We start from the raw sequence: 57671 nt of genomic DNA, 5'->3' as shown, positions 1-57671 counted from the left end.
ACCGGCAAAAGAATCAGCAATGAAGCCAGCAGCAGAAGGCCTTCGACAATATAGTTACGAATGGCGAGTTTGCGTGTAAATCCCATTATTCGGTGACCTCCCTACGCCGCATGAAGATGAGCAGCGGGATGGCAATGATCGTGACAGCCACGAACAACAGCGTATTGATGGCGGTACCCAGCCCCCAGCTTCCTTCGCCGAAGGACCGCAAGATGATCGTACCGACAACTTGAGAAGCATTGCCCGGCCCTCCGCCTGTCAAGACGAAGACCTCTGAGAAGACCTTCAGACCGCCGATCAGCGTGAGCATGAGGTTAATATTAATCGCTGGCAGCAGGAGCGGCAGCGTGATATTCGTGAACTTTTTCCAGGAGCCGGCCCCGTCGATGGTGGCCGCCTCGTAATAATCCTGGGAAATGGATTGCAGTCCAGCCAAGTAAATCGCCATCTGAAAGCCGGCATGCTGCCAGATCGAGATGACGGCAATGGTCCAAATGACGAGATGCGGATTGGTGAGCCAAGCTTGGCTTAACGCGTGCAGCCCAACCGCATCGAACATCCGGTTGATCGCGCCTTCCGTGCGCAAGATCGGTGTAAACACGATCCCGATGACCAGGATACTCAGGATGGACGGGGAATAAAAAATTGCCCGCAGCAAGTTCCGCGTCTTGAGCCGCATATTGAGTGCCACCGCTAGGGCGATCCCGATCAGGTTTTTCCCGACCACGGTGACGACGGCGAAGATCAGGGTATTTTTGAGTGCGAGGAGCAGCGTTTTATCGGAGAAGATCTTTTGGAAGTTCTCCCATCCGATGAATTTGATCGTCAGGCGATCCAGCCGCCAATCGGTAAAGGAATAATAAAAGCCCGTAAACGCCGGGATGACAAAAAAGATCGTGTAAATGAGTAACGCAGGTAATACGAGATAATAGGAATATAGATTTTTAACCGATGCTTTTGATTTCATGTTCTCCACCCCACTATGGACTGGGGCAGCATAACCCCCGGACGGGACTTATGCTGCCTGCCATTCTTCCGATTTAGAAACCGGGGATTTCTTTATCTGCCATCAGTTGACTAAACTTCTCGTCCCAAGCCTTCAGCACTTCTTCCGGGGTTAATCCGCCGGCGAATTGGTCTTGGAGCAGCCGATAAAGCTCACTGCGGTCAACCAGCATGTAGGCGTCGGTGGTCAATACGGTTTTCTTCGGCGTGATGTAGTTATCGACGATTTCTTGCTTGTAATCCGGCAATTCTGGCGTAGTGACATCGCTCAGGTTGGACACGTACCCTTTGGAATCGACGATTTTTTGGGCGGTTTCTTTCGAGCCTAAGAAGTTCAGGAATTCTTTGGCTTCCGCCAAGTGCTTGGCTTTCTTCGGAATGAACAGCTGACCGCCCAGCGGGCTGGCACCCAGGCTTGCATCTTCCTCGGAAGGGATCGGGAAGACGCCAAGACGCATGTTCGGATCCTGCTTGAGCACGCCTTCGATCAGCCAGTCGCCCATGAACATCATGGCAACTTCCTTGTTCAGGAATTTACCCACCGCCATATCGTAGCTGTCGCTCAGAACGTCGGCGTTGGTGTAACCTTGCTTATACACCTCGTACTGCTGCTGCAGGAACGTTTGGAATTCTGGGATGTCGGACCATTTTTTCTTATTGCTGTTCAGGTCGTCGAAGAAGGTTGGATCGTTCTTGGCTACGAAGTTCGCAAAAGCGGCAGCCGGCCAAATATTCGCGGCCCAGTTGTCCTTGTACGGCATAAATACTGGAGTAACTCCGCTGGCTTTGATCTTCTCACAGACAGCGAGGAACTCTTCAAAGTTCTTCGGAATGGACAGGCCCAGGTCGTCAAAGATGTCTTTGTTGTACACAACGCCTTGCATCCCTGTATCTTGGCTGACATGGAAGCTGTAAATATGCCCGTAAGCGGAAAGGACGTCTTTGTTCAAAATCCGGCTGGCCCAAGGCTCGTTATCAAGAATCTCAAAGTTGCGCTCTAGATTTAGGTCCGTGGTTGCGCTGGCCAGATTGTATTGAATGATGTCCGGCGTTTCTTCAACGGCCAGCTTCGTTTGCAGGACGGTTGTCGTTTGCTCGGCTGGGATCAGCTGCAAATTAACTTTGATGTTCGTCTGCTTCTCAAATTCGTCGAGGATATCTTGTTGGATAAAGGCGGAGTCCTGCGAGCTCTTAGAGATGGCTAACTCGATGGTGACTTTGTCGCCCTTGGCGGCACCGCTGTTATTGCCGTCTTGTGCTGCGTTGTTGGACTTGGCGCCTCCGGATCCGCAGGCTGCGAGCGATAGCGCCAGCAAACCCGCGATGACTGCGATGGTTGTTCTTTTCAGTGCGTAATTCAAGGCAAATCCCCCTCTGTTTGATATGTCTTTGAATGCGCTTGCAACTTGATTATAGATTTCTGGGAGTCTAAGGTACATGTCTGAGGGTGACTGATGAGGTGTAAAATTGTGAACTTGTAACCGTTGTCATGACGTGAAGCGAAGTGGTACAGTTAAACCATCCTAATGCAACCTGGCCATAGCCAAAGGAGGCCCAAGCCAACGTCATGAAACCTTTCTTCCTCCGCAGAAGTCAGCTTAGCCTGCAAAATAAAGTCTTTTTAACTTTTGTGGCTTTGCTTCTGTTTATACTTGGTTGCTTTATCGTCTACGTGAATCTGGTCGTCATCAAACCGCTGAAGGAGAAAACGGTGGAGGCCAAGCTGGCGGCGGCGACCAAGGTGAGCCAGCAGCTCGACGACTATGTGGACAGCCAAAACCAACTGTCACAGCGGATCCTATCCAGCAAGGACCTCTTCTCGATCCTGGAGAGAGGTTATCAAACCGACGTCAATCTCGAACGGCTGAATCAAAGCCGCAGGCTGAAGGATCTGATGTTTCAGGCCATCGGCCCCAGAATGAGTATCAAGGATATGGTGATTTACGACAAGGCCGGCCGCAAGATCGTGTCCTATATTGAGTTACAAGGGGACGCGGCCTCTTTCGAGAGCTATCTGAAGAAGAGCCTCATCGACGGAAGCTGGAGCGGCAGCGGATATATCCTGGAACGGCAGGGAGAGGCCGTTTCGTTTATTCGTTCAATTAATAATCAGAACGGCACCGTATTCGGATATCTGAGCATCCTGTTGGACAATGCGTTCTTGCAAAGAATTTCGCAAGGCGTGGGCAGCGGCCAGGTGTACATTTTGGACCGGAATGGTGAGCCGGTGGTCGGTTCCATCCCCGACGAGGAGCTTGCCGAGCTGACCGCACGAAATCCAGTTGACGGTGTGTATGTGGACGATCACGGGAACTATGTAGCTTACGCCCGGTCGGAAAGCACCGGGTGGACAACCTATCTGGTGACACCCAAGCAGGATGTGCTGGGGCCCGTCAACTCGGTGAAATACTTGTCCATTCTGCTGATTACGTCGTTGATGCTGTTGTCTTTCGTATATATTTATTTTTCTACGCGAAATCTGCTGTTGCCGATCCGGAAGCTGCGCAGCCAGATTTGGCGGATCAGCTATAGCAATATGAATCTCAAATGGGACAACCCTACGCAAAATAACGATTTAATTCTATTAAACGAGGCTTTTCAGGATTTGATGGAACGGCTGCAAGAATCGATTGAACGGGAGAAAATCGCCCTGCACGAGGAGGTCAAGGCGCGAAACTCTGCGCTCCAGGCTCAAATTGCACCGCATTTTATCCATAACGTGCTGTATTTGATCAGCATCGCGGCCCAGGAGGGCAAGACCGATGTCGTCACCGATATGTGCAAGCACTTATCGGACAGCTTGCGTTACATCGTATCTTCACCATACGTGCATGTCACCTTAGCCGACGAGCTGGAGCATACCCGGCACTACTTGTCCCTCGTCCAGCAAAAGTACGAAGACGATCTCGTTTGGGAGATCCATGCGGACGAATCGGCGCGGAACGTACAGCTGCCACGGCTGGTGCTCCAGCCCTTCGTGGAGAACTGCATCGAGCATGCCTTCACCCACAGCGACCCGCCTTGGCGGATCAAGATTACGGTGAAGCAGTTCAACGGGTTATGGGCGGTGGAGATTAAGGATAACGGAGACGGGTTTCCGCCCGGGAAGATCAATGAAATCATGGACAACCTGCGGAAGAGCGAAGCTGCTGCCGGAGAGGGGGACGAACGGCCCGCCTCGATCGGTAACATGGGCATCGTGAACAGCGTAGGCCGACTGAAGTTAATGTACCAGAACCGGCTGTTCTTCAATCTGTTTAACCATGCGGATGGGGAAAAGGGCGCCACGGTTCAGATCATCGGTTCGTTAACGAAGGACTTCTACTGAACGAGGAGGGCACAGCATGTACAACGTCATGATCGTGGAAGACAGCAAACCAATCTTGCGGAACATTCGAACGCTCCTGGGTTCCCTGGAGCTTCCGTTTCAGGTGACGGCCACGGCGGCCAACGGAGAGGAAGCGTTGGAGCTCGTCCGGCAGCAGCCGGTGGACTTGGTGCTGACCGATATCCGCATGCCGAAGCTGGACGGCCTCGCGTTCATTGAACAGGCGAAGCAGATCCGCCCGCAGCTGTTATTTATTTTGATCAGCGGATACAACGATTTCGAATACACGCGCAAAGCGATTAATTTGCAGGTGTTTGACTATTTGCTCAAGCCCGTCGAACGCAAGCAGCTGTCGGAAGTGATGGAACGGGCGCTTGAGCGCCTCCGCAGCCGGATTCCCAGTGAAGCGGAGCTATTCCAGGAAATTGTAGCTCCGGAGGTTTACGAGGAACTGCAGCTCGGGGACCAATTCCGTCATTACGGAAAGCTGTTGATCCTCATCCGGAGGCAGCCGTTTGCCGGCGTGCGGGAGCTTTGGCGTGCGGATGAGCTTCAGCGCAGATTGGATGCTTTATTTGCTCCGCAGCTGTGCTGGGTGTTCCCGACTCAAGTGCCCGGTCAATTTCTTGCTTTGGTGCCAAAAACCGTGGTGGACTCGTATTCCTCGGTGTATGAATGCCTGGAGTTCGTCCGCAAAGCGTTGGAGGCGGCGGGGCTTGCGGCGACGATTGGCGGACAGCTGCAGTCCGGGGACCCAGATCGGCTGCCTGAGCTGTATCACCGCATGTCAGGCATTTTGGACGAACGGCAGCCTATTCACCAGGGAATCGTGATGGATACGGAGATTACCCATGCGTTGGGCAAACCGGAGGGATCCGAATTGGATCGGGCGACCGCGGCAGCCTTTACCGAGCTCATTCTGGGGCGGAGGAAGGAGCAGTTCTTGTTGAAGCTGAATGAACTGCTGACCAAATGGTCCGGCGACAACATTCGGCTGGCGGAACTGGAACGGTTCGTCGCGCTCTTGGCCGATGCCTTCTCGCAAGCGGGAGGCGATCAGGAGACCGGGCATCGGCTGGAGCTCGAGGCTTCCTCCCGCCGTTTGCTTGAAGCCGACAGCTTTGAGAGGTTTGGTGAGAACCTGCTGGAATGGGCCAAGCAATCCTTCGAGTGGCTGCAGGCGTTGAACCGGAAAAGCGGGGAGGAGCTGTTTCGGCAAATCGAGGAATACGTCAAGCTCAACCTGTACTCGTATCTTTCGCTCGCCGATGTGGCGCAGAAATTTCACGTCAGCCCCTCGTACGTCAGCCGGGTCATGAAGAGATATGCTCAAAGCACGTTTGTGCAGTATTATACCGGCCTAAAAATCAAAGAGGCCTGCAGGCTGATCGCCTGCAAGCCGGAAATGCGAATTAAAGAAGTGTCTGACGCCTTATCGTTCAGCGATCAGCACTATTTCTCCAAAGTCTTTAAGGAGTACACGGGATACAGTCCGTCGGATTACAAGGAGCGTTGTCCTCCGAACAGCTCTGACAGCAGTTCGTAAGAACGCAAACGGGCCTTGTGGTCATAGATCTGGGCCGCGACGATGATCTCGTCGGCATCGGTCTCCGCCAGCAAGTGCTCCAGCCGGTTCCGCACCGTCTCCGGTGAGCCGATTGCCGAATAGCTGAGCTGGCGTTCAACCACCGCTTGCTCCTGCGGCGTCCAATCGAGCTGATCCACCGGCGGGTTAAGCTGTGAGGTACGCCGGCGGATCAGGTTCAAGAACTGCTGGTGCTGGGAGGTCGCCAGACGGCGGGCCTCCGCATCGGTATCGGCGACGATCACGTTCACGCCGATCATCGCGTAAGGCTTCGCCAGTTCCGCCGACGGGCGGAAGTGCGTGCGGTACAGATCAAGCGCCGGGAGCAAGTAGTCCGGCGCGAAATGGCTGGCGAAGGCGAACGGCAGACCGAGCTGGGCGGACAGCTGCGCGCTGAAGCCGCTGGAGCCGAGCAGCCAGATCGGGATGTGTAGGCCTTCGCCGGGAATCGCGCGCACGCGCATCGATGAGCCGGAGACGGGCTGGAAGTAATTCCGCAGCTCCGCAAGCCGCTCCGGAAAATCCTGCCCGTCACTGCCCGGCCCGCGCCGCAGCGCGTGCGAGGTCAGCGGGTCGGAGCCGGGCGCCCGACCGAGGCCGAGATCGATCCGCCCCGGGTACAGCGACTCCAGCGTGCCGAATTGCTCAGCGATGACGAGCGGCGCATGGTTTGGCAGCATGATGCCGCCGGATCCAACGCGGATCTTCTTGGTGCCGCCGGCGATGTGACCGATCACGACGGAGGTCGCCGAGCTGGCAATGCCGGGCATGCCGTGATGCTCCGCAAGCCAATAGCGGTGATAACCCCAGTTTTCGGCATGCTGGGCGAGGTCCAGCGAATTGCGCAGCGATTCGGCCGCGGTGCTGCCGGCGGTAATCGGCGCGAGGTCGAGAATCGAGACCGGAATATGGGATAAACGATGCGATGAATCGTTGGTTGTTCTTGAATCAGGCATAAAATCTAGCCTCCTTAGGCAGGAATGAAATGCAAAAACCTAATTTCTATTATAATCGAATTTAAAGAAATGAGCGAAAAAACAATAATCAAATCGATAACAGTTTTGAACGGGAGGAAATTATGAGCGAACGTCCAATGATCACGAATCCGATTTTACGCGGCTTTAACCCCGATCCCTCGATCTTGCGGGTCGGAGATGACTACTATATTGCGACTTCTACCTTCGAGTGGTTCCCGGGTGTGCAGATTCATCATTCTCGGGATCTCGTGCACTGGCAGCTCATCGGTCACCCGTTGACAAGGGTGTCTCAGCTGGACATGCTGGGCAACCCCGGCTCCTGCGGGGTATGGGCCCCCTGCCTCAGCTATGATAACGGCTTGTTCTATCTGATCTATACCGATGTCAAAAGCCGCCACGGCGCATTCAAGGACACTCCAAACTTTCTGGTCACCGCCCCGGATATCCGCGGCCCCTGGTCGGATCCGATCTATCTGAACAGCAGCGGCTTCGACCCTTCCTTGTTCCATGATGACGACGGGCGCAAATGGCTGGTCAACATGCTGTGGGATCACCGGAAAGGGAAGAACCACTTTGCTGGCATCGTGCTTCAAGAATATGATCCGAAGCAGCAGAAGCTGGTGGGTCCAGTGAAAAATATTTTCCTAGGCACTGACCTTAGAGTAACCGAAGGCCCGCATTTGTATAAAAGAAATGGCTACTACTACCTGCTGACCGCGGAAGGCGGCACGCATTACGAACATGCGGTCACGATGGCCCGATCTCGAACGATTGACGGACCGTATGAAGTGGACCCTACCAATCCGATTCTCACCTCGGCGGGTAAACCGCATCTGGAGCTGCAAAAGGCGGGACATGCCTCGCTGGTTGAGACCCAGACAGGGGAATGGTACATGGTGCATCTGACCGGGCGGCCAACGAAGGACATCTATTGTACGCTTGGCAGGGAAACGGCGATCCAACGCGGGGTCTGGACCGAAGACGGCTGGTTCCGGTTGGAAACCGGTGGGAATGAGCCGCAAGTGAAGGTGCCTGCTCCCGCCTTGCCGCCGCACCCGTTTGAACCGGAGGCGGAACGGGACAATTTCGAGGCGGAGACGCTGGGGGTACATTGGAGCACCCTGCGTGTTCCGGCCACGGAGGATTGGCTGACACTGCGCGAGCGTCCTGGCTTCCTGCGCTTGTATGGCCGTGAGTCGATGAACTCGCTGTTCCGGCAGAGTCTGGTGGCGCGGCGGCAGCAATCGTTCCATTGCCTGGCGGAGACGGTGGTGGAGTTCGAGCCGGAGACGTTCCAGCAGATGGCCGGCCTGACCGTGTTTTACGATACGAACGATCATGTGTATTTGCGGATTTCCCGAGATGAGACGAAAGGCAAGAGCCTGAATTTGATCCAGACAAAATATGGCGTCTACGACGAGCTGCTGGCGGAAGACATCTCGATCGAAGGGGCTTCGCGCTGCTGGCTGCGGGTGGTCATCGAACGCGAGCTGGCACGCTTCTACTACAGCCTGGACGGGGAAACCTGGCATGCCGTAGGCGAAGCCGTTGACGTTAGCCACCTATCCGACGATCCCGCAGAGAAAGTGCGCTTCACCGGCACCTTCCTTGGCGTCTGCGCCCAGGACCTCAGCGGGATGCGCAAGCCTGCCGATTTCGACTATTTTATTTATAAGGAGCTTGATTCATTCTCAATGTGAAGGGGGGAGTAAGACCATTCGCCGATTCTGATGGGTTATCCGGACGCGGACATCCTGAATTTCGATGGCGATCAGCTGGGGCGGATCCGTTACGAGGATACGGATCACTACCAAATTACGCGTCGTTTCCTCGAAAACCGGAACAGCGTGCTTCACACGTTGTTTGAGGATGAAGACGAGGACGAGGGGGACTTGGTTTAGGCAAATGAAGAAGACATCTCATATTGTTGAGTTATCTACGTGTTACAAAGTCATGTCAGTCCCGGTGCGGGTTTGCTGTTGCGGTGAGCGAGTGCTGTCACGTGAGCAAGCCACTGTAGCCTGAGCGAGTCGATATCGCGGTGAGTGGGCCGCTGACTCGGTGAGGGAACTCGTGTGCGTTGATGGGCTCCGGCGAACACCGTTGAGGCGAACCTGCGCTCTAACGCTTGCCAGCAACGCTATTGGGCCCAAAACGGGGGCGTTGAGAATCTAACGCTTATGAGAGAGCTTATTTGCCCGTTTCCCCCTCGAAACGGGGCCTTTTGGCGCAAATAAGCTCGTTGGCAAGCGCTAGAAATGAAATCCCCCTCATTTGGCGCAAATAAGCGCTGTGGCAAGCGTTAGCCGGAGCTGCACACGTCGCCTGGTGGGTTAGTAGCAGGTAAGCGCAGTTAGGCGCAACAGCGAACCTGCGCTCTAACGCTTGCCAGCAACGCTATTGGGCCCAAAACGGGGGCGTTGAGAATCTAACGCTTATGAGAGAGCTTATTTGCCGGTTTCCCCCTCGAAACGGGGCCTTTTGGCGCAAATAAGCTCGTTGGCAAGCGTTAGAAATGAAATCCCCCTCATTTGGCGCAAATAAGCGCTGTGGCAAGCGTTAGCCGGAGCTGCACACGTCGCCTGGTGGGTTCGTAGCAGGTAAGCGCAGTTAGGCGCAATGGCGAACCTGCGCTCTAACGCTTGCCAGCAACGCTATTGGGCCCAAAACGGGGGCGTTGAGAATCTAACGCTTATGAGGGGGCTTTCGCCGGAATTTCGGGTTTTCGCCGAATATAACTGTACTTTTGACACTTTTGCAGTTATTGTCTAAGCGCGCAAACAGCCCCCGATCCATTGGACCAGGGGCTGTATTCATTACCCTTTCACCGCGCCGGCGACAACGCCTTTGACGATGTATTTTTGCAGGAAGATAAAGACGATGATCGAAGGCAGTACCGCCATCACCATAGCGGTCATCGCATATTGCCAGTCGGAGGTGTATTGTCCGACGAAGGTGTATGCGGCCAGCGTCAGCGTTTTGGTTGCCGGCGAGCCGTTAACCATCAGCAATGGGAGCAGGAAGTCGTTCCAGATCCACATTACGTCGATGATGATGATCGTAGTGGTGACCGATTTCAGCAGCGGGAAGATGACGCTGAAGAATAACCGGAAGCCGGAGGCGCCGTCGATCGTAGCGCTTTCGTCGATTTCCTTCGGAATCCCCTTCACGAAGCCGTGGTAGATGAACAGGGCCAGCGGAGCGCCGAAGCCCCAGTACAGAATACCAAGTCCCCACGTGCTGTCGGAGAGATGGAGGTTCTTCGCCATCTGCAGCACCGTCAGCATGATCGATTGGAACGGAATCAGCATCGGCATGATGCAGATAAAGTAGATGATCGAGCTGGCTTTGGATTTCGTGCGGGCCAGCTTGTACGCGGCGATGGACGAGATCAACACGATCCCGGCCAAGCCGAGGATGGTCACCACCGCATTATTCAGGAACAGCCGCGGGTAGTTGATAAACTCCCATACATAGCTGTAGTTTTCGAAAGCCAGCTTCTTCGGCAAGGCGATGACGTCGGTCATGACCTCGGAGAAGCTCTTCAGCGAGTTGATGATCGTCAGGAACAACGGATACAGGAACAGGATTGAGAGCAGCACCATCACGATTTCCAGGATGATGCGGCCAGCCGTATTCTTTTTCATTACGCCTCAACCTCCCTGCGTTTGAAGATCGTCAGCTGAATCGCTGTAATCATCAGCACGGCGACGAACAGGATCAGCGCTTTCGCTGTACCATAGCCGTACAGGTTGTTCTGGAACGTATCGCGGTAAATGTCGTACGCCACACTGTACGTCGTGCCGCCAGGGCCGCCGCCGGTCAAGGACAGGATGACGTCAAATACCTTAATCGAGTTGGTCAACGCCATAAAGACGGAGATCGTAATCGATGGTGCAAGCAGCGGCAGCGTCACGTTAAAGAATCTGCGGAATGGGCCCGCGCCGTCCACGGTTGCTGCTTCCTTCAAGTCATCTGGAACCGATTGCAAACCTGCAATGTAAATGACCATGTAAAAACCAATCGATTGCCAGATGGAGACAAACAATATCGAAATGAAGGCGAGTCCGGGTTCCCCCAGCCAGCTTAGCGAGAATATGCCCCATCCGGTGCTTTCGCCAAGGGACTCAAAGCCTTGCATAAAAATGAACTTCCAGATAAAGCCGACAATCACCAAGCTGAGAATGTACGGAATAAAGAAGGCGGCTCTCAGCCAGTTGGTCGTCTTCAGCTTCATATCCAGCACCAGCGCCAGCAAAATCGCCAGTACATTGATGATTACGATATACAGAATCGCGTATTTAATCGTAAACCAGGCGGCCTGCGAGAAGTTCGCGTCGCCCATGAAAATTTGCTTGAAATTGTCCAGTCCGATAAATTTCGGATGCTTGGATATCCCGTTCCACTTGGTCAGGGAATAACGGATCGTCATGACAAACGGATAATAGAAGACCGCGATGATGGCAATTAGAATCGGCAGGGTAAATGCGCCAAACTCTAATTTCTCGTCCCGTTTTCTCCCTAGTTTGAACATAATGGCACCTCTTTTTCGTGACGTATTGGTTTAAACAGCGGTGTTACCGTCTCCCCTATACACTTGGGCTTTTTCGACTATAATGATTATAAAACAGCGGTTTTGCCGTCAAAATGGATTTAAGAAAACAGTTAAGGGTAAAAAGGTGAACTCGCTTTTTTGCCCGAGGTACTAGAAATGAGGAGCTATGTTCAACCGCATCCGAAGCATGCTGACAACGCTTACTGACCGGATTTCGCGCAGGCTGGTCAATAAGCTTGTTTTGTTGTTTACGACGATTATTATTCTAGTGGTTGGTCTTCTGACGATTATCTCCTATGAGATGCTAGAACAAGAATCCGTGGAGCACAGCATGATCAGCACCACCAACAATCTGAAGCTGATTAATCAGAAGCTGGAAGATTACCTCGCCGGCGTGGAACAGATGTCTCTTCCGCAGATTCACTACGAGGACATCCTGCAGGCGATTATGAACGAAGAATCGGATTATGCGTCGAAAATGTACCTGGAGGACTATCTGCGTGAACTGTTTTACTCGCGGAACGACCTGGAGAGCATTTATCTCTATTTGATCGACCAACACAAATACTACTCCATTACGCGCGAAGCTTATAACGTTTCGGTTCGGGTGAGCTATCAGGAAGACATTCCGAATCAGCCGTGGTACAAGCAGGCGATGGAGAGCCGTCATAACGAGGCCTATCAATCGTTTATCGTGCCGGGGGCGAAGTCGGGTTACAACATGACCGTGGAACCTGACTTTATGGGGTACCACCGTGTGCTGCGCGCCTTGGTGACTCGCGAGCCGAAAGCGATCGTCTCCTTCTATTTGAAGCCAACGGTCAAAGACCAGATTCTGAAGGATGTTCCGTTCGAGAAAGGCGAGCATCTGCTTTATCTGGATCCGAACAATGTTCCTTTTCATGTGGATGATCCTGCTTTTTTGGAGCAGATTGAGGATGCGCCATGGCTCGCCCGGCTTGACAAGAACGGTTCTAAGAAGCCGGTCACCTGGACCGACGAGGCTGGCGATAAATATTTGATTATTTACAACATTGAAGCGAACGGAGGTTGGAAGCTGGTCAAACCGATTCCGTACAGCAACCTTTACGCGGCTGCCAGAGCCACGCGGAATATCGGATATTTGATTGGCTTGATTTTTTTGTTGATTTCGCTCATTCTGGTGACTTTGTTTTCCAATAAAATTACGAGTCCGCTCAAGGATTTGTCTCTTCAGATGCGCCGCTTTAGCGAAGGGACCTTTGACGCGGAAATCCCGGTGAAAGGTCGGGACGAGATCGCTTATTTATCCCGGCATTTCAACCGGATGGTGCGGCGGACCAACGATTTGATCAATGAGCGCTACAAGATGAAGCTGGTTGAGAAGAACGCGATCCTCAAGGCACTGGAGGCCGAGATTAACCCGCATTTTCTGTATAATGCGCTGCAGGCAATTTCGACCAAAGCGCTCAAGAGCGGGGATGACGAAGTGGCCGATATGGTGGATGCCTTGGCGCTGACGCTAAGATATTGCATAAGTGGAAAAGACATCGTGAACGCTAGGGAGGAGCTGAAGCATATCGAACGTTATCTCGCGTTACAGAAGGCCCGGTTTGGCAGTCGTCTGCAGGTAACGGTCGAGTGGGAGGAAGCGCTCAAGGAGCTGCAAATTCCCAAGCTGTCCATTCAATCCCTGGTTGAAAACTCCATTAAGCATGGGCTAGAGAAAATGTCGAGCGGCATCTCCATTCGTATTCGTGCCGAGCTGGGGGACACGCATGCGGTAATCTCCGTCAGCGACAACGGTCCAGGTATTTCTCCGGAACAGATGGAGCAAATCCAGGCGTCCTTCCTCCAAGATTGGGAGGAGCAGGAAGGAGAGAACATCGGGCTCAAAAATCTGTATACCCGCTTGAAGCTTCTCTATGGGAAAGAAGCGGAGCTACGGATCCAGAGCGATGAGCACGGGACGGAGATGTGTATGTTAATACCGCGGGGGGGCAGCAGTCATGTATAAAGTATTGATTATCGACGATGAGGAACCGCTTCGCGAAGCGATTCGGATTTTAGGGAATTGGCAGGAGCTTGAGGTGGATGAAATCCGGGAAGCAACGGACGGCAAGATGGGACTCGCCATGCTGGAACAATACAAGCCGGATATCGTTATGGTGGATATGAAAATGCCGGAGCTGAACGGGGTCGACTTCCTGCGGATTGTAGAGGAGAAGTATCCCGAGCTGCTGACCATTGTGATCAGCGGGTATGACGACTTTGAATACACCCGTCAGGCGATTCATGCCAAAGTGGTCGATTATTTGCTGAAGCCGGTCAATCGTCAGGATTTGAATCAGGCGCTGCGCAAGGCGGTAGATGTGCTGAATGCCAAACGCGAGCGACAGAAGGAATCGATCACTCGAAACATTGCGTTTAATATGTCGCTCCCGAAATTAAAGGAGAAAATCTACTTTTCCATTATTGAACGGAGCTTTAAGAAGCAGAGCAGCCAGGCGTTCCTCTCGTTAATTGGGGCGGATGAACCGGATCATCGATTTGGGGCGCTCGTCCTGCGAATCTTGAACATGGAAGCCGTGCAGGACAGCCGGTTCCATCGCGACCGGGAGCTGCTCCATTTCGCGGTGGCCAATGTGATTAATGAGATCGTGGTGGACAATCTGCAGTGCTTCAGCTTTGCCAATCCGAAGCAGGAGCGGGAAGTGATCGCCGTCTACACGGTGAAGGGGGGCTACCCGCAAGAGATCGCTTTTCGTGCAGGGGAACTGATGAAGAAAATCGTTTCGACGTTAAGCGATCTGTTTGGCATGCTGGCAGCCGGAGGGATCGGCCGGTATTGCGAGGATGTGCTGAACCTGGCTGAATCGTATGATGAGGCCGTTGCCGGCATTCAGAGCATCGACCTGCTGAAGCTCAAAGGGACCGCCGTCATTGGAGAAGCGGACAAGGCAGCGAACAAGGAGACGTTCTCCTTCTCCAACCGGATGCCGATCTTGCGGGGAGCGTTAGAGGCAGGCAATGTAAACCATGCCAAATCGGTGATGGCCGAGTTTACCAAGAGCATCAAGGCCGCCGGCTTCTTCAGCATCGGCGCAGCCGATCGGTTGCTGCGGGAAATCGTCGTGCTGATGAATGATACGGCTTCGGAGCTGGGCGTTCCGGCGGACAAGCTTCCTTCCCCCGGCGTGGATCGTTCGTTGCAAGCGCTTGGAATCTGCACGGATGTGGCTACGTTTGATCAGTTCGAGGCCTTGCTGCTCCATCTAACCGAGTATTATCACGAGCAAGTCCGCCGCTCCATGGCCGCAGGCCGTCCATTCAGCGTCGAGGTGATCAAGGAATATATCGACCATCACTATTTTGAGGACATCAAAATCTCCATGTTCACGGAGAGATTTTTTTTGAGCCGCGAGTATTTGATGAAGCTGTTTAAGCAGCAGTATGGCTGCGGCATCCATGAATATGTGCAGAAGGTCCGTATGGATAAGGCGAAAGAACTGCTTGACGATTCGTCGCTCAAAATTCAGGAGATCTCGGAAATGCTGGGTTATAAGGATAAGAACTATTTCAGCAAGGCGTTCCGGAATTATTATGCTTTGTCACCGTCCGAATACCGCCAGCAGCAGGAGGAGGAAAGGGGCAAAAAGTGAACTCGCGACCGGACTTCACTTTTTTACCCTTTTTTCGCCACATATCTACATTTTATTACCCGACTCCTTTCATTAAAATAGGGAGCATAGTTAATATTAACCATAAAGAAAGTGGGGGCAAAGTAATGAAGAAAAAGATTCTGGCCTTATCGTTCAGCCTGGTGTTGATCATGGGCCTGTTGTCCGCATGCGGAGGCAACAATAACGCGGCGAATAACGGGGCAAGCAACACAGGTGCCGGTAATGGCGCGGCGACGGATGATTCCAAACCCGTAACCATCAATATGTTCACGGCTTCTCCGGAATATACCGACGCGTTTAACGCCTACATTGAGGAATATAAGAAAGTGAAGCCAAACGTGACGATTAACCTGGAAATCATGCAGGCGGACTACAACACCGTATTAAAATCCAGAATCGCAGCGGGAAGCACGCCTGACGTATTCCAAACTACGGCGGGTGGGGATATCGACACCTTTGCTGAGTACAGTGCGGATTTGACGGATCAACCGCTGGCTGCGGCCATGACGGATGCGGTACGCGCCAATATGACTTCCTCCGACGGTAAAGTGCTTGGCTTGCCGGTTAAAGGGAACTTGTTCTCCTTAATCTATAACAAGCAGCTGTTGGATGAAGCTGGCGTGATGACATTCCCGAAAACGACAGCGGAGTTGGACGACGCCATCGCTAAACTGGAAGCCAAAGGCATTACGCCGTTTGCGAATGCGTATAAAGAATGGTGGGTATGGAAACACATCTTCCAACATTTCGTGAACGCTGCCGCTCAAGACGCTGGCGTAACGTCGCAAGATCTGGTGAAGAGCTTTATTGCCGGTGATGCGAAAATCAAGGATTATCCGGCGCTGTACGACAGCTTCTTTAACTTCATCGATACGACAGTGAAGCATGGCACCGACAAACCGCTGGAACGCGACAGCAATGCGCAAGTCAGCGACTTTGCATCCGGCAAAGCGGCGATCATGACAGGGAAAGGTGCATGGGACGAAGAAGCGATCAAGAAAATTAACCCAGACATTCAAATCGGCATTGCCGGCTATCCGGTCAGCGACAAAGCAGATCAATCGATGATCATCACCGGTGCGGACCAAGCTCTGCGCATCAATAAAGACTCTGCGGTCGTCAACGAAACGATCGAGTTCTTTAACTGGCTGTATACTTCCGACTACGGCAAGAGCTGGTTCTCCACGATTGCGAAGGTTATTCCTCCAATCAAGGACGCTCCGCTTCCAGAACTGGATATGCCGAAGCAAATGAACGAAATTCTGAAGTCTGAGCCATCGGGTGACCTGGCGATCAACTATTCGCTGGATACGTTCCATCAAAAATTCGGAGAAATCATGCAAGCTTACATCGGCGGCAGCAAAACAAAAGATCAAGCTGTGACCGAAATCGAGCAAGCATGGGTACAACTGGGTTCGGCGGAATAAACATCGAGAATCTCGGTTGTTCGTAAACCACAAAATGAACCCGGCACCATCTATCGGTGCTGGGTTTTGCTTTTACTTAGGACAGGTAAGGAGTGTGCGAGGGTGATGAATCAAATCGAGCTTCGGGAAAACGGCTTACATCTCGTATTGGAAGTCACCGACGAGCAGGATGTGCGGCTGCTTCATTTTGGGGCAAACGCGCTGAATGAAGCGGTGATCCAGAAGGAGCAGAAACCGGGCTTCCGCCTGATGGAGCTGCAATTAACTGGAGAGGACCGGGCTGAGTATCACGGACGAACCCACCGGGCATCGTACCCGGGACTACGGATGGTGTATGCCGGCCATACCAAAGGACGCAACGAGTTGGGGAGGAAGCTGGAAATTGCGCTGCGCGACCCGAAGACCGGGCTGCAGGCGGTGCAGCACATCCAATTTTACGACGGGGTGCAGACGGTCCGGGCTTGGGCAGAACTGTACAATGCCGGGCCGGAAGCAGTAGGTATAGAGTACATTTCTTCCTTTGCATTGACCGGTTTGGATAAGGAAGGCAGTCAGGATCGGGACGAAAAAATGTGGCTGTCCATCCCCCACACCGGATGGCAAAGCGAGCTGCAGTGGCGCACTTACAAATTGCCTGAGCTCGGCTTATCCCATTTGACGGACCGCAGCTCCAAGCGGATCTCCTGCAGCAATACGGGTTCCTGGTCGGCGGCCGAGCATATCCCGATGGCTGTCCTGGAGAACCGGGAGGCGGGGAGCGTCTTGTTCTGGCAAATCGAGCATAACGGCTCTTGGCACTGGGAGATCTTCGACCAGGTGGACCAACTGACCTTGCTCCTCAGCGGTCCGACCGAGCACGATAACCATTGGTGGAAATCGCTTCAGCCTGGCGAGCGGTTTATCAGCGTACCGGTTGCCGTTGGCGCGGCCAATGGCGGCTTTGAGGAAGCGATCGGCCAGCTGACCGCTTACCGGCGCCGGATTCGCCGGCCAAACGCGGATAACCGGGAGCTGCGGATTATTTTCAACGATTATATGAATTGCCTTTGGGGTTCACCCACGACGGCGAAGCTGCTGCCATTGATCGATGCCGCCGCCGAAGCGGGCTGCGAATACTTCTGCATCGATGCCGGCTGGTACGCTCCGGGTGAGTGGTGGGACGGCGTGGGAGAATGGCTGCCGTCTTCAGAACGGTTCCCGGAAGGGATCAAGTACGTGTTGGATTATATCCGGAGCAAAGGAATGGTGCCGGGATTATGGCTTGAGCTGGAGGTTATGGGCATCAACAGTCCGAAGCTGGCTGACACGGACGACAGCTGGTTCTTCATCCGGCACGGCAAACGGGTGATGGACCGCAGCCGATACCAGCTGGATTACCGCAACCCGAAGGTGGTGGCCCACGCCGATGAGGTCATTCGCCGCTTGGTGGAGGACTATGGTGTCGGCTATATCAAAATGGACTACAACATCAACGCCGGAATCGGGACGGAAACAGCGGCAGACAGCTTCGGCGACGGACTGCTGCAGCATAACCGCGCGTACTTGGCTTGGCTGGATCGGATTTTCGAACGCTATCCGGAGCTCGTCATCGAGAACTGCTCCAGCGGGGGGATGCGGATGGATTACGCGATGTTAAGTCGTTACAGCATCCAATCGACCAGCGACCAGGAGAATTACGTGAACTATGCGGCCATCGCCGCTGCATCCCCGTCTGCGCTGACGCCGGAGCAATCCGCCATCTGGTCGTATCCGCTGCGGGAAGGCGACGATGAAGAGGTCGTCTTCAACATGGTGAATGCGCTGCTGCTGCGTGTGCATCAGAGCGGTCATCTGGCAGAGTTAAGCCCGCGGCGCCGGGAGCTGGTGAAGCAGGCGCTGGACTATTACAAGACGATTCGCGCGGACATTCCAGAGTCGTTGCCGTTCTGGCCGCTGGGGCTGCCCAAGCAGCAGGACGACTGGATCAGCCTGGGCCTGCGCCGGCCGGACAGCGATACGGTATATCTGGCCGTATGGCGTACGCGCGGGGAAGCCTCGTCTCAAGCCTTGCCGCTTCCAGCGCTGCAAGGGGAGGCGCTGGACATCCGCTGTGCCTATCCGCAGGACTTGGTTTGCGCGTGGAACTGGGATGCCGCTGCGGGTCAGCTGACGGTCACCTTGCCTTCCGCACCGTCTGCCCGATTGTTCGAAATCCGCCGTAAACGGTAGGAAGTTTATATCTAAAGATCCGCATCGCTGCTTTTTGCTGGAGATGTGGATCTTTTTTTTGAACCTATGGAATCCTAGTGTTGTTGACATGAAACCAAATGGTGTCATATAATCACTATTATTAGGAAACCTTTTGGTTTCATATTAACTGAACAATCATGAGTAAAAAGGAGAATAGACGATGGAACAAAACAATACGGGCAAGCTGCTGGATATCCGGCACACGATCCTGCTCAATGCACCCATCTCGCGGGTATGGGAGGCTGTAGCTACGTCGGAGGGGATTGCCGCCTGGTTTATGCCAAACAGCTTCCAGCCGGTATTAGGGTATGAGTTTGTCCTGCATGCCGGCCCGTTCGGAGACTCCCCGTGCAAGGTGACGGAATTGGAGCCGCCGCACCGGTTATCGTTTAATTGGGGCAAGGATTGGACGGTGACCTTCGAGCTGGAGGAAAAAGGGGAGCAAACTAAATTTACATTGATTCACGGCGGGTGGACCGTCGACCAAGTTACCGAATTCGGCGAGGCGCACGAGCTGGTTCGCGGCCGCATGGATCAAGGCTGGACCGGTATCGTCGCCAAGCTGGCCGAATACGTACAGGGGTAAGCCATGGCGGAGGCAGCCTCTGCAAAACATGACGTGTTCCAGGCGATTGCCGACCCAACGCGCCGGGAGCTTCTGAAGCTGCTGAGCGGGCAAGAGCTGCCGTTGAAGGACATCAGCAGCCGGTTCCCGATCAGCCGGACCGCGGTATCCAAGCACCTGCGCATCTTGGCCGAAGCCGGACTCGTGCGCGAGCGCAAGGTCGGTCGGGAGACGCGCTATCGCCTGGACGCCGACCCGCTGCTGGAGCTGAAGCGCTGGCTGGCGTATTACGAGCGGTTCTGGGAGAACAAGTTGTCCCTGCTCAAGCACTATGTTGAATCCGAACCGGGCGCGGAACCGGCGGGACTTCGCCCCGTCCCGACGCCGCCGTCCGGCAGCGCAAGCGAGACTCCGGGCGAATAAATGAAGCCTCCGGCTGCACCTCAATAGGTGGTAAGCCGGAGGCTTTCCTCCTGTTCACGGCGGATTACTGGTCTCAGGGATTAAAAGGGGGCTGGACATCCTTCTGGCTTGGACAGGCTGTCTTCCCCGGGTCTCCTATCTGGTATATAATGGGTGTGGACTATTTCATCATGGCAAGTTACTTCCAAAAAACGCTCAAGGAGGTTGTTGACATGAAGTACGTCAGTTTGGGAAGAACCGGATTGAAGGTCAGCCGTTTGTGCCTGGGAACGATGAATTTTGGGCCAACGACGGATGAGAAGGAAGCGTTTAAAATCATGGACGCTGCGATTGATGCCGGCGTCAATTTCTTCGATACGGCTAACGTCTACGGCGGTACGTCGCATCGCGGCTGGACTGAGGAGATCATCGGCCGTTGGTTCGCGCAGGGCGGCGGTCGTAGAGAGAAGGTCGTGCTGGCGACGAAGGTGTACGGAGCGATGAGCGATCCTGCGTCGGATCCGAATGAAGGCAGTTCCGGCTTATCGGCCTACAAAATCCGCCGCCATCTGGACGATTCGCTGCGGCGGCTCGGTACGGACCATATCGAACTGTACCAGATGCATCATGTCGACCGGAACGTTTCTTGGGATGAGTTATGGAATGCTTTTGACATCGCGCAAAAACAAGGCAAGATCGGATACGTTGGCGCCAGCAACTTTGCCGGGCGGGATCTTGTGAAAGCCCAATATGAGGCGAAAGCCCGCGGGGCGCTGGGCCTTGTCTCCGAGCAGCATAAGTACAGCCTCCTGTGCCGTCTGCCGGAGCTGGAGGTTCTGCCTGCAGCCGAGGAGCTGGGGATCGGCGTCATCCCGTGGAGCCCGTTGGACGGAGGGATTCTCGGCGGGAATCTGAATCCGCAGCCGGGCTCGCGTACGGCCAAGCAGACCGAACGGATCGAGAAGCTGCGCCCGCAGCTGGAGCGGTTCAGCCAGCTGTGCAAAGAGCTGGGCGAATCGGAAGCCACGGTGGCCCTCGCCTGGACGCTGGCGCATCCGGCGGTTACGGCGCCGATTATCGGGCCGCGGACGCTGGAGCAATTCGAGGAAACGCTGCGGGTTGTCGAAGTCGAGCTGAGTGAGGATACGCTCAAAGCTATTGACGAAATTTTCCCGGGTCCGGGTGGTGAAGCGCCAAAAGCGTACGCCTGGTAAAAAGCCATACGAGGGAGGAGAACGAGACGATGATTCGATATGAGCGAGGCACGGACCTGGACATGAGCACGATATATCAGGCGTTTCAACGCGGTTTTGCCGATTATATCATCCAATTTAATTTGACCGAAGCGGAATTTGCGGATCGATTCTTTGGTCCGGAAGGCAATGCGCGTGAGCACTCCTTCGTAGCTCTCGACGGCGATGAACCCGTGGGGGTTGTCTTAGGCGGCAGCAAGGTCTATGAGTCCGTCCGGACAATGCGCTGCGGCGCACTGGCCGTCAGCCCGGAATATCGCGGCAAAGGCGTAAGTGCCGGCCTGATGGATCTGCACCGGGAGGAGGCGCTGCATGCCGGTTGCAAGCAGTTGTTCCTGGAGGTCATTGCTGGGAACGACCGGGCGATCGCTTTCTATTTAAAAAGAGGATACCGCCGTGTATACGACGTCTCGTACTTCACCCTTCCCGATGCATCCCGACTGGAGGCCCCGCAGGGGGCTTCCGCGGGAGCGCCGGTGGAGCGAATCGAGTTCGAGACCCTTGCCAATCTGGTGGGGCCTTGGAGATATTTTCATATCAACTGGCAAAACGACTTGGAGTATCAGCAACGAACTCCGTCTAACGTCTATTACGGCGTCCGGGTGGACGGTGAATGGGCCGGAGGGCTCTCGATCAGTCCGACCGGTAAGATCAATATGCTGATTGTCAGCCATCAGCACCGGGGTCAGGGCTTGGCCACCCGGATGTTGGTCGCTGCCCGCGAGGAGTTAGGCTTCGTGAAGTTCACCGCTTCCTTGCCGGATAATGCACTGCTGGAAGGATTTTTGGATCGGCATGGGTTTGTTCGCGATAAAATCAGCCTTCATGAGATGTACCTTCGCCTATAAAATGGGGGCATACCGGGCCTAAAAAGTGTTGACATAGTCCTTGGACATCGTTTATCATCATGTAGACCAATCGGTCTAATCTTACGCGGAAAGGTACCGGTATGCATGCCCAATCAGAATCCGACCCGTCAGTTGCTGATCGAAACAACGGCCAAGCTGCTGCAGTGCCAAGGCTATAACGCGACGGGGCTGAACCAGATCACTCAAATGAGCGGTGCGCCCAAGGGATCGTTGTATTACCATTTCCCCGAAGGGAAAGAGCAACTCGCGTGTGAAGCTGTTGTGTATACCAAGAACGTCACTTTGGAGAGCTTGCGCGCTGTACTGGACTCCACCGAAGATGCAGTTGGGGCTGTGCAAGCGTTGCTGCTTCTGATTGCCGACAACTATGATCGCGAGGATGCAACGCTGGGGGTGCCGATTGGCATCGTTGCCCATGAGACCGCCCGCAGCAACGAGAATATTCGTCAGGCTTGCTGTGACGTGTATAACGCTTGGATCGCTGAACTGGAGAAGAAATTTATCGCTTCCGGCTACAGTGCGGAAGAATCGGCGGATTTAGCCGTGCTGATCAATGGGATCGTCGAAGGTTCGATCATCATGTGCTTAACGCAGAAGAGCAGCCAGCCGCTGCACACAGCAGCTCGTCTGGTTCCGCGGCTTTTTCCTTCCTGAGCCCCGTTGCTCAGGAGCCCTTGCGGCAGAAGGAAGTGAGATCCGCGCCTCTTTCCTTAAATTTTGATATATAGAATGGTCTACACAACTTCCCCGTCGTGAACCCCAAGGCACGCTTTGCCTTGTTTATATAGATTAACCTAGAGAGAGGCGTAAAGTCCCAAAATAGGAGAAGATGGAGGTAACCCTACAAATGAATACATCATCGATGTCATCGGCTCATGGCGCCGGTGTGGAAGGGATCAGGCGTCTGCCGATTACGATCGCCCTGGTCATCGGGGCCTTTGTGTCCATATTAAATGAAACGTTGCTGAATGTGGCCTACACGGATTTGATGCAAGAACTGCGCGTGGGGCCTTCGACGATACAATGGCTTTCTACTTCTTATATGTTAGTGATTGGGATTCTGGTGCCGATTACGGCGCTGTTGATTCAATGGTTTACGACGCGGCAGATGTTTCTGTCGGCGATGATTCTGTTCTTGGTCGGAACGGTCGTCTGCGGGATTGCTCCTTCGTTTGGCGTGCTGCTGCTGGGTCGGATCATTCAAGCGATTGGAACAGGGTTGCTGCTTCCGGTCATGATGAACACCATTCTAACGATCTATCCTCCGGAAAAAAGAGGGGCGGCCATGGGCACGATCGGTCTGGTCATTATGTTTGGTCCGGCTATTGGTCCTACGCTGTCCGGCTTAATCCTGGATGTGCTGGATTGGCGCTGGCTGTTCTATCTGGTGATTCCGCTCGCGGTATTGTCCATTGTCTACGGAGCGCTGTATTTGCGGAACGTGTCGGTATTAACGAGACCGCGGGTGGATCTGCTGTCCATTCTGCTGTCAACGATTGGTTTTGGCGGTATCGTATACGGGTTTAGCCACGCGGGCGAAGGTGAAGGGTGGTCAAGTCCTGTTGTCTATACCTGCCTGGTTGCCGGATTTATCGCTTTAGTCTTGTTCGTTTGGCGGCAGCTGCGAGTCGCTGAGCCAACTCTGGACGTCCGCGTCTTCAAGTACCCGATGTTCGCCTTGTCGGCCGCGTTGCTCATGGTCATGATGATGACCTTGTTCTCGACGCTGATTATCTTGCCGATGTATCTGCAAGGCGCGCTGCTGCTGGCACCGTTCGCCGCTGGTCTCGTCTTGCTTCCCGGCGGGGTAATCAACGGTCTGATGTCACCGGTGGCGGGACGATTGTTCGATAAATTTGGTCCGCGCGCGTTGATCGCGCCGGGGCTTATCATCGTGATCGCCACCTTGTGGTTCATGCGCGGCTTGTCGACGGACAGCTCGACCGGAGAGGTCATCGCGTTGCATATTACGCTGCTGATCGGAATTTCCTTGGTGATGATGCCAGGGCAAACGACGGGGCTGAACCAGCTGCCTCGTAACTTGTATCCGCATGGCACCGCGATCATGAACACACTGCAGCAGGTGTCGGGCGCGATCGGCACCGCGCTGTTCATCAGCATCTTCTCGCATGGCCAAGAACGTTACTTGAAAGCTTCGGCCAATCCGCAGGATCCAGCCGAGCTGGGGAACGCACTGGTGTCCGGTATGCACCAAGCGTTTACCATTTCGATGTACGTTGGCGTGGTGGCGTTGGTGATCGGCTTGTTCCTGCGCCGCACTTATGCGCCGGAGGAAACGCAGGTTGCTGCAGGCAGCCATCCGGAGTTTAAGCCGGAGGTTAACCCGGAATCGCGTTAATCGTAAAGGAAATCAAAGGCCGTCTATGCTTGAGACGGATACAGACTGGTTCGGTGGGAAGTTTCCATCGGACCGTTTTTTTTCACGTTGACTAGATGTGAACATTCTGGAAAACTTGAAGATTTCGATTGAACATCCGGCAAGGAACAGGGATGATGGCATAGGGAATGATTGGCTATACTGACAACATGAATATTCAGAAGGAAGGGGCATCCATTGATTATGGACCGGTTTTTTAAATTAAAAGAACATGGAACGACCATGCGCACCGAGCTGTTCGCCGGGCTAACTACTTTTCTAGCGATGGCCTACATCCTGGTCGTCAACCCCGCTGTGCTAAGCGCGGCGGGAGTTCCGTTTGATCAGGTGTTTATGGCTACCGTGATTGCGGCGGTTGTCGGCACGCTGTTTATGGCGCTGTTCGCCGGGCATCCGATCGCCATCGCTCCCGGTATGGGGTTGAACGCCTACTTCACGAGCGTGGTTGCCAGCACCGGATCGTCTTATCAGACCGTGCTGGGCACGGTATTTTTTGCCGGGGTGCTGTTTCTGCTGCTAAACTTAACCCGGCTGCGGGAAGCGCTGATCCGCGCGATTCCTGATTCGCTGAAGTTCGGCATTACTGCGGGGATCGGGTTATTCATCGCCTTCTTGGGGCTCAAAATGTCTGGCATCGTCGTGGCGAATCCCGACAACCTCGTGACATTTGGCGATTTGCACCGCTCGGTGACGTTGCTGACCTTGTTTGGCGTCTTTGTCACACTGGTGCTGATGGCCCGCCGCGTTCCCGGCGCGCTGTTTATCGGCATGGCACTGACCGCGGTGGTTGGCTATTTTACCGGTCAACTGAAATTGGACGGCTTCGTGTCTGTGCCGCCTGCGCCGGTCTTCTTCGACCTGGATTTGTCCGGCGTCTTTAGCCAAGGGCTGTACACGACCGTATTCGCATTTCTGCTCGTTACGCTGTTCGATACGACCGGCACGCTGATTGGCGTTACGGAACAAACCGGCGCTATGAAGAACGGCGAGCTTCCTCGGGCCAAGGCCGCATTGCTCGCAGATGCGACGGCGACCACCATCGGTTCGATGTTTGGTACGAGCCCCACCACCGCTTACATCGAATCGACGACCGGCGTGGCGGCGGGCGGTCGCACCGGCCTGACATCACTCGTCGTCGCTGTACTGTTCCTGCTGTCGATGTTCATCTCGCCGCTGGTGGGGGCGATCTCCGGTCTTCCGGCCATCACCGCACCTGCCTTGATTATTGTGGGCTGCTTTATGATGGAAGGATTGGCCCGGATTCAGTGGAAATCGTTCGATGAGGCGTTTCCGGCCTTCGCGATCCTGTTGATGATGCCGCTCACCGCCAGCATCGCCACCGGGATCGCCGTTGGGTTCATCACGTATCCGGTGATGAAGCTGGTCAGCGGCAAAGGGCGGGAGGTTCACCCGTTGCTTTATGTGTTTGGCGTGATCTTCGTGATTCAACTGGCTTTTTTTCCGGCGCACTAGGAAATTGAAGAAGATTTTGTTACTCGTTTTAATCTGGCTGAGACCCTTTTTTCGGCAGGCCGTCATATAATGAACCTGTAAGCCATACAATGGAAATCCTGAGGCGGTAAATCGCTGGATGTGAAGACATGAGAAAGGCGGACCTGACATGAAAAATTGGTTTACAGCGCTGCTTCCCCTGGCGCTCATTGTGATGTTACCTGGGCTGGATGCCCATGCACCGTCGTCCTTCGGGTTTCTTGCCGGAGCGGGAACGGGAACAGGAGCCAAGTCGTCGACTGTTAGGATGGCGGAACTGCAGTTACCCGAGACGGTTACGGTATACTTGAACGCCGTGAGCCTTGATTCTGACGGAGGAGTTCTCACGGTGGACCCGGTCTTGTGGTATCAGGGGGATGAGGCGGCGGCGATCTTCGCAGAACGCGAACCGGAGGCTGGCATTGACGGACCGCCGGACGGCTATTATATCGTCAATGACGCGGTGGAATCGGTGAGTTATCCGGTTTCCCCAGAAGCTGAAGTTATACTGCAAATTTATGACCGTACCGGTAAGCCGGAGGATATCGAAATCAAGGCAGATGAAACCGTAACCTTTAAGAAATTTAAGGAGTTGTTCCAACAGACGGATCTGCTGGATCTCAGCCTATTCCCATATCACCTCACGCTGAAAGAAGGCAAGGTCGTCCGGATCGTACAGCAATATGTGCCGTGACATCTGCATGAAGGTATGAGATTCAAGCCGGAGGATATCGCTCCGGTTTTTTTTTATTTGGGTGTTGCTGATAAAATCGTGTAGCACAATTTTGCAGTTGTAGTATAATATTTCCTTAGACGTAGTTCTTTGTGCCCAATACATTCATTTTATCATGAGCCTCACTTTAAGGGGGGAGAACGGATGAACGCCCACCAAATTCATATCAAAAACATCTGGATGCTGAAATTGCTTGTCGGCTTGTTTATTGTTGCCAGTGTGCTGCAAATGCTGGTCCATCGGCATTTCGAAGTGGCACAACCGATCTTGGGCGCTTCTCTGCTCTTGGTGCTGGCCGGATTTGTGGTAAGACGCCGCTGGCCGCGGCTTACGATGATCTTAACGCTAGTGATGCTATTCATTTACCTCAATGTAATGGTATTCACGGATTTGTCCGTGACGAATTATATATTCCTGGGGCTGCTGCCGCTCCTCAGCTTGATGTATCATCATTATCTTGCGGTCGCGGTGGCAGGCGCACTTCATCTTCTGTCGATGCTGTATTTAGCGCTGGCATACCGGGGGGCGCTGTTGAGCGGGAAGCTGGAACGCGGCGATGCTGTATTTTTTGTGGTATACGGTCTGTTTATCTTATCGTTTTGCTTGATCTATGTACTGACGACGAAGATGCTGTCACCTCGAACTGAAAGCGACAAGTTGCCTTTGAATGATATCCTTGAAAGCGCATCCGTTGGGGTCTGGGCTTATGACCTCAGTAAAATGGAATTGGAGGTTTCCTCCGGGTTCGAGCAAATTACGGGATATTCGAAAGAGAGCCTGAAGGGGAGGCGAGTGCAGGAGATCATCTACCCTGCGGACTTGAAGCTATTCCTCGAGATCCAGCATGAACTCATTCTCCAAAAAACCAACTCCGTGAAGGAATGCCGCATCGTTCGGCCGGACGGCGAAATCAAATGGCTCCAGAACCGGGCACGACCGTATTTCAACGCGCACGGGCACCTCGTAAGGCTGGAAGGAGTCATTATTGAAATTACGGAACGGAAGCAGCTAGAGGAAAAGATTCAATTCTTGGCCTATCATGACGAGCTGACTGGACTTGCCAATCGGGCAAAATTTAATGCGAAATACGAAGAAACACAGGGGCGAGGAGAGCCGGTCGCCCTGATGTTCCTGGATCTGGACAATTTCAAGGAAGTGAACGACACCTACGGCCATGAAGCCGGGGATGAATTGTTGAAGCATATCGCAGGCCGGCTGGTTTCCCTGGTCCGGGCACAGGATATGGTTTGCCGTTTGGGCGGGGATGAATTCGTGATCCTGCTGGTGAACTTGCAGGAGGACGGGGTATTAAAAGTGCTGGACCGCATTCGATCCAGCCTGGCTGAAGGTTATGTGTATCGGGGAATGCGCATCAGCATCTCGGCCAGCATTGGCATCAGCCTGTCGCCGGACGGGAACGCCAGCTTAGAGGATATGCTTCGGCTCGCCGATGCAACGATGTATGACGTCAAGCGGGGCGGCGATTCGATCCGGATGACCGCTGAACCAAGCACGCCGCTGCCCAGCTGACTTATTTCTTCTCCCCTCTGTTTTCTTTCCGCTCCAAATAGATAGCTCCGAGCCACTGGCTTGCCGCAAACAAGACCACCATGCCAAGGACCAATAGAAAGCGGTTGTCTCCCTTGCGCAGCAGCAGCTGCAGCAGGAACAAGGCGACCGCCACCTCGGTCCACACCAGGCCGCGTTTGCGCAGCGCCTTGAGATCGTACGCTCCGGAACTCATTTTCCGCAAATTCCAAACGGCGATCACAGTGAGGATAAGGAGAAAGATCAAAGATCCAATCAGGTCTTCTGTGGAGAACATGGACAATACGCGAACCCCTCTTCTACGGTTTTGGTACAACTTACTTGCATTTTAGCTTAAGCCGTCAGGTCATGGCAAACGAATCGAATACATCGGCTTGCGAATTCTAGCCTAATGCCCTTTGTCAAGGACATATCCAACAGCCATTATTTCAAAAGTAAGATATCTTCTTTTTAACGAGATAAAAAGAGGATGATGGAGAATGGCGATCACCAAATTTCTCAAGCTGGTGGAAATCCAGACGAAGGCCGCAAGTATAATTCCGCTTCTGTTCGGCACGGTCTATGCTGTCTATCGGTTCCATGTGTTTGAGCCTTGGCATTTTGTGCTCATGCTGATTTCCTTGCTCAGCTTCGACATGACCACGACGGCGATCAACAACTATGTGGATTACAAAAAAGCGAACCGCAAGCACGGCTACGGCTACGAAAAACACAATGCCATCGTAAAATACGGCATGAATCCGGCCGCGGTGCTAGCACTGATTATTTTGTTGTTCATGATCGCGGTGACCGCGGGAGTGCTGCTCTTCCTTCAGACCGGGTGGCTGCTGCTGTTGCTTGGCGCGTTGTCGTTTGCGGTCGGCATCTTGTATTCTTTTGGGCCGATTCCGATTTCTCGGATGCCGCTGGGCGAAATTTTTTCCGGACTGTTCATGGGATTTGTTATTATATTTGTATCGGCTTACATCCACGCGGGCGACCGCTTGGCTTCACTGACACTGCAGGGCGGTACGGTAGTTCTCCAAGTTCATTTGCTGGAGACGCTGCTGGTATTTCTCATCTCCATACCGGCGATTCTTGGCATTGCCAACATCATGCTGGCCAACAATATTTGCGATATGGAAGAGGATATCGACAACAAACGCTACACCTTACCGATCTACATTGGAAAAGGGCCGGCGCTGATGTTGTTTAAGTTGCTCTATTATGCGGCCTATGTAGATGTCATCGTACTGGCGATCCTGGGGGTTCATCCGATTATTCTGCTGCTCGTGCTCCTCACAGTGGTGCCAGTGTCAAAAAATATCCGAACGTTTACCGCGCAGCCAACCAAGCAATTGACGTTTGGCTTGTCGGTGCAAAATTTCCTGCTAACCAATATGGCGCGTATTCTCGCGTTGGTTGTCGCCGCCGTTCTGCCCTTCTGACGATGGGACCCCGCGGCGAGGCATCCATGTGATCCGGGCCTGACGCGTGGGTTGGCAGACTTGAGGAGGAAGCAAAGACACGATGGACAATAGGGGCAAGCTGCGGATTGGAATGGTCGGCGGCGGTTGGCGGGCTGAATTTTATTTGCGCATTGCCCGCGCGCTGCCGAAGCGTTTTGAAGTTAGCAACATTTATATGCGGGACGAAGCAAAAGGCCGGGAAGTCAACCGGACTTGGGGCGTCCCGGTCACGTCACATTGGGAGGCGTTCCTGGAGCGGCGGGACTTCGACTTTGTGGTGTTGTCGTTGCCGCGTACGGTCACACCGGAGTATCTGGTCCGGCTCGCCGCAGCGGGCATTCCCGTTCTGACGGAGACGCCGCCGGCGGCCGATCTGGCCGGGCTGCACCAACTCTATGCAAGCGTGGGATCCGCAGCGAAAATTCAAGTGGCCGAGCAGTTCCTGTTCCAGCCGATGCATGCGGCTCGCCTTGCCGTCGTGCGGTCTGGCCTGCTGGGCGAGGTGTCGCACGTGCAGGTATCGGCGGGGCACGGCTACCACGGCATCAGCCTGATCCGGCAACTGCTCGGGGTGGGATTCGAGGATGCGGAAATCCGCGGGGAGCAGATTCAGTCCCCGCTGGTTCAAGGCCCCGGCCGCGGAGGCTGGCCAGTGGAGGAACGGATCGTCACCTCGTCCCAGACGATCGCGCTGTTGCGGTTCGGCGAGCGAACGGCATTGTTCGATTTTACCTACGATCAATATTTCTCGCCGATCCGGCGTCATCGCGTGCTGGTGCGCGGCGTCCGGGGTGAAATCGACGGCACCGAGCTCCGCTATCTCCGTGATTACCGCACCCCGGTGGAGCTGCAGCTGCGGCGGGTGGATGCCGGCCAGAACGGCAGCCTTTTGGGGTATTACCACGAGGGCGTGCTGGCCGGCTCCGAATGGGTTTACGTAAACCCGTTCCGGCCGGGACGGTTGACGGACGAAGAGATCGCCATCGCCACCAGCTTGGAGAAGATGGGGCAATACGTACATGGAGGCCCTTCGTTCTACAGCTTGGCGGAGGCAGCCCAGGACCAATACCTGTCCTTGATGATGGAGCAGGCAGTCCAATCTGGGCAGACGGTGCGGACCGAGCGTCAGCCTTGGGCCATCTAAAAACAACAAAAAGTTCATGTGCGCCCGGCATGGGCGATAACTAGGCGGTGAAAGTCCGCTACAGGACTCATTTTTCCAAAGCGGAAGGAACTAACTATTCTAACGCAAAATGGGGCCAATTGGAGAGACTCCAATCTTTAGGATGGGACCCTTACACATCTTCCATATACGGATCTGCGTTGCAAGTATACAAGTAATGAATAGTATATAATATATAGTGAGGTGATCGAAGTGAACAAAAAGTTACTTATTGGAATGTTCGCCCTCGGTTTTGCTGTTACTTCTTCTTTATACGCGGTACGTGCTAATGCATCCGTTGAGAAGCAAATTAACCAAAACCTTAACAGCTTGGCCGAACAGTTACAAACGGAAGTCACTAATAAAACTGAATTAGCCATGAGTAGTAATCCCTATGATTACATCAAGAACAGCGAAGAGTATGCAAATATTGTAAATCTCGGAACAGATGCTGTTCCAATTTTAGAAAAGAAAATCGATGAAAGTGAAGGAAGCGGTCTTTTTGATTACATTTTTTCAGTTGCTATCGAAGAAATCACAAAAGTAAACCTCAAAGAAGAGGAAAGTACAGCTTGGGATACTGGAGACAAGTTCTCGGAGAAATGGAAGGCAAAACTTAAGACACTTCCTGAAGAAGTTGAAAAAATCGCTAATTCTGAATTAACTGAAGATGAGAAAATTACTTCTCTAAAAAAACTGGGTCTTCCTGCTGTGCCATTTATTATTGACCAACTTGAGGCAGGTAAAACTGAACTTTTCCCAGCAGTTCAGTCTTTGGTTCCGGATAGTCAAACGAAGTCCTTGAAAATGACTGACATAGTACAATGGGCAAAAGAAAACAAGGATAAATTTGATGACCTTAAAGAGTATGTTTTAAGCAAAAAATAATAATAGTCCAACTTGAGGTTGTAAGTGATCCTTTCAAGTAGAACTTATTGGGGCTGTAATTTGACTAAATCGCTCGGATGGAAAGTCAGGGACTGACCCCATAGTGTGGGACAAATAAAAACACCTTCAAGAAAATTTGCCCATATCGTAAGATATGGAGACAACCTTGGAGGTGTTTTTTTTTCATTGGGAACAAGAGTTAGTTATCCCCCTAGAAGTTAAAATGAAGGCAATTGAAATGAAAATGTCTGGTACACCGGTGAAGGAAATTATGGAGCAATTAAATATCCGAAATAAGACACAAGCGGAAACTTGGATGAGATGGTATCGCAATGGCGAGCAGAACCGTTTAGAGCAGCCAGTAGGTAAACAATACAGCTATGGCAAAGGACCCGAACATACCTCGGAATTAGGGAAGGTTAAGGCGGAGAACCGGTTTGTGAAACAACAACTAGAGCTGCTAAAAAAGTACAACGAGATGGAGAGGGGGCATCGTCAAAGATTGTAATAGAGTGGATTGAGTCGATTCGAGGAGAAGTGAGTGTGCAACAAGCTTGCGCCTGGATCGGAATCCCTCGCGCCACTTACTATCGCTTGAAGGCAAGGGAGAAAATAAACTCGAGAACCACATGGTAGTGAAAATTCGCGAACTCTGAATCCGGCATAAATATCGCTATGGATACCGAAAAATCGCTGCTTTGATCCCTGTCTCACAAACGGGGATAGTCCCCAGTCCCTGAAGATTCACTCTGCTTTTTTTGCATGAAGGGGGGCGTTAAGACCGTCGCTTCGGCGCAATCATCAGCCCTGCACCGATAGCGATCAAGGCAATCGCTAATAACGGTTGGCCGAAGATCAGGCGGTTGTACAACGCGCCCAGCGAGAAGACGGCGAAGAACAATAACGAAAGCACGGTCAAAATGTTGATCGGGATCAGCAGGTATTTATTGCGGTTCCCGAACCAGTAAAACTCGAACAACCCCACGGCCGGAGCCAGAATGAAGCCGGGCCACAGGTACTGCCAGCTGTCAAATAATGTTGAAAGTTGACAGACGAGCCCGACGGTGAAGAGAATTCCCCCGGGGATGAGCAGCCCGGTTGCCTTGCGCCCAACGACCGAGAAATACAACCAGTGGAAGAACAGACCGAGCGGAAGGACAAATAAGGTCGGCCAGAAGGTGCCGAACAGCGTTCCCGCGCTGATCGCTTCCTTGCGGAAGAAGAAGAGATAGAGGCCTAGCAGGATGAGCACGGGCCCAATCCATGATTTTTTATTCCAATTCATACGCAAACTCCTTTGTTTATGTACTTATCTGTGATCAGCATACTACAAAAGCCGAAAGAAGACTTCAGTCTCTGGGGGTGACAAGAGCTGGACTTTAGTCCAGTTCCCCTGCCTTGGAATAAAAACAGCCCGGGGAAGAAACGCTAACCGAAGGAACAGGCAGGGCGGCCTTTCCATCCATCAGATCCTACTGAGGAGGTTAGAACAACATGGGAAATAACAAGCAGCATCGCAAGCCGGGCACCGGAAACGGCAGCAGCAACGGGCAGAATCAAACGACCGGTAACGGCGGAGAAGCGCAGAACGGACGCTTGGCGACGATCAAGAACCATAGCACTGAAGGCGGAGAGACGCTGAACGAATACATTTCCGGCCATGATAAGTACGAGGGATAAGCCGAAAGCCGAAAGCCGCTGCACAGGATTGTGAGCGGCTTTTTTCGGCGATGCCATCTTGAAGTAGCTAAGATACTTTGATGTTATTTTTGCGTGCCGTGCTGCTTGGTTGGAAGCTGGCCGGCCGGGTTGCCGTGCCCGCGCTTTTTGTTTTTGGCTTGCTTCTCCTGTTGATCGTGAACCTTCTCGACGAATTCGTGCAGATTTTCCATGAGGTTGATCGTCTCCTTGCTTGAAATAGGGTAGGTTGCAGATCCACATAGATCCGACTCTTCTGGATTACTATACCCCGTTCATGCCTTTTTCATCAGGTCGGGATGCTCTATACTTGCCTTCTTCGGACATGTACAATGAAGGGGACAACCACGGAACCACTTGCATAAGGAATGGGCGATTCGTGCCGCTGAAGCGGGCAAACATGTATTGTGCGAGAAGCCGCTGGCGTTGACGGCCGCCGAGGCGGAGGAAATGGCAGCGGCCGCGGACAAAGCCGGGGTCCTGCTGGCAGAAGCGTTTATGTCGGTCGAGTTATAGATTTGAAAAATAAAACGCGGGTTTGCTTGAGAGCGCTCAGGCAACCCGCGTTTTTGTATTTGGACAGAAGCCTTATTCCGGCTTACCAACGTACATGTCGTTCGGATGCGAGCCTTTGCGGCGATTCAGGTTCAAGCCGCTAATCTGCTCCATTTCAGCGTCCGACAGCTGGAAGTCGAACACGTTAAAGTTCTCCTCAATCCGAGACGGGGTGACCGATTTCGGGATCACGATCGTATTGTTCTGCAGATGCCAGCGGAGGACAACCTGTGCCGGCGTCTTACCATGGGCTTCGGCGATGGACTTCACCACCGCATCGGTCAGCACCTCACCGCCTTGCTCCAGCGGGCTCCAGGCTTCGATGTAAATATCATGCTTGGCGCAGAACGCTTTCAATTCGGTCTGAGTCAGGTGCGGATGGCATTCCACCTGGTTCAACACCGGCTTAATTTCCGTTTCATTCAGCAGACGCTCCAAATGCTCGATTTCGAAATTGCATACGCCAATCGCTTTAACGCGTCCATCGCGGTACAGCTTCTCCAACGCCTTGTAGGTTTCCACGTACCGGTCGACTTTTGGCATCGGCCAGTGAATCAAGTACAAATCGACATAATCGAGACCAAGTCTAGCCAGACTTTCGTCATAAGCTCGGAGCGTACTGTCGTAACCCTGGTCGCTGTTCCATACTTTCGTGGTGATGAACAGCTTCTCACGAGGGATACCGGACTGCTTAATCGCCTTGCCGACCCCCACCTCGTTGCGGTAGATCATCGCCGTGTCGATGGAGGTGTAACCTACCTCCAGCGCCTTGGCGACTGCGGCCGTAGCCTCCTCATCAGGCACCTGCCAAACTCCGAACCCTAGCTGCGGCATCTGTAAACCATTATTTAAAGTGATGAATTCCATGACGCGTCGCTCCTTCTTTGGTGAATGTTTCCTAATTTCAGGGAGAGTATAGCATCAATTGGTACATTTTTCAAATGACTTCAGACGACAGATGTCACAGAATTAACATACTCACGCAGGTCCTCCCATATTCTCAATAATGGAGGGTAAAAAGAAGGCAGCTGAACAATCTTCATCAACCCCTCATGGAACCTTCATGCAGTTTAGAGGGGGGGCATGGTACTATTTATTATAGTTTTTAGAATAAGTCTTAGTGTAATAATAAATCGAAAGGGATGATTTCATGGATAACCGGCTGACAACGAATACGGGAGCTCCGGTAGGCGATAATCAAAATTCTCGGACGGTAGGGCAGCGCGGCCCTACACTGTTGGAGGATTACCATCTGCTGGAGAAGCTGGGCCATTTCGACCGCGAACGGATTCCGGAACGCGTCGTGCATGCCCGGGGGGCAGGCGCCCATGGGGTATTTGTTACCGAGCGCAGCATGAAGGAGTTCACGAAAGCTCATTTCCTGCAGGAGGTAGGACGCGAAACTCCGGTGTTCGTCCGTTTCTCTACGGTCATTCACGGGCAAGGCTCTCCGGAAACGGCGCGTGACCCGCGGGGATTTGCGGTGAAGTTTTATACGGAGGAAGGCAACTACGATTTGGTGGGTAACCATCTTCCGGTCTTCTTTATCCGCGACGCGATTAAATTTCCGGACATGGTGCACTCGCTGAAGCCGGCTCCGGACGCGAACATCCAAGACCCGGCACGGTATTGGGATTTCATGACTCTGTCCACCGAATCGACGCATATGATGACCTGGGTGTTCTCGGACTATGGGACGCCGGCGAATTACCGCCAGATGGACGGCTTTGGCGTGCATGCATTTAAGTGGATCAATGCCGAAGGCAAGATCACGTACGTCAAATACACCTGGAAAACGAAGCAGGGGGTAAAGAACCTCTCGGCGGCGGAAGCTCAAGAAGTACAAGGTCGAGATTTCAATCATGCGACTCGCGACCTGTACGACCATATTGCGCGCGGGGAATTCCCGCAGTGGGAGTTGAATGTACAGCTCATGCCAGTGGAGGATCTGGATCGTTGGGGCTTCGATCCGCTGGATCCCACGAAGGTATGGCCGGAAGACAGCTATCCCTTGATCAAAATCGGCACGATGACGCTGAACCGTAATCCGCAGAACTTCTTCGCGGAAGTTGAGCAGTCGGCGTTCTCGCCAAGCGTGCTCGTACCTGGCATCGAACCGTCCGAGGATAAGCTGCTGCAAGGCCGGTTGTTCTCTTACCCGGATACCCAGCGTTACCGGCTTGGTGCTAACTATTTGCAAATCCCGATCAACTGCCCGTATGCCCCGGTCCGCAACCATCAGCGGGACGGCTTCATGAACGTGAAGCAGGATCCGTCTCCAATCAATTACGAGCCGAACAGCTTCGACTCCAGCCCGAAGGAAGATCCGGCCTATCGTGACAGCGTAGTGCCAGTCAGCGGAAATATCGGCCGCGAGAGAATCGCCAAAACGGATGATTTTACGCAAGCAGGCGAGCTGTACCGGAGCTTTACGGCTGAGGAGAAGGATCATTTGATCTCCAACCTGGTGAACGATTTGAAGCAGACACCGGAGCAAGTTCAGCTGCGCGCGGTGTGCAACTTCTTCCGAGCTGACAAAGAATACGGCATGCGCCTGGCGCAAGGTCTTGGCGTAGATATCAGTGGCTTTATTCCATCCAATGCTCAGGGATAATCGATATCCCTTTTATATAAAGAAGGCATCTTCCGTACCTTTTGGGATCGGGAGGTGCCTTTTTGTGTGAAGATTTCAGCCGCGGGCGTGAGGAAATGTATGGTAAAATGAGAGCAGTAGAAAGGAGTTGAATCGATGATGACAACAAAGGATCCAGTGATTAAGCTGACGGATTTGCGCATGAGCTATGGGGGACATCACGTTCTGAACGGCGTGGATTTGGAGGTGTATCCGGGTCAGATTATCGGTTACATCGGGCCCAACGGGGCGGGCAAGAGCACGACCGTCAAGATTATGCTAGGCCTGGTCGAAGGGTATCAAGGCGAGGTCCGGGTATTTGGCCAAAATCCCGGTGACGGCGACGTTAGCTACAAGAAGCGTATCGGATACGTCCCGGAAATCGCCGAGCTTTACGATACGTTGACGGCATGTGAATACTTGACCTTCATTGGCGAGCTGTACGGCTTATCCGCCGATGACGCAGAGATGAAATCCCGGCGAATGATGACGGAATTTGGCCTCGGTGACGTTTTTAACTCCCGAATTTCGACGTTCTCTAAGGGCATGAAGCAAAAGGTGCTGCTGATTTCCAGCCTGCTGCATAATCCGGACGTGCTGTTCCTGGACGAGCCGCTGAGCGGGCTTGACGCCAACAGTGTCATGGTCGTTAAAGAAGTGCTTGCTCTCTTGGCGTCGCAAGGCAAGGCGATTTTTTACTCCTCTCATATCATGGACGTGGTCGAGAAGATCAGCAGCCGGATCGTCCTGCTGGACGGAGGACGCATTGTGGCCGACGGCAGCTTTGACGAGTTAAAGGCCCAGAACCATGAAGGTTCGCTGGAACAGATCTTCAACCAGTTGACCGGATTTAATGAGCATCAGGATATTGCCAGCCGGCTTGTATCGATCGTGCAAGAGGTGTAGCGGATGGAAGAAATGAAGAGCTTGCTAGTGTTGGACCGGTTCCGTGGTGCATTCGAGAAGATGGGCGTGGATTATTCGGTGATGCGCCGAATCGTTCAGGTAAAGCTGGCGATGGATGCGAGAAGGAAGCCTACGCTGGCCAAAAGTTCAAATCAGAAGCGGAAACAGGATACCGCGGAGAGCAACCAGTTTCTGCGCTCGCTGTGGTTGTACGTCCTGTTTGGCGGATTTAGCTCGATGTTCGTGCTGATGGGGGACAATCTGCTGTTTCAGATGAGCATCTTGTTCGGCATTATGATGTTTATGGTCATGACTTCGATGATCTCCGATTTCTCCTCGGTGCTGCTGGATATTCGGGATCGGAGCATTTTGGCGACGAAGCCGATCAACCGCCGCACGCTCACGATGGCGAAGACGGTACATATTTTTATTTATTTGTTCTTTTTGACCGGAGCCATTGCGGTGATTCCGCTGGCGGTCGGATTATTCCGGCAAGGGATCGGGTTCTTTGCTCTGATGCTGCTGGAGCTGATCCTGATGGATCTGTTGATCGTGGTGTTAACCGCGCTGTTGTATTTGGTCGTGCTGCGGTTTTTTGACGGTGAGAAGCTGAAGGATATGATCAATTACGTGCAAATCGGGATGACAATCACGATTGCGGTAGGTTATCAGGTGTTGGTCCGGCTGTTCGACTTCACGGAGATGGACATCGTCTTCAAGCCGGCGTGGTGGCAGTACCTGGTGCCGCCGGTATGGGTGGGCGCTTCCTTCCAAACGCTGCTTCACCCGGGCGAAGGTATGACGTATGCCGGTCTGGCGGTGCTGTCCGTCGTTGTTCCGCTGGCCGCGTTCCTGCTGTACCTGAAGCTGATGCCGGCGTTGGAGCGGAACCTGCAGAAGCTGGCAGAACCCAGCGCGAAGAGCGGGCAGCGGTCGGGGAAGATGCTGCGCCGAATCTCCGATTGGCTATGCTCCACGCCGCAGGAGAGCGCCTTTTTCCGTTTCACCTGGTCGATGCTGGGAACGGAGCGTGAGTTTAAGCTGAAGGTGTACCCTTCCCTGGGCTTCTCTATCGTGTTTCCTTTCATCTTCTTATTCTCGAACGGACTCGATCAGGGCTTGGAAGGGATCTCCGGTTCCCGTTCGTATTTGTTCATTTATTTTAGCGGGATTATGCTGCCAACGCTCATCATGATGCTGCGTTACTCCTCCCGATATAAAGCGGCTTGGATCTACCGGACCGCCCCGATCACCAGCGAAGCGTCTATTTACAAAGGGGCCTTGCTGGCGAGCTTGGTTCGGCTTATGCTGCCTTTGTATGTGGTGGAGGCGGCGATTTTTGCCGTGCTGTTCGGAGCGTCCATTATCCCTGACTTGATTGTGGCAGGACTCGCGATGTTTGCTTACGCGATTTTTTGTTTCCTATGCATGCGCAAGGGACTACCTTTCTCTGAACCCTTTGAAGCGGCGGGGCAGCAAAACCAATCCTTTGTTTTCATGGGGTTGATGCTGCTGCTCGGCGGATTTGGCTTGCTGCATTGGCTTGCAACGTCGCTTCCGTTTGGGGTTGTGGCCTACGGGCTGCTGATGATCGCAGGGACGTGGCTGGGATGGAGACTGGCTTTTCGGACGCAGGGAACGAAGAAGGTGGCAAGACCGGATGGCAATGACTAAGAACAACGGGCCGCGAATTCGCCGGGAAAAGATCACCGTGACTCGGATGATCGCACTATATTGCCGTAAGGAACATGAGGACAGGGAACGAACTCCTAGGCGTGCAGCGGTTCATCATCCCGCGTCCGTGTTGTTATGTGACGAGTGTGCCGAACTTCACCACTATGCCGAGCAGCGGCTGGACCGCTGCCGGTTCGGTGAAGGGAAGACCACGTGCCTGACGTGCCCGGTGCATTGTTATGCGCCGATCCAGCGGGAGCGGATTCGCCGGGTGATGGCTTTTGCCGGTCCGCGGATGCTTTGGCGGCACCCGGTGTTAACGCTGAGGCACCTCCTTGATGGCGTGAAGAAAGGCCATTCACAGTAATTTCATAAATTGGGCGACCCTCAAAAAATGTTGATCTGATGCGGGTTTCAGGCCAATATTCGGAATTGTGACATATCTCATGTGATTTCTGTCACAAAATTATTACTTTTTCCCCGTTCGTTTTCATGGATCAGTGATAGAATTCACATTAGATAATAATTATTTGAAAGTAGGGGAAAAGAAATGCTGGATCCGATTGTGCTTGCTCGCCTGCAGTTTGCGGTGACAACGATTTTCCATTTCTTCTTCGTACCTTTGTCCATCGGCCTGGTGGTGCTGATCGCCATCATGGAAACGATGTACGTCGTGAAGGGCAAAGAAGAATACAAACGGATGGCCAAGTTTTGGGGGAAACTGTTCCTTATCAACTTTGCGGTAGGGGTCGTGACGGGGATTCTCCAAGAATTCCAGTTCGGGATGAACTGGTCGGATTACTCTCGCTTTGTTGGCGACGTATTTGGTGCGCCGCTGGCGGTGGAGGCGCTGTTTGCCTTCTTTATGGAATCAACATTTATTGGGCTGTGGATCTTCGGTTGGGATCGTTTGTCCAAAAAAGTGCACCTGTTGTGTATTTGGCTAGTTGCTTTAGGGACGACCGTCTCGGCGTTCTGGATTTTGGCCGCGAACTCGTTTATGCAACGTCCGGTTGGTTTCGAGATCAACAACGGCCGCGCAGAAATGAACGACTTCTTCGCTTTGATCAGCAACGGGCAATTGTGGGTGGAATTCCCGCATACCGTGTTGGGCGCTTTTGCCACAGGAGCTTTCTTGATCGCTGGGGTCAGCGCTTATAAATTGATGAAACGTCAAGATGTGGCGTTCTTCAAAAAATCGTTTACGATCGGCATTATCGTGGCCTTGATCGCTTCGTTCGCCACGGCGTTGTTTGGTCACCAACAAGCGCAGTACCTGGTGAAGACGCAGCCGATGAAAATGGCGGCTTCCGAAGGGCTGTGGGGCAAGTCGGGTGACCCTGCGCCTTGGACGCTGTATGCCCATATTGATTCGGACAATGGGAAGAACAATTTTGAGATCAAAATTCCTTACCTGCTGAGCTTCCTGTCTTACAGTAAGTTCTCCGGTGAGGTTAAAGGCATGCACGAGCTGCAGGCCGAATATGAACAAACCTACGGTCCTGGCGACTACATTCCTCCGGTACGGACGACCTTCTGGAGCTTCCGGATCATGATTCTCGCCGGCTGTTTGATGATCGTGCTTGGGATGTACGGAACGTATTTGGCATGGCGTAAAAAGCTTGAGAACCCCAAAAACAACTGGTTCTACCGTGTCATGTTGTGGTCGATTTCGCTGCCGTTTATTGCGAACACCTCCGGCTGGATTATGACGGAGATCGGGCGTCAGCCATGGACGGTATTTGGCTTGATGCAGACCGCGGATAGCGTATCGCCAAGCGTCACCGGCGGACAAATTCTGTTCTCCCTGATTGCCTTCACGCTCATTTATGGGGCGCTTGGCGCGGTGATGGCTTACTTGTTCGTGAAAGTGATCAAGAAAGGACCCAATGAGATCGCCATCACCAGCCGTGATCAGGTCGGGGATCCATTTGGTAAGGAGGGATATCATGTCTCTTAATGAGCTTTGGTTTGTCCTTGTCGCGGTGTTGTTTGTGGGGTTCTTCTTCTTGGAAGGCTTCGACTTCGGGGTGGGAATGAGCACCAAGTTTTTGGCCAAGAATGATATGGAACGCCGGGTTCTGATCAACTCGATTGGCCCGTTCTGGGATGCGAACGAAGTTTGGCTGCTGACCGCCGGTGGCGCGATGTTCGCCGCTTTTCCGAACTGGTACGCCACGTTGTTCAGCGGCTACTATACACCGCTTGTCGTTTTGCTTCTCGCCTTGATTGCGCGGGGCGTTGCCTTTGAGTTTCGCGGCAAGGTGGACAGCGGCAAATGGAAAGGCACCTGGGACTGGGCGATCTTCCTCGGCAGCCTGTTGCCTCCGTTCCTGCTGGGCGTTGTGTTCTCCGGCCTGCTGAAGGGCTTGCCGATTGGCGAAGACATGGAAATGAAGGCCGGACTGTTTGATATGGTGAACCTGTACACGTTGATCGGCGGGATCACGGTTGTGATGCTGTGCCTCGTTCACGGGCTGCTGTTTGCCTCCTTGCGGACGACCGGCAGCTTGCAAGAACGTGCCCGTAAGCTGGCTCACAAGCTGCTTATTCCGCTGGCCGCCCTGTTCGTGATCTTTGGCGTGCTGACGTACTTCGAAACCGACGTATTTGAAGTGCGCGGCTTACTGATCAGCCTGGTGGCTGTACTGGGCGTCGTTGCTTTTGTCCTGGCAGGCTGGTTTATTCGTAAGCAAAAAGACGGCTGGGCGTTTGGCATGACCGGTGCGATGATCGCTTTGTCGATTGCTGCGGTATTTGTGGGGCTATTCCCACGGGTGATGGTCAGCTCGATTAGCGATGCGTTCTCCTTAACGATCGATACCGCTTCTTCTGGCCACTACTCGCTGAAAGTCATGACGATCGTCGCATGCAGCTTATTGCCATTCGTGTTAGGCTATCAAATATGGAGCTATTTCGTATTCCATAAACGCGTACACGAGAAGGAGCATTTAGAATATTAATGGGACGCGGATTAATGAAAATCGCGGGGATCAAGCAGGTCATGATGATCATGGCCTTGCTGACCCTCGTTCAGAGCTTTGCAATCATCTGGCAGGCCAAATGGTTGGCGGAGGTGATCTCCGCCCTGTTTGCCGGGGCCAAGCTGCAGGAACAAGCCGGCGGGGCCGGCTTGTTCCTGCTTGCTTTTATCGTCCGTCAGGGCTGCGGCATGATGCAGCAGAAAATAGCGTATGCTTTTGCCGAAGAGACGGGACGAAGCTTGCGGGAGCGGGTGCTGGAGAAGTTGTTTCAGCTGGGGCCGCGTTTTGCCGGGACCGCGGGAACCGGGAATTTGGTGACGTTGGTGCTTGAAGGGGTGACCAAGTATCGCAATTACCTGGAATTGTTCCTGCCGCGCATGCTGGCCACGGGAATCACCCCGATCTTGATTTTGGCTTATGTGTATAAGCTCGATCTGGCTTCCGGGATCATCCTGACGATTACGATGCCGATTCTGATTGCCTTTATGATCCTGATCGGGCTGGCGGCGCGCAAGCAGACTGAGCGGCAGTTGAAATCGTACCGGACGCTGTCGAACCATTTCGTGGATTCGCTGCGCGGGCTGGAGACGCTCAAGTTCTTGGGACGCAGCAAATCGCATGTCACGTCGATCGAACGGGTCAGCGATGCTTACCGGTCAGCGACGATGAAGACGTTGCGGGTTGCCTTCCTGTCCTCGTTTGCTTTGGACTTCTTTACGATGTTATCCGTTGCTTCGGTGGCGGTCAGCTTGGGGCTTCGATTGGTGAATGGCGAGATGGTGCTGTTGCCGGCCTTGACCGTGCTGATTCTGGCGCCGGAGTACTTCCTGCCCGTTCGGATGGTTGGCGCTGACTTCCATGCCACCCAGGACGGGAAGGCGGCAGGCGAAGCGATGAACGAGATCATCGCCACTGCGGATGAGGAGGCGGCGAAGGCGGCACCGGTTCCGGCCGGTATGAACTGGACGTGGACGCCGGAAAGCACGTTAAGCCTGCGCGGGGTTGGCGTCGTTCACGAGGAGGAAGCTAGGCCTTCCTTGGCTGAAGTGAACTTGACGCTGGGCGGCATGGGCAAAATCGGCATCATCGGCGAAAGCGGGGCCGGCAAATCGACATTGATCGATGTGCTTGGCGGTTTTCTGCGGCCAACTTCGGGCCGGTTGGTGCTGAACGGCACCGAACTGGGGGATTTGAGTGCGCAGGGCTGGCGGGAGCAAATCACCTACATCCCGCAGAAACCGTATATTTTCAGTGGGAGCTTGGAGGAAAATATCCGCTTTAATGCGCCGGAAGCCACGCGGGAAGAGGTGGAGCGCGCGGTGAAGGCAGCCGGTCTGGACGGGCTCGTGCGCAGCTTGCCGGGCGGGCTAAACGAGCGGATTGGCGGCGGTGGTCGTCCATTGAGCGGTGGTCAGGAGCAGCGTGTGGCGCTGGCCCGGGCTTTGCTTAGTAAGCGGCCGGTGATTTTGCTCGATGAACCGACGGCGCATTTGGACATCGAGACGGAATATGAGCTGAAGAACACGATGCTGCCTCTGTTTGAAGGGAAGCTGGTGATTTTGGCGACCCATCGGCTGCACTGGATGCGCGAAATGGATCGGATCGTTGTCATGGAGCAGGGCCGAGTGGCTGAGGCAGGGACGCATGCCGAGCTGATGGCCAAGCGCGGAGCTTATTATCGGTTAGCGGCGGCGCAGCGGGAGGAGATCAAATGAAGCAGGAGTCCTGGGTTCGGCCTTATTTTCGGTTGTATAGCGGCCGGTTTGCGTTTTATCTGATTCTGGGCGTGTTAACGCTGGTTTCCGCCGGGATGTTGATGTTCACTTCCGGTTTCTTGATCTCGAAATCGGCGTTGCAGCCCTATAATATCTTGCTTGTGTATGTACCGATCGTTGGCGTTCGCACGTTTGGGATCGGGCGGGCGGTGATTCATTATGTCGAACGGTTGGTTGGACATGACACAGTGCTGCGGATTTTGGCGAAAATGCGCGTGCGGCTCTATCTCGTGCTGGAACCGCAGGCTTTGTTCATCCGCTCCCGATTCCGGACGGGCGATATTCTTGGCGCCCTTGCCGATGATATTGAGCAGCTGCAGAACGTGTATATCCGCACCGTCTTTCCGAGCGTAGTGGCGTTGATCCTCTATGCGGCCGTGATCGTGGCCATGGGCGTGTTCGACGTGACGTTTTCTCTGCTGTTAGCTGCGTATATCCTTGTGCTCGTCGTCGTGCTCCCGTACATTTCGCTGCGGTTGACGAAGCGGACGAACGAGGAGGTCAAGCAAGAACGGAACGGGCTGTACCAGAAGCTGACCGATGCCGTCATGGGGATCGGCGATTGGGTGATCAGCGGCCGTTCGGCGGAGTTCCTTGCTTCCTATGCGGAGGATGAGGTCGCGGTGGCGCGCAAGGACCGCAAGCTGCGGGCTTGGGCCCGCTGGCGCAGCTTTATCGGCCACTTCGTCGTGGGCCTCGTCGTCGTATCGATGGTGTATTGGGCCGGCGGCGAAGCGGCGGCCGGTCGGATCGATGCCACGCTGATTGCGGCGTTTGTGCTGATCGTGTTCCCGCTGTCGGACGCGTTCTTGCCGGTGTCCGAAGCGGTGGAGCGCACGCCGCAATACCGCGTGTCGCTGGACCGGCTCGCCCGGATCTCGGGCGGCGACAGCGCCAGCGCGAGCCCAGCGGCGGCGGGTGGCCCGCGTCCAGGCGCAGCGGGCGGGCCGATCCGCCCCGGCGTGACCGGGGGCGGCGGCGCTGGGTTGGCTGCGGCGGGCGGAGTTTCCCGCACCGCCGAGGTGCGGCTGCGCGGCGTCCGCTTCGCCTACGCCGCGGAAGACGCCGATTCCGTGGACGGCGTCTCGCTGGACATCCCGCAGGGCAAGCGGGTGATGGTGATCGGCCGCAGCGGCGCCGGCAAGTCGACGCTGCTGAAGCTGATCCAGGGGGCGCTTGCCCCAAGCGCAGGCACGGTCGAAATTAACGGCATCCCAGCCGCCGCCTACGGCGAGCGGATGCCGGAAGTCATCTCCGTGCTGAATCAAAGCCCCCATCTGTTCGACACCACGGTGGCGAACAACATCCGGCTCGGCCGGCCTACGGCTACGGACGAGGAGATCGCGCGGGCCGCGCAGGCGGCGCAGCTCGGCCCGTTGATTGCGGCGCTGCCGCAGGGGCTGGACACGCCGATGCGTGAGACCGGCCAGCGGTTCTCCGGCGGCGAACGGCAGCGCGTCGCCCTGGCGCGGATCCTCCTGCAGGATACGCCTGTGCTCATCCTCGATGAGCCAACCGTCGGCCTCGATCCGCGCACGGAACGCGAGCTGCTGGCGACGATCTTCCGCTCGACGCAGGGCAAGTCGCTCATCTGGGTGACGCACCACCTTGTTGGTGCCGAAAAGATGGACGAGATCGTGTTCATGGAGCACGGACGGATCGTGATGCGCGGCAGCCATGCGGAGCTGCTAGCCCGTGAACCGCGGTACCGCAACTTGTACCGGCTGGATTGTCCGGAGGAGTAAGACACATACTAAAAATAAGGAGGCGATGCAAGGGAAATCGGCATCGCCGTTTTTTAGATTTAAGAAAAGTATAGCAAGATGGCCGAACTGCAAAAGTACATTTGATTTCCGCCAAATTCCGGCCGATGAGCCCTTTGAGCTGCAAAAGTGCAGTTGATTTCGGCTAATTTTGCCCTGGAACCACGAAATCGTTGAAATGAACTGCACTTTCCCTAAGGCCCCCTAAATAAACTGGAGTCCTCCCCTACAAGGATTTACAATGGAAATAAGGGAGAGGATTCAGTTATGGGAAAAGCCAAAGATGAATTTCGTTTAAAGGTAGTAAGAGAAGCTCTGTCCGGGATTAAGGTGGGGGTGCTTGCCCGGTCGTATGACCTGCACCCAGAAACCATTCGAACCTGGATTCGAGCATACCGAGATCAGATTACAGATGTGGATACATCACTGCCAGACCAACACCTTCAAGAACTCAAACGACTTCAAGAGATTGAAGAAAAATACGAGAAAGCGATGAAAGTGCTTGGTGAGAAAGAACTCGAAAATGAGATCCTACGTGAACTCGTAAAAAAGAAAAACCCCGCTTATCTGAAAAACTTGAAGTAGCAGAACCATTCATTAAGCGGGGGGAACCAACAGCTGTAGTTCTGCGGATTTTGGAAATTGCTGAATCGACATACTACGATCGAAAAAAGCGAGCTGCTACCCCAAAGACGGAGCCGTTATCAACGGACAAACGCGGTCGCCCTACACCTGGGTACTCTCTAACTGTTACAGGGATCCCCATTAGCGATGAACAGATTAAAGAGTGGCTCCTTGAGCTGCTTGAAGGCGAAGAACATGTCTACGGATATAAACTGTTGGGCCAATGCATTCGGGATATTCACCAAGTCATAATTAACAAAAAGAAAACGTATCGTCTTTGCAAAGAACTCGGCATTCTGCAAAAAGCTCGCAAGCCTGTCACATCGCACCCGCGTACTCTCCCCAAGAACCGATTCATTACCGGTTCTAATCAATTGTGGCAAATGGACATCAAGTATGGATACGTTGTAGGACAGAAGCGCTTCTTCTTTGTTCTTAGCATCATTGATGTATTTGACCGCGTGGTGGTTGGGCAATATTGCGGGCGAACCTGTGAAGCCAAGCATGCCGTTCAAACGCTTATAAGTGCCCTAGAGCGCCGCATTCAGCCGGGTGAAACGTTCCCCGTGATCCGGACGGACAATGGGCCTCAATTTGTCAGCAAGTTGTTTGGAGATACCTGTGAGAGCTTGGGGATGACTCATGAGCGAATTCCCCCAAGGACTCCCAATATGAATGCCTATATCGAATCATTTCATAGCATATTGGAACGCGACTTGTTTAGCAGACGAGAATTTATGACGTTTGAAGAAGCGTTTATCGCACTTGATCAATATATGGACTTTTATAATTATCGAAGAATGCATGGTAGCCTGAAGCATATGGCTCCCATGAAGTTTTCGTTATGGGTCAAAATGCTAGAGGATACCTCAAAGTTCCATAAATCGATGTAAACACACAAGAAAATGAGCTGGACTGCGATAACACAAAACTTGTAGGTCAGGACTCCGGATTTAGGGGGCCTAGCCGCTTTTACATCCCATTCGCCTTTTTTCGGTCGAAATGGGTGAAATGAACTGTACTTTTACATTTGGAGGGTCGTTTAGAGGGCGTTTGCGCTTCACTTCAGTCGCCTGCATCCTTGGTTGGAACGTCTGAGGTGTTTGGGGAGTTTTTGTAGTCTGGCTTGGGGCGTTTGTGGCGTTTTTACGGTCGCGCTTGGAACGTTTGTGGTCTCGATTGGGGCGTCGTGGTGTCTCGCATGGGTCGTTTTGGTGCCTTTACTTAGGTTGTTTGTCACTGCACTTTGTCGTCTGCGGCTCATGTGGCCCTACCTTGCTCATCAGCGGCTTCGCTTTACTGTCAGCGCCTCACTTTGCGTAACTGCAACTTCACTTTGCCCGTCTGTCGCCCCGCTTGTCTCATCAGCCCCCGTTTCGGGCACCACTATAACCACTATAGGAAGGGACTAGTTATATTACTCAATAAATAGCCTTTTCTGCTTCCGTTTTCACAAGGGAGCCGATATAATGGTTCTTAATATATTTACATGAGGTGTAAGCTATAAGAGTTTGGGTTTGGTCAATCCCAATCGGGTATAGCCTGAAAAATGCAGCTAACGGGGTGAGGGGATGGAGCTCAGACAAATCCAATACTTTATTGAGGCGGCCAAGCTGGAGCATGTGACGGAAGCGTCGTATGCGCTGCATGTGTCGCAGTCGGCGGTCAGTCGGCAAATCTTTAAGCTGGAGGCAGAGCTGGGCGTCGATCTGTTTGTCCATGAAGGCCGGAAGGTGAAGCTGACACCCATCGGCCGGCAGTTCCTGCAGCATATGGAGCAAATGATGAAGGTCCTTGAGCAGGCGCGACAGGAAATTAACGAGTATCTGGATCCGGAGCGCGGGACGGTCCGCATCGGTTTCCCGAGCAGTCTGGCGGCCAACCTGGTGCCGACGGTGGTGTCGGCGTTTCGGCGCCGGTATCCGGAGGTGCATTTTCAACTGCAGCATGGGTCGTATCGGGAGCTGCTGGACTGGGTCGGCGGCGGCTTGATGAATCTGGCCATGATTGGTCCGGTGCCCCAAGGGGAACCCCAAGTCACAGGGGAAATGTTATTCCGCGAAAAGTTCAAGGTGCTGTTGCCTGCCGGACATCGCTTGGCTGACCGTGAATCCGTGGGGCTGGACGAACTGCGGGAGGATGTATTCGTATTATTCCCGAAAGGCTTTGTTCTGCGGGAAATCGTGGTGGACGCCTGCGACAAAATCGGATTTCAACCAAAGGTGTCGTTTGAAGGGGATGATCTGGACGCGATTAAGGGGCTGGTGTCCGCCGGGCTGGGGTTGACGTTGCTTCCGGAGATTGCGCTCGGCGAGCATATTCCTTCCACGATCGTGTCGCTGCCGATGATGGAGCCTCAGGTCACCCGGGACGTTGGGGTGATCATTCCGGCGAATCGCGAGCTCGCGCCGACGGAAAAGCTGTTTTATGATTTTTTGAAAGAGAACCTGCCGTTGTCATGCGGAAATTAGGATTCATCGAAAAATGATATCGATAAGGGCCGTGAATTTTGTCACTTGCACGGTCCTTTTTTCTTGAAAATGTGTTACAATTTATTCGGATTGTTCAGGTTTAAGATGTGCAAATTTTCACTAACTTAAAATTGGTTAGAGGCATCCAAAGGAGGAACACTATGCTTGAACAGAAGTTCGGCTAGCGAATCCTCAGATTATCGCAAAGGAGAATCGAATATGTCAGAGACAGTTACTGAAACAAAAACGGAGCAATCCGTAGCTGGTACCGCAAGTGGGCAGCAGGAGCTCCTGGAGCAGCTCTTGAAGCCGGAGGTGCAGCAATCGCTGACCGCTCTGGTTGAGCAGCTTCCCAAATTAAATGAGCTCGTTGGAGTTTTGACGAAAACGTATGATTTTGCCAAAGCGGTGGCGACGGATGAAATTCTGAAGAATGACACGGTAGGCGCCATTTCGGAAATTGCCGGGCCAGTTGTTGGCAAGGTGAAGCATTTGGCGGCTAACGTCATCGAAGCGAAGGATCGTGCCGAGGACAGCCAAGAAGTCATTGGCGTGTTTGGGTTGATGAAGATGCTGAAGGACCCGCAAACGCAAAAGCTGCTCCGGTTCGTTAACGCGTATCTTCAAGTGTCCGGTGAACGGGACCGCCAACAAAACTAACGGAGGAATACGATTATGTCAAAACATATTTTAATTTTGGGCGCCGGCTATGGCGGCGTACTCAGTGCATTGTCGGCCCGTAAGTTTATGGATAAATCGCAGGCGCGGATCACGGTGGTGAACCAATATCCGACGCATCAAATCATTACGGAGCTGCATCGCCTTGCCGCAGGCAGCATTTCCGAACGCGCGGTGTCCTTGCCGCTCGATAAGCTGTTTAAAGGCAAAGACATCGATTTGCGGATCGCTAAGGTTGAGAGTTTTTCTGTCGACAAAAAAGAAGTTAAGCTCTCCGACGGTACTGTGTTGTCTTATGACGCCCTTGTGGTTGGTCTGGGCAGCATTACTGCGTATTTCGGCATCCCGGGCTTGGAGAAGCACAGCATGGTGCTGAAATCGGCGGACGATGCCAAACGGATTTATGCGCATATCGAATCGCGTATTCGCGAATATGCGGCAAGCGGCAACGAAGCCGATGCTACGATCGTGATCGGCGGCGGCGGATTGACTGGCGTCGAGCTGGTTGGCGAAATCGCGGATAAGCTGCCGGAACTGACGAAGAAATACGGCGTACCTCAAAGCGAGATCAAGCTCATGCTCGTGGAAGCTGGACCTAAGATCTTGCCGGTGCTGCCGGACGAGTTGATCGAGCGCGCCACAGCCAGCCTCGAGAAACGCGGCGTGAAGTTCTTGACCGGCTTGCCGGTGACCAATGTGGAAGGCAACACGATCGATCTCAAGGATGGGCAAAAGATCGTGGCCAACACCTTCGTTTGGACGGGCGGCGTGCAAGGCAATCCGCTGGTTGGCGAATCGGGACTGGAAGTGAACCGCGGCCGTGCTTCGGTGAATGAATTCCTGCAGTCCGTCTCCCATCCGGACGTATTCGTTGCGGGTGACAGCGCCGTATTTATGGGTCCGGACGGTCGTCCTTACCCGCCGACAGCGCAAATCGCTTGGCAAATGGGCGAGCTGATCGGTTACAATCTGTTTGCGTATCTCAACGGCAAGACGATGAACGCATTCAGCCCGATCAACTCCGGTACGCTGGCTTCGCTCGGACGCAAAGACGCTGTAGCGACCATCGGGGCAAGCAATACCCAGTTGCGCGGGTTGCCAGCTACGTTGATGAAGGAAGCAAGTAACATCCGCTATCTGTCCCACATCAAAGCGCTGGATGCATTGGCTTACTAAAGCTCCTTAAATACAAAGAGTCGCCCAAGAGGATGAATCCTCTGGGCGACTCTTTTTTTTACGTTATGCTCTTTATACAACCCCGTGAGCGATCATTGCGTCAGCGACTTTCAGGAAGCCGGCAATGTTGGAGCCGACAACCAGGTTGTCGTCATAACCGTATTCTTTAGCCGCGTTTACGCTGCTTTGGTAGATGTTGCGCATAATGTCCTTCAGCTTAGCATCCACTTCCTCAAACGACCAGGCGAGTCTTGCGCTGTTTTGTGCCATTTCCAGAGCGGAAACGGCAACCCCGCCGGCATTTGCAGCCTTAGCTGGTCCGAAGTATACGTCATTGTTCAGATAAACTTCGATAGCTTCCAGCGTGGACGGCATGTTGGCTCCTTCAGCTACATATTTGACGCCGTTGGCCACCAGCAGTTTCGCCGAAGCTTCGTTGATTTCGTTTTGCGTTGCGCAAGGCAAGGCGATGTCGCAAGGGATGCTCCAAATATTTTGGCAGCCTTCTACATATTCAGCAGTAGGATGCTCGTTCACGTATTCCTTGATCCGCTTGCGTTCTACTTCTTTCAAACGCTTCACTGTTGCAAGATTAATGCCGTTCTTGTCGTAGACATATCCGTTCGAGTCACTGCAAGCTACGACCTTCGCGCCAAGCTGTTGTGCCTTCTCAATCGCGTAGATCGATACGTTCCCGGAACCGGAGACGACGACGGTTTTCCCGGCGAAGCTATCGCCCCGACTCGCCAGCATTTCGCTGGTGAAGTAAACCAGCCCGTAGCCGGTAGCTTCAGTCCGCGTCAAGCTGCCGCCGTAGTTCAAGCCTTTCCCCGTCAATACGCCGGTTTCATTGCCATACAGCCGTTTGTATTGACCGAACATGTAGCCGATTTCCCGAGCGCCAACGCCAATATCGCCTGCAGGCACGTCGGTGTCTGGACCGATGTATTTGGACAGCTCCGTCATGAAGCTTTGGGTAAAGCGCATCACTTCGAGATCGGATTTGCCTTTCGGATCGAAGTCAGATCCGCCTTTGCCGCCGCCGATTGGCTGGCCGGTCAACGAGTTCTTGAAAATTTGTTCAAACCCAAGGAATTTGATGATGCTGGCATTGACAGACGGGTGAAAACGAAGTCCGCCTTTATAAGGACCAATCGCACTGTTAAATTGAACCCGGAAGCCGCGGTTCACTTGCACTTTGCCTTGGTCATCCACCCAAGGGACGCGGAAAGTGATCATTCGTTCCGGCTCGACGATGCGTTCGAGAATCCCATGCTCTTGATATTTCGGATGTTTGGCGAATACAGGAACCAGTGAGTCAAGGATTTCCTTGACGGCCTGATGGAATTCCGATTCCCCTGGATTCCGTTTTTGAACGGTCTCGTATACCTGATCTACATATTTGCGAGCCGCCTCCAGGCCTGCTTCGCGTTGCTGTGTTAAAGCCATGATCCACTCCACCTTTCTGATGTGCGTAATCGGATGAGTACGTTCACCATTTCACGATAATTATGACCTCTATTGTAATATTGATGTCAGCTATTAACAAAGCTAATTTGAGATCAACTTGATGATCGAATGAGATGAACTGGAGCGGAAGAACGGCTTTGTGGCAAGGCGGAACAGGAGTATTATGTCCGGGGAATGGGCGGTTCAGACAAAAAAGACCGGCTCCACAGGATCCCTCCATGCGGTTCCGGTCGTTCTGATTTTTAAGGAAATTACTTCTGGAAAGAGTTCCAATAAGTTACTTGGTCTACCGACAAACGCGCCGTTGCATGAGCTGGTTTTGCCGCTTTACCAATCGCGATCAGCAAGATCGGTTTCAACGTTTCCGGTACGTCAAATGCTTCGGCAAATTGCTCCGCATTGTATCCGCCCATAGGTACCGTGTCGTAGCCTTTAGCTTTGGCGATCAGCATCAGTTGCATCGACACCAGTCCAGCGTCCAACAGATTGACTTGATGCAAACGTTCCGGTCCCATGCCGCCATAGCCTTTTTGCAGACGCTCGACAAAATTATTTTTGACCTCCTCCGTCATTGCACCCAGCCGCACAGACTCGGAATAAATCTCTTCGGCCCGTTCATACGAACGAAGATCGCCCAATACCGCAATGACAGCCGAGGAATCCACAACCTGCTGCTGATTGTTGGCGATCGGGAGCAGCTTTTGCTTCAGCTCAGGCTCGTCGATGATCAAGAAACGCCATGGCTGCAGATTGGACGAGGATGGAGCGGACAAAGAAAGCTCGATGATCTCTTTCAGTTCCTCGCGTGGGATTTTTACAGATGGGTCGTAAACCCGAACAGAATGTCTTTCTTTGAGTACGGTATAAAAATCTTTTGCGTCCACTTGATTTAACGTGCTCATTTTCTCTCCATCCTTTCATTTTCTTTTTTTTCCTGTGACTAGTATAAATCGCAACTGTAATAATATCAAGTACAGTTAATGAAGTGAGAAGGCAGAGTCCCAAAACTTGTGGTTCCTTAAGATAAACAGTATCTTAAAGAGGTAGTTGGTCGATTACAGTTTGATCATACAGGGAGGGGTACATATGGCATTGCAGATCGGAATCGTTGGAACAGGTTGGTTTAGCAAGGTGCATGGGGATATTTTGGCAAGTTTGGACGGCGTTCGCGTGACAGGGGTTACCGGAACGACAGCCGCTAAAGCACAGGCCTTGGCAGACCGCTACCCAGGGGCGATTGGCTTCGGGAACCTAACGGATATGCTGGACTCGTTGAAGCTGGATGCTGTTTACCTCTGTATCCCGCCAATGGCGCACGGGGAGATTGAAACCGAGCTGATCGAGCGGGGCATTCCCTTTTTCGTGGAGAAGCCGCTGGCTGCGGACTTGGAGACGCCGCAACGAATCCTCTCGCGGTTGGAGCAAAAGCCGTTAGTTCATGCGGTAGGCTATCATTTTCGTTATAAAGAATCGATCCGTCAGCTGAAGGAATCGCTGGAAGGCCGGAAGATTGGGATGGCTTTAGGCACTTGGATGGGCGATATGCCGCAAGTGGCCTGGTGGCGTAGCCAAGAGGGTTCCGGCGGACAGTTCGTGGAACAGACGACCCATATTGTAGACCTGCTTCGCTATACCGCCGGCGAGGCCCGCGAGGTGTATGCCGCCTACGGTAATCGCATGGTGCAGGAACGCTTCGATAACGTCACCGTCCCGGATGTTGGTACCGTCACGATGAAGCTGCAAAGCGGGGCGGTTGCTACCATCTCCAATACCTGTATCTTGCCCGGCGGCGTATCTGAGGTAGGGCTGAAATTGTATACCGATGCCGGTATTTTGTCTTGGAGCCCGGAACGGCTGGAGATCGATCTGCCGGGGACCAAGACGGCCTACACGGGGAAGGACAACCCCTACTTAGCTGAAACGGAGGCGTTTATCCATGCCCTGCGTACCGGCGATACGTCGCGGATCTTGTCCGATTATGCCGATGCTGTGAAAACGCAGCAGATCACCTGTGCCGCCCTGGAGTCGGCCCGGACGGGGAATCCGGTTTGCATTGGGGAGTAAACTTAAGGAAAATTTGAAATAAATGTGATCTTTTTCGTTGTGGAAAGATAAAGAAATCCAGATTTGTAATCCGAATCACAATTCTCTTCGTTCCGTCATCTTATCCTGATTCTGTCTAGAGGAAAGGAGAGACGAGGAATGAAGGGAAATCAAGCCCAGAACTCATTTTTGAAGGGAATTTTGATCTGTGTCCTTTTGCTAAGCTTCACGGTGCTTATTGCCGGAGGATATTGGATTTTTAAATCGCAGGCACCTACGCCGCTTAAAGTTGTCAATAGTGCGGGTGAAGTTCTGACGACTCAGGAGCAGATTACCGGAGGTCAGGCGGTATTTCAGAAGTATGGTCTGATGGATTATGCCACCGTGCTGGGTCATGGCTCTTATCTTGGGCCGGATTACACCGCACAGGCGCTAAAAATCATTACGGATGCCATGCATGACCATCATGCGCAAGCCGAGTACGGAATGGATTATGCCGATCTGGCCCCGGAGCAGCAAACGTTGATTTTTGAGAAGGTCAAGGCGGAAATGAAGCAGAACCGCTACGACAAAAATGCAAAGACCTTGGTGCTGACAGACGGTCAGGCAGAAGGTCTGAAGCGGGTTCGCGCTTATTATGATCACGTCTTTACGGAGGGCGACGGGCGCGGTATCCAGCCGAATTTATTCGAGAACGATACGATGCCGGAAGAAGGCCGCGCTTATGTGGCGCCAGGGGATATGCGCAAGCAAATTGCAGACTTCTTCTTCTGGACCGCATGGCTGTCCGGTACGCAGCGACCGGGCGACACGATGACGTATACGAACAACTGGCCGTATTTCGAGGATGCGGGCAATACGATGGGTTATTCCGCCGTACTTTGGAGCGGCATCAGCATGACGATTTTGATTTTAGTGCTGGGAATAATCCTGTATTTCTACAACCGCTACCGGCTGTATATGCAGGAGGCTTATGAGCCGGGCAATTTCCCGGTGCTGGATCTGAACCGTATGCCGGTGACGTCTAGTCAGGTGAAAACGGCGAAATATTTTCTCGTCGTTGTGCTGCTCTTTCTGATCCAGGTAGGGTTTGGCGCTTTGTTGGCGCATTATTACGTTGAACCCAACACCTTCTTTGGGTTAGATTGGATCGTCAAGCTGTTCCCGTTCAATATCGCGAAATCGTATCATTTGCAGCTCGTGATCCTATGGGTAGCGACGGCATGGCTGGGAATGGGGATTTATGTGGCCCCGCTTGTTGGCGGGAAGGAGCCGAAACGCCAAGGACTGCTGGTAGACATCTTGTTCTGGGCGCTGGTCGTGCTTACGGCGGGAAGTACAGTCGGGGAATGGCTTGGAGCCAAAGGTTACCTCGGCAACCTGTGGTTCTGGCTGGGCCATCAAGGCTGGGAGTACCTGGAGCTGGGCCGCTTCTGGCAAATCCTGTTGATCATCGGTATGGCGATCTGGCTGTACATCGTGTACCGCGCAATCCGCAGCGCGCTGCGGATGGAAACCGATAAGGGCGGGTTAACGCATTTGCTGTTCTATTCGGCGATCGCGGTGCCGTTCTTCTATATCTTTGCCTTTTTCTTTAATCCAACAACTTCATTCACTTACGCCGACTATTGGCGGTGGTGGATTATCCATTTGTGGGTCGAAGGGATCTTTGAGGTGTTTGCCGTCGTCGTCATCGGCTTCCTGATGGTACGAATGAAGTTAGTTACCAAGGAATCGACGATTCGCTCTCTATTGTTTCAGTTGATCCTGCTGCTGGGCAGCGGGGTGATCGGGATTGGCCACCACTATTACTATAACGGGTCGGCCGAGATCTGGATTGCCCTGGGCGCGGTCTTCTCGGCGCTGGAAGTCATTCCGCTGACGCTGTTGATTCTGGAAGCGTACGATCAATACAAAATGATGAAGGATGGCGGTCAGACGTTCCCTTACACCTCCGCCTTCCGTTTTCTGGTGTCAACCGCGGTATGGAACTTAGTTGGCGCCGGGGTGCTCGGTTACTTGATCAACCTGCCTGCGGTGAACTATTTCATGCACGGCTCCACGCTGACGACGGCGCATGCCCACGGTTCAATGATGGGCGTGTACGGGATGTTCGCCATCGCCGTATTGTTGTACACGATGCGCAACATCGTGAAGCCGGAGCAGTGGAACGACAAGCTGCTGCGCATCTCTTGCTGGGGTTTAAACATCGGATTAACCGGGATGATCGTCATCACCCTGCTGCCGGTTGGTTTTATCCAATTGAAGCATTCGTTTGACTTTGGGTTCTGGTCGGCGCGCGACTTTTCGTTCTATCAACAAGATACGGTAAACCTGCTGCTGTGGCTGCGAATGATTCCGGACACGATCTTTATCGTCGCGGGGATTGTACCGCTGGTATACGTGATCGTTCGTTCGATGTTCCACCTGCGCAAGCCTAATGTCACCGAAGAAGAAAACTTCGAGTAGGGGGCGGGGAAGATGAGCCATTCCAGTCATCTCCTGCGCTCCTTCCCCTTATTCCAAGGGCTGACGGCTGATGAAGCAGCTCAAATCGCTCGGCTTACCGTTCCCCGTCTGTTGCCAAGGCGGGCGGCGGTGTTCCGGGAAGGGGATGAGGTGGAGTCAATCTATTTTGTGGCGAACGGGTTAATCAAAACAAGCCGAACGGACGAGAAAGGCAATGAACAGATCTACTCGTTCCTGAAGCAAGGCGATATGTTCCCGCTGACGGGCCGTTTTGATGCGGAGGTCTCGCCAGTGACCGCCACAACTGTCGTTGAGACCAGCTTGCTGGCCCTCCCGCTTCGCACGTTTGAGCAGCTTCTGGCGGGATCGCCGGATCTGGCGTTCAAGATGATGGGGCTGATGAGCAGCAAAATCCGCGAGCTTCAAGACAAACTGCTGAATTTCAATCAACGGGGTGTGGAAGACCGTGGAATCTCGTTTTTGATTTATCTGGCGGAGCATTTCGGCGTGAAGCGGGGGGAGGAAGTGGTGGTTCCGATCCCGATTACACACCAGGAGCTCGCCAGTACCATCGGATTTGCCCGGGAATCGGTGAGCCGCCTTCTGACCAGCCTCCGCAAGGAAGGCATCGTTCAGGTCAGCCGCAAAGGCTTCGTCGTTTCCAATCTACAGGCCTTGAAGGAAAAGGTATGTGTTAAAGAAAATTGCCCGCATTGCCGCAGCCTGCAGGGCGTAAGGCAAGGTTAATTTCTTGCAGACGAGTTACCCCAGCGTACGAATCTTTATCCATCACTGACACCCCCCTCGCCTCGCGTAAGAAGGCAAGGGGGGTGTTTGGTTTGAACCGACAAAAAAAGAGCCCCGCTTCGGCGAGGCTTCAAGCATCAATATATAAAATTTGGAGGAACCTAAACGAAGTACCCTGATTGGCCGAACGTGCCGTAGGGTTAGAAGTGAAATACAGCCATCAGCATCGGGGCGACCCCTAAAGTAAACAGGGCAGCCAGGATCATGGAGATGCTGGAAATTGTCCCGGTCAACGTGCTGAGCTCAAACGCCTTGGATGTCCCGGTGCCATGGGCACTGGTCCCAAACAATACACCTCGGGCAACCTCGCCTTCAATGCGGAACAGTTTCATGACGAGCGGTCCCAGCATGGCGCCCAGCAACCCGGTCAAAATTACAAAGACCGCGGTAATATTCGGGACGCCGCCGATCACCTGCGATA

Annotated in this window: 51 protein-coding genes and 1 pseudogene (2 of these 52 only partly in view); 39 read left to right on the top strand and 13 right to left on the bottom strand. The window is 53.4% G+C overall.

The window, feature by feature from the left end:
* The 3 genes from ACL02P_RS16415 to ACL02P_RS16405 all read right to left on the bottom strand — a co-directional run.
* Window positions 1-86 carry the start of a carbohydrate ABC transporter permease gene (locus tag ACL02P_RS16415; RefSeq protein ID WP_009223597.1) on the bottom strand. The gene continues 745 nt to the left of window position 1, outside the view, so 86 of the gene's 831 nt are visible here — the first part of the coding sequence; it begins with the start codon at window positions 84-86; its stop codon lies beyond the left edge, outside the window.
* Window positions 86-967 (bottom strand): carbohydrate ABC transporter permease, encoded by an 882-nt coding sequence (locus tag ACL02P_RS16410; protein WP_412837726.1) that lies wholly within the window; start codon window positions 965-967, stop codon window positions 86-88. Before ACL02P_RS16410 ends, ACL02P_RS16415 begins: the two co-directional genes overlap by 1 nt.
* A 73-nt stretch (window positions 968-1040) precedes the next feature.
* The gene (locus tag ACL02P_RS16405; protein ID WP_339300596.1) at window positions 1041-2366 is read right to left on the bottom strand and encodes an ABC transporter substrate-binding protein; all 1326 of its coding nucleotides are present in this window, start codon (window positions 2364-2366) and stop codon (window positions 1041-1043) included.
* A gap of 206 nt (window positions 2367-2572) precedes the next feature.
* Between ACL02P_RS16405 and ACL02P_RS16400 the strand changes: the two genes are divergently transcribed.
* Together ACL02P_RS16400 and ACL02P_RS16395 are read left to right on the top strand one after the other, a co-directional pair.
* On the top strand, window positions 2573-4333 hold the full coding sequence (locus ACL02P_RS16400; protein WP_009223600.1) for a sensor histidine kinase: 1761 nt from the start codon (window positions 2573-2575) through the stop codon (window positions 4331-4333).
* A gap of 16 nt (window positions 4334-4349) precedes the next feature.
* Entirely contained in the window at window positions 4350-5879 is a 1530-nt protein-coding gene (locus tag ACL02P_RS16395; RefSeq protein ID WP_009223601.1) for a response regulator transcription factor, read from the top strand.
* On the opposite strand, the gene ACL02P_RS16390 is transcribed toward ACL02P_RS16395, so the two are convergent.
* Window positions 5834-6874 (bottom strand): LLM class flavin-dependent oxidoreductase, encoded by a 1041-nt coding sequence (locus tag ACL02P_RS16390; RefSeq protein WP_009223602.1) that lies wholly within the window; start codon window positions 6872-6874, stop codon window positions 5834-5836. The genes ACL02P_RS16395 and ACL02P_RS16390 overlap by 46 nt on opposite strands.
* Window positions 6875-6996: 122 nt before the next feature.
* On the opposite strand from ACL02P_RS16390, the gene ACL02P_RS16385 reads away from it, so the two are divergent.
* Window positions 6997-8595, top strand: a complete 1599-nt coding sequence (locus ACL02P_RS16385; protein WP_412837725.1) for a glycoside hydrolase family 43 protein — start codon at window positions 6997-6999, stop codon at window positions 8593-8595.
* A gap of 30 nt (window positions 8596-8625) precedes the next feature.
* Window positions 8626-8796, top strand: coding sequence for a hypothetical protein (locus ACL02P_RS16380; protein WP_412837724.1), 171 nt, complete (start codon window positions 8626-8628; stop codon window positions 8794-8796).
* A gap of 915 nt (window positions 8797-9711) precedes the next feature.
* Here ACL02P_RS16380 and ACL02P_RS16375 read toward each other — a convergent pair.
* Together ACL02P_RS16375 and ACL02P_RS16370 are read right to left on the bottom strand one after the other, a co-directional pair.
* Window positions 9712-10542 carry a carbohydrate ABC transporter permease gene (locus tag ACL02P_RS16375; RefSeq protein ID WP_009223605.1) on the bottom strand — a complete coding sequence of 277 codons (831 nt, stop codon included), beginning with the start codon at window positions 10540-10542 and terminating at the stop codon, window positions 9712-9714.
* Window positions 10542-11429, bottom strand: a complete 888-nt coding sequence (locus ACL02P_RS16370) for a carbohydrate ABC transporter permease (RefSeq protein ID WP_009223606.1) — start codon at window positions 11427-11429, stop codon at window positions 10542-10544. The genes ACL02P_RS16375 and ACL02P_RS16370 overlap by 1 nt, the downstream gene beginning before the upstream one ends.
* Window positions 11430-11616: 187 nt before the next feature.
* Here ACL02P_RS16370 and ACL02P_RS16365 point away from each other — a divergent pair, with 187 nt between their 5' ends.
* The 13 genes from ACL02P_RS16365 to ACL02P_RS16305 all read left to right on the top strand — a co-directional run bounded on the left by ACL02P_RS16365 (window position 11617) and on the right by ACL02P_RS16305 (window position 28009).
* Window positions 11617-13446, top strand: coding sequence for a sensor histidine kinase (locus tag ACL02P_RS16365; RefSeq protein WP_260070929.1), 1830 nt, complete (start codon window positions 11617-11619; stop codon window positions 13444-13446).
* On the top strand, window positions 13439-15091 hold the full coding sequence (locus tag ACL02P_RS16360) for a response regulator transcription factor (protein WP_339300589.1): 1653 nt from the start codon (window positions 13439-13441) through the stop codon (window positions 15089-15091). The genes ACL02P_RS16365 and ACL02P_RS16360 overlap by 8 nt, the downstream gene beginning before the upstream one ends.
* Window positions 15092-15216: 125 nt before the next feature.
* The gene (locus ACL02P_RS16355) at window positions 15217-16539 is read left to right on the top strand and encodes an ABC transporter substrate-binding protein (RefSeq protein WP_009223625.1); all 1323 of its coding nucleotides are present in this window, start codon (window positions 15217-15219) and stop codon (window positions 16537-16539) included.
* 105 nt (window positions 16540-16644) lie between these two features.
* Window positions 16645-18747 (top strand): glycoside hydrolase family 36 protein, encoded by a 2103-nt coding sequence (locus ACL02P_RS16350; protein WP_323079151.1) that lies wholly within the window; start codon window positions 16645-16647, stop codon window positions 18745-18747.
* A 181-nt stretch (window positions 18748-18928) separates the two neighbouring features.
* Window positions 18929-19354 (top strand): SRPBCC family protein, encoded by a 426-nt coding sequence (locus tag ACL02P_RS16345; RefSeq protein ID WP_009223627.1) that lies wholly within the window; start codon window positions 18929-18931, stop codon window positions 19352-19354.
* Between the two features lie 3 nt (window positions 19355-19357).
* Window positions 19358-19756, top strand: a complete 399-nt coding sequence (locus tag ACL02P_RS16340) for an ArsR/SmtB family transcription factor (protein ID WP_009223628.1) — start codon at window positions 19358-19360, stop codon at window positions 19754-19756.
* A gap of 212 nt (window positions 19757-19968) precedes the next feature.
* The gene (locus ACL02P_RS16335; protein ID WP_412837723.1) at window positions 19969-20949 is read left to right on the top strand and encodes an aldo/keto reductase; all 981 of its coding nucleotides are present in this window, start codon (window positions 19969-19971) and stop codon (window positions 20947-20949) included.
* Between the two features lie 29 nt (window positions 20950-20978).
* Window positions 20979-21836 (top strand): GNAT family N-acetyltransferase, encoded by an 858-nt coding sequence (locus ACL02P_RS16330; RefSeq protein ID WP_412837722.1) that lies wholly within the window; start codon window positions 20979-20981, stop codon window positions 21834-21836.
* Window positions 21837-21941: 105 nt separating this feature from the next.
* On the top strand, window positions 21942-22511 hold the full coding sequence (locus ACL02P_RS16325) for a TetR/AcrR family transcriptional regulator (protein WP_009223631.1): 570 nt from the start codon (window positions 21942-21944) through the stop codon (window positions 22509-22511).
* A 208-nt stretch (window positions 22512-22719) separates the two neighbouring features.
* On the top strand, window positions 22720-24216 hold the full coding sequence (locus tag ACL02P_RS16320) for an MDR family MFS transporter (protein ID WP_374700819.1): 1497 nt from the start codon (window positions 22720-22722) through the stop codon (window positions 24214-24216).
* A 222-nt stretch (window positions 24217-24438) separates the two neighbouring features.
* On the top strand, window positions 24439-25728 hold the full coding sequence (locus tag ACL02P_RS16315; protein ID WP_412837721.1) for an NCS2 family permease: 1290 nt from the start codon (window positions 24439-24441) through the stop codon (window positions 25726-25728).
* A 148-nt stretch (window positions 25729-25876) separates the two neighbouring features.
* Window positions 25877-26440, top strand: coding sequence for a hypothetical protein (locus ACL02P_RS16310; protein ID WP_412837720.1), 564 nt, complete (start codon window positions 25877-25879; stop codon window positions 26438-26440).
* 183 nt (window positions 26441-26623) lie between these two features.
* Entirely contained in the window at window positions 26624-28009 is a 1386-nt protein-coding gene (locus ACL02P_RS16305; protein ID WP_412837719.1) for a diguanylate cyclase, read from the top strand.
* A 1-nt stretch (window position 28010) separates the two neighbouring features.
* Here ACL02P_RS16305 and ACL02P_RS16300 read toward each other — a convergent pair whose 3' ends face one another.
* Window positions 28011-28223, bottom strand: a complete 213-nt coding sequence (locus ACL02P_RS16300) for a hypothetical protein (protein ID WP_157273311.1) — start codon at window positions 28221-28223, stop codon at window positions 28011-28013.
* A 283-nt stretch (window positions 28224-28506) separates the two neighbouring features.
* Between ACL02P_RS16300 and menA the strand changes: the two genes are divergently transcribed.
* From menA to ACL02P_RS16280, 4 genes are all read left to right on the top strand, one after another.
* A complete protein-coding gene (gene menA, locus ACL02P_RS16295; RefSeq protein WP_009223638.1) occupies window positions 28507-29454 on the top strand; it encodes a 1,4-dihydroxy-2-naphthoate polyprenyltransferase in 948 nt (315 codons plus the stop codon).
* An 82-nt stretch (window positions 29455-29536) separates the two neighbouring features.
* Window positions 29537-30619 (top strand): Gfo/Idh/MocA family protein, encoded by a 1083-nt coding sequence (locus ACL02P_RS16290; RefSeq protein ID WP_260070940.1) that lies wholly within the window; start codon window positions 29537-29539, stop codon window positions 30617-30619.
* Window positions 30620-30850: 231 nt separating this feature from the next.
* The gene (locus ACL02P_RS16285) at window positions 30851-31525 is read left to right on the top strand and encodes a hypothetical protein (RefSeq protein WP_016314271.1); all 675 of its coding nucleotides are present in this window, start codon (window positions 30851-30853) and stop codon (window positions 31523-31525) included.
* A gap of 172 nt (window positions 31526-31697) precedes the next feature.
* Window positions 31698-32033 (top strand): helix-turn-helix domain-containing protein, encoded by a 336-nt coding sequence (locus ACL02P_RS16280; RefSeq protein WP_260070959.1) that lies wholly within the window; start codon window positions 31698-31700, stop codon window positions 32031-32033.
* Window positions 32034-32300: 267 nt separating this feature from the next.
* On the opposite strand, the gene ACL02P_RS16275 is transcribed toward ACL02P_RS16280, so the two are convergent.
* Window positions 32301-32810: a hypothetical protein gene (locus ACL02P_RS16275; protein ID WP_009223641.1), complete on the bottom strand. Its 510-nt coding sequence runs from the start codon at window positions 32808-32810 to the stop codon at window positions 32301-32303.
* A 209-nt stretch (window positions 32811-33019) separates the two neighbouring features.
* On the opposite strand from ACL02P_RS16275, the gene ACL02P_RS16270 reads away from it, so the two are divergent.
* Window positions 33020-33205, top strand: coding sequence for a hypothetical protein (locus tag ACL02P_RS16270; protein ID WP_009223642.1), 186 nt, complete (start codon window positions 33020-33022; stop codon window positions 33203-33205).
* A gap of 83 nt (window positions 33206-33288) precedes the next feature.
* Here ACL02P_RS16270 and ACL02P_RS16265 read toward each other — a convergent pair whose 3' ends face one another.
* Window positions 33289-33417, bottom strand: a complete 129-nt coding sequence (locus tag ACL02P_RS16265) for a DUF4023 family protein (protein ID WP_016314269.1) — start codon at window positions 33415-33417, stop codon at window positions 33289-33291.
* Window positions 33418-33574: 157 nt separating this feature from the next.
* Here ACL02P_RS16265 and ACL02P_RS16260 point away from each other — a divergent pair.
* Window positions 33575-33724: pseudogene (locus ACL02P_RS16260) on the top strand (Gfo/Idh/MocA family oxidoreductase); the annotation flags it as partial.
* A gap of 87 nt (window positions 33725-33811) precedes the next feature.
* On the opposite strand, the gene ACL02P_RS16255 reads toward ACL02P_RS16260, so the two are convergent.
* Window positions 33812-34645 carry an aldo/keto reductase gene (locus ACL02P_RS16255; RefSeq protein WP_009223643.1) on the bottom strand — a complete coding sequence of 278 codons (834 nt, stop codon included), beginning with the start codon at window positions 34643-34645 and terminating at the stop codon, window positions 33812-33814.
* A gap of 283 nt (window positions 34646-34928) precedes the next feature.
* Between ACL02P_RS16255 and ACL02P_RS16250 the strand changes: the two genes are divergently transcribed.
* The 13 genes from ACL02P_RS16250 to ACL02P_RS16190 all read left to right on the top strand — a co-directional run bounded on the left by ACL02P_RS16250 (window position 34929) and on the right by ACL02P_RS16190 (window position 50461).
* A complete protein-coding gene (locus tag ACL02P_RS16250; protein ID WP_412837718.1) occupies window positions 34929-36392 on the top strand; it encodes a catalase in 1464 nt (487 codons plus the stop codon).
* 135 nt (window positions 36393-36527) lie between these two features.
* A complete protein-coding gene (locus tag ACL02P_RS16245; RefSeq protein WP_397376611.1) occupies window positions 36528-37316 on the top strand; it encodes an ABC transporter ATP-binding protein in 789 nt (262 codons plus the stop codon).
* A 3-nt stretch (window positions 37317-37319) separates the two neighbouring features.
* Entirely contained in the window at window positions 37320-38990 is a 1671-nt protein-coding gene (locus ACL02P_RS16240) for a hypothetical protein (protein ID WP_009223646.1), read from the top strand.
* On the top strand, window positions 38977-39357 hold the full coding sequence (locus tag ACL02P_RS16235; protein ID WP_412837717.1) for a nitrous oxide-stimulated promoter family protein: 381 nt from the start codon (window positions 38977-38979) through the stop codon (window positions 39355-39357). The genes ACL02P_RS16240 and ACL02P_RS16235 overlap by 14 nt, the downstream gene beginning before the upstream one ends.
* A 183-nt stretch (window positions 39358-39540) precedes the next feature.
* On the top strand, window positions 39541-40950 hold the full coding sequence (locus ACL02P_RS16230; RefSeq protein WP_412837716.1) for a cytochrome ubiquinol oxidase subunit I: 1410 nt from the start codon (window positions 39541-39543) through the stop codon (window positions 40948-40950).
* Window positions 40937-41953: a cytochrome d ubiquinol oxidase subunit II gene (gene cydB / locus ACL02P_RS16225; RefSeq protein ID WP_028539189.1), complete on the top strand. Its 1017-nt coding sequence runs from the start codon at window positions 40937-40939 to the stop codon at window positions 41951-41953. Before ACL02P_RS16230 ends, cydB begins: the two co-directional genes overlap by 14 nt.
* A complete protein-coding gene (gene cydD, locus ACL02P_RS16220; RefSeq protein WP_412837715.1) occupies window positions 41953-43689 on the top strand; it encodes a thiol reductant ABC exporter subunit CydD in 1737 nt (578 codons plus the stop codon). The genes cydB and cydD overlap by 1 nt, the downstream gene beginning before the upstream one ends.
* Window positions 43686-45494, top strand: coding sequence for a thiol reductant ABC exporter subunit CydC (cydC, locus tag ACL02P_RS16215; RefSeq protein WP_412837714.1), 1809 nt, complete (start codon window positions 43686-43688; stop codon window positions 45492-45494). Before cydD ends, cydC begins: the two co-directional genes overlap by 4 nt.
* A 285-nt stretch (window positions 45495-45779) precedes the next feature.
* Window positions 45780-46097, top strand: coding sequence for a transposase (locus ACL02P_RS16210; RefSeq protein ID WP_016310860.1), 318 nt, complete (start codon window positions 45780-45782; stop codon window positions 46095-46097).
* Between the two features lie 11 nt (window positions 46098-46108).
* Window positions 46109-47029 (top strand): IS3 family transposase, encoded by a 921-nt coding sequence (locus ACL02P_RS16205; RefSeq protein ID WP_127576780.1) that lies wholly within the window; start codon window positions 46109-46111, stop codon window positions 47027-47029.
* A gap of 678 nt (window positions 47030-47707) precedes the next feature.
* Window positions 47708-48607, top strand: coding sequence for a LysR family transcriptional regulator (locus ACL02P_RS16200; protein ID WP_009223652.1), 900 nt, complete (start codon window positions 47708-47710; stop codon window positions 48605-48607).
* Window positions 48608-48826: 219 nt separating this feature from the next.
* Window positions 48827-49267: a DUF1641 domain-containing protein gene (locus tag ACL02P_RS16195; protein WP_009223653.1), complete on the top strand. Its 441-nt coding sequence runs from the start codon at window positions 48827-48829 to the stop codon at window positions 49265-49267.
* Between the two features lie 15 nt (window positions 49268-49282).
* Entirely contained in the window at window positions 49283-50461 is a 1179-nt protein-coding gene (locus ACL02P_RS16190; protein ID WP_009223654.1) for an NAD(P)/FAD-dependent oxidoreductase, read from the top strand.
* 72 nt (window positions 50462-50533) lie between these two features.
* Here ACL02P_RS16190 and gdhA read toward each other — a convergent pair whose 3' ends face one another.
* Together gdhA and ACL02P_RS16180 are read right to left on the bottom strand one after the other, a co-directional pair.
* Window positions 50534-51910, bottom strand: a complete 1377-nt coding sequence (gene gdhA, locus ACL02P_RS16185; RefSeq protein ID WP_036644179.1) for an NADP-specific glutamate dehydrogenase — start codon at window positions 51908-51910, stop codon at window positions 50534-50536.
* 272 nt (window positions 51911-52182) lie between these two features.
* Window positions 52183-52833 (bottom strand): nitroreductase family protein, encoded by a 651-nt coding sequence (locus ACL02P_RS16180; protein ID WP_260070944.1) that lies wholly within the window; start codon window positions 52831-52833, stop codon window positions 52183-52185.
* A gap of 184 nt (window positions 52834-53017) precedes the next feature.
* Here ACL02P_RS16180 and ACL02P_RS16175 point away from each other — a divergent pair, with 184 nt between their 5' ends.
* The 3 genes from ACL02P_RS16175 to ACL02P_RS16165 all read left to right on the top strand — a co-directional run bounded on the left by ACL02P_RS16175 (window position 53018) and on the right by ACL02P_RS16165 (window position 57190).
* A complete protein-coding gene (locus tag ACL02P_RS16175) occupies window positions 53018-53995 on the top strand; it encodes a Gfo/Idh/MocA family protein (RefSeq protein WP_412837713.1) in 978 nt (325 codons plus the stop codon).
* Window positions 53996-54133: 138 nt separating this feature from the next.
* Window positions 54134-56443, top strand: a complete 2310-nt coding sequence (locus ACL02P_RS16170; protein WP_412837712.1) for a nitric-oxide reductase large subunit — start codon at window positions 54134-54136, stop codon at window positions 56441-56443.
* A 12-nt stretch (window positions 56444-56455) separates the two neighbouring features.
* Window positions 56456-57190, top strand: a complete 735-nt coding sequence (locus ACL02P_RS16165) for a Crp/Fnr family transcriptional regulator (RefSeq protein ID WP_051416987.1) — start codon at window positions 56456-56458, stop codon at window positions 57188-57190.
* A gap of 200 nt (window positions 57191-57390) precedes the next feature.
* Here the strand turns inward: ACL02P_RS16165 and ACL02P_RS16160 are convergent, their stop codons facing one another.
* Window positions 57391-57671, bottom strand: partial view of a CidB/LrgB family autolysis modulator gene (locus ACL02P_RS16160; RefSeq protein ID WP_412837711.1) — the end only. Its footprint extends 403 nt past the window's final position; 281 of the gene's 684 nt are visible here — the last part of the coding sequence; its start codon lies beyond the right edge, outside the window; its stop codon occupies window positions 57391-57393.

The organism is Paenibacillus sp. MB22_1 (assembly GCF_047200555.1).
GTDB classification, from domain to species: Bacteria; Bacillota; Bacilli; order Paenibacillales; family Paenibacillaceae; genus Fontibacillus; species Fontibacillus phoenicis.
This window is presented reverse-complemented; position numbering and strand designations above follow the sequence as displayed.

Excerpts from the sequence above, each read along its gene's own strand:
- ACL02P_RS16395 (WP_009223601.1), top strand. The coding sequence starts at position 4,350 with ATGTACAACGTCATGATCGTGGAAGACAGCAAACCAATCTTGCGGAAC.
- ACL02P_RS16170 (WP_412837712.1), top strand. The coding sequence starts at position 54,134 with ATGAAGGGAAATCAAGCCCAGAACTCATTTTTGAAGGGAATTTTGATC.
- ACL02P_RS16210 (WP_016310860.1), top strand. The coding sequence starts at position 45,780 with ATGGGAAAAGCCAAAGATGAATTTCGTTTAAAGGTAGTAAGAGAAGCT.
- ACL02P_RS16390 (WP_009223602.1), bottom strand. The coding sequence starts at position 6,874 with ATGCCTGATTCAAGAACAACCAACGATTCATCGCATCGTTTATCCCAT.
- ACL02P_RS16340 (WP_009223628.1), top strand. The coding sequence starts at position 19,358 with ATGGCGGAGGCAGCCTCTGCAAAACATGACGTGTTCCAGGCGATTGCC.
- ACL02P_RS16275 (WP_009223641.1), bottom strand. The coding sequence starts at position 32,810 with ATGAATTGGAATAAAAAATCATGGATTGGGCCCGTGCTCATCCTGCTA.
- ACL02P_RS16365 (WP_260070929.1), top strand. The coding sequence starts at position 11,617 with ATGTTCAACCGCATCCGAAGCATGCTGACAACGCTTACTGACCGGATT.
- ACL02P_RS16370 (WP_009223606.1), bottom strand. The coding sequence starts at position 11,429 with ATGTTCAAACTAGGGAGAAAACGGGACGAGAAATTAGAGTTTGGCGCA.
- ACL02P_RS16305 (WP_412837719.1), top strand. The coding sequence starts at position 26,624 with ATGAACGCCCACCAAATTCATATCAAAAACATCTGGATGCTGAAATTG.
- ACL02P_RS16345 (WP_009223627.1), top strand. The coding sequence starts at position 18,929 with ATGGAACAAAACAATACGGGCAAGCTGCTGGATATCCGGCACACGATC.
- gdhA (WP_036644179.1), bottom strand. The coding sequence starts at position 51,910 with ATGGCTTTAACACAGCAACGCGAAGCAGGCCTGGAGGCGGCTCGCAAA.
- ACL02P_RS16380 (WP_412837724.1), top strand. The coding sequence starts at position 8,626 with ATGGGTTATCCGGACGCGGACATCCTGAATTTCGATGGCGATCAGCTG.
- ACL02P_RS16235 (WP_412837717.1), top strand. The coding sequence starts at position 38,977 with ATGGCAATGACTAAGAACAACGGGCCGCGAATTCGCCGGGAAAAGATC.
- ACL02P_RS16195 (WP_009223653.1), top strand. The coding sequence starts at position 48,827 with ATGTCAGAGACAGTTACTGAAACAAAAACGGAGCAATCCGTAGCTGGT.
- ACL02P_RS16375 (WP_009223605.1), bottom strand. The coding sequence starts at position 10,542 with ATGAAAAAGAATACGGCTGGCCGCATCATCCTGGAAATCGTGATGGTG.
- ACL02P_RS16330 (WP_412837722.1), top strand. The coding sequence starts at position 20,979 with ATGATTCGATATGAGCGAGGCACGGACCTGGACATGAGCACGATATAT.
- ACL02P_RS16240 (WP_009223646.1), top strand. The coding sequence starts at position 37,320 with ATGGAAGAAATGAAGAGCTTGCTAGTGTTGGACCGGTTCCGTGGTGCA.
- ACL02P_RS16255 (WP_009223643.1), bottom strand. The coding sequence starts at position 34,645 with ATGGAATTCATCACTTTAAATAATGGTTTACAGATGCCGCAGCTAGGG.
- ACL02P_RS16355 (WP_009223625.1), top strand. The coding sequence starts at position 15,217 with ATGAAGAAAAAGATTCTGGCCTTATCGTTCAGCCTGGTGTTGATCATG.
- ACL02P_RS16300 (WP_157273311.1), bottom strand. The coding sequence starts at position 28,223 with ATGAGTTCCGGAGCGTACGATCTCAAGGCGCTGCGCAAACGCGGCCTG.
- ACL02P_RS16385 (WP_412837725.1), top strand. The coding sequence starts at position 6,997 with ATGAGCGAACGTCCAATGATCACGAATCCGATTTTACGCGGCTTTAAC.
- ACL02P_RS16200 (WP_009223652.1), top strand. The coding sequence starts at position 47,708 with ATGGAGCTCAGACAAATCCAATACTTTATTGAGGCGGCCAAGCTGGAG.
- ACL02P_RS16265 (WP_016314269.1), bottom strand. The coding sequence starts at position 33,417 with ATGGAAAATCTGCACGAATTCGTCGAGAAGGTTCACGATCAACAGGAG.
- ACL02P_RS16175 (WP_412837713.1), top strand. The coding sequence starts at position 53,018 with ATGGCATTGCAGATCGGAATCGTTGGAACAGGTTGGTTTAGCAAGGTG.
- ACL02P_RS16245 (WP_397376611.1), top strand. The coding sequence starts at position 36,528 with ATGATGACAACAAAGGATCCAGTGATTAAGCTGACGGATTTGCGCATG.
- ACL02P_RS16180 (WP_260070944.1), bottom strand. The coding sequence starts at position 52,833 with ATGAGCACGTTAAATCAAGTGGACGCAAAAGATTTTTATACCGTACTC.
- ACL02P_RS16360 (WP_339300589.1), top strand. The coding sequence starts at position 13,439 with ATGTATAAAGTATTGATTATCGACGATGAGGAACCGCTTCGCGAAGCG.
- cydC (WP_412837714.1), top strand. The coding sequence starts at position 43,686 with ATGAAGCAGGAGTCCTGGGTTCGGCCTTATTTTCGGTTGTATAGCGGC.
- ACL02P_RS16315 (WP_412837721.1), top strand. The coding sequence starts at position 24,439 with ATGGACCGGTTTTTTAAATTAAAAGAACATGGAACGACCATGCGCACC.
- ACL02P_RS16350 (WP_323079151.1), top strand. The coding sequence starts at position 16,645 with ATGAATCAAATCGAGCTTCGGGAAAACGGCTTACATCTCGTATTGGAA.
- ACL02P_RS16270 (WP_009223642.1), top strand. The coding sequence starts at position 33,020 with ATGGGAAATAACAAGCAGCATCGCAAGCCGGGCACCGGAAACGGCAGC.
- ACL02P_RS16335 (WP_412837723.1), top strand. The coding sequence starts at position 19,969 with ATGAAGTACGTCAGTTTGGGAAGAACCGGATTGAAGGTCAGCCGTTTG.
- ACL02P_RS16410 (WP_412837726.1), bottom strand. The coding sequence starts at position 967 with ATGAAATCAAAAGCATCGGTTAAAAATCTATATTCCTATTATCTCGTA.
- ACL02P_RS16310 (WP_412837720.1), top strand. The coding sequence starts at position 25,877 with ATGAAAAATTGGTTTACAGCGCTGCTTCCCCTGGCGCTCATTGTGATG.
- ACL02P_RS16320 (WP_374700819.1), top strand. The coding sequence starts at position 22,720 with ATGTCATCGGCTCATGGCGCCGGTGTGGAAGGGATCAGGCGTCTGCCG.
- ACL02P_RS16250 (WP_412837718.1), top strand. The coding sequence starts at position 34,929 with ATGGATAACCGGCTGACAACGAATACGGGAGCTCCGGTAGGCGATAAT.
- cydD (WP_412837715.1), top strand. The coding sequence starts at position 41,953 with ATGGGACGCGGATTAATGAAAATCGCGGGGATCAAGCAGGTCATGATG.
- ACL02P_RS16290 (WP_260070940.1), top strand. The coding sequence starts at position 29,537 with ATGGACAATAGGGGCAAGCTGCGGATTGGAATGGTCGGCGGCGGTTGG.
- ACL02P_RS16190 (WP_009223654.1), top strand. The coding sequence starts at position 49,283 with ATGTCAAAACATATTTTAATTTTGGGCGCCGGCTATGGCGGCGTACTC.
- menA (WP_009223638.1), top strand. The coding sequence starts at position 28,507 with ATGGCGATCACCAAATTTCTCAAGCTGGTGGAAATCCAGACGAAGGCC.
- ACL02P_RS16400 (WP_009223600.1), top strand. The coding sequence starts at position 2,573 with ATGAAACCTTTCTTCCTCCGCAGAAGTCAGCTTAGCCTGCAAAATAAA.
- ACL02P_RS16230 (WP_412837716.1), top strand. The coding sequence starts at position 39,541 with ATGCTGGATCCGATTGTGCTTGCTCGCCTGCAGTTTGCGGTGACAACG.
- ACL02P_RS16165 (WP_051416987.1), top strand. The coding sequence starts at position 56,456 with ATGAGCCATTCCAGTCATCTCCTGCGCTCCTTCCCCTTATTCCAAGGG.
- ACL02P_RS16325 (WP_009223631.1), top strand. The coding sequence starts at position 21,942 with ATGCCCAATCAGAATCCGACCCGTCAGTTGCTGATCGAAACAACGGCC.